Genomic DNA, 57,671 nt, shown 5'->3' on the forward strand with positions numbered 1-57,671 from the left:
GCCACTACCCAGCTTCCCGGACAGCACGTAGGGACCGATGGTGGCCGGATCTCCGGCGGCCAGCGGTTCCAGGTTCTTCGGGAGCCCATCCGACGGCAAGCGACCCTCCCCGACGGTGTCCAAACCCCGCCTTGCCCCAAGGTAGCGGTGTTTGTGCCCTGATTCCCACTCACGGACCGGATTGGGTCGTTCGAGGGTTGGGCGGTGACTGACATGACAGTGGTGACGAACCCTGGATCGAGTGGCCCCGCCCTCCTGGACGCGGGTGTCCGCGCCGGTGGGAGGCGGTGAACACGGCGCACCCCGTGGAGGGGTCTGTGTTCACGCAAGGTGGGGGTTCCTTTACGATTGGGGACTCGTGACCGTTGATACCACCGTAACCGTGCGGGTCCCCGCGAAGGTGAACCTCCAGTTGGCGGTGGGGCCCAGACGCGAGGACGGTTTCCACGCCCTCGTGAACGTGTTCCACGCCGTCTCGCTGTTCGATGAGGTTACCGTCAAGGCGGCGTCTCCGCGTCGGCCGCGTGCCCTCACCGCGTTGACCGCCACCGGGCAGTCCGAGTCCCACCTGGCCCGGGTGCCGCTGGACGAGAGCAACCTCGCGGCCCGCGCCGCGATCCTGCTGGCCGAGGAGACGGGTGCGGGCTTCCCCGTCGACATCCACCTCGACAAGCGCATCCCCGTGGCGGGTGGCATGGCGGGGGGCAGCGCGGACGCCGCCGCGGCCCTGGTCGCCTGCGACCGCCTGTGGGGCTGTGACCTGTCCAGGGAGCGGCTCCTCGACCTCGCCGCCCGGCTCGGCAGCGACGTGGCCTTCGGGTTGGTCGGCGACACGGCGGTGGGGACCGGACGGGGTGAACTCCTCGAACCGATGGCCAGCCCCGGTCGGTACCGCTGGGTGTTCGCGCTCTCCCCGCGCGGACTGTCCACCGCCGACGTGTTCGGCGAGTACGACCGCCTGCGCCCCGACGCCCCGGAGCCGCGCCCGGACGCCGCTCTGGAGAAGGCCCTGGCCAGCGGCGACGCGGTGGCCCTCGGCGCGTCCCTGAGCAACGACCTCCAGCCCGCGGCGCTCTCGCTTCTGCCGGAGCTGCGCCGGACCCTGGACGCGGGCCGCTCCGCCGGGGCGCTCGGCGCCCTGGTGTCGGGCTCGGGCCCCACGTGCGCCTTCCTGGTCGGAGGCGGGGGAGAGGACCCGGGCGCCGTCGCGGAGCGGGAGGCGGGGGTGGTGTCCGCCCTGCGGTCCACCGGCCTGTGCGAGCAGGTCATCGCGGCTGACGGCGACGTACCCGGAACCACCATCGTGTGACGTAAATCACTGGGTCCAGTGTCGCGATTCGACGGATTCCGACCATTGACCTCAACCATGGTTGAGGAAGAACACTGGGCGCATGACGACGCCAGCCACCTTCTCCAGGTACGCCGACCTCCCGGCGCTGATCGGGCTCATGGAGGGTGACGAGAAGCACAAAGCCGCCGCTCACTCCACCCTCGACGTTCTCTGGGTCCTCTACGACCGGGTCCTCGACGTCTCGCCCGAGACCGCCGAGGACCCGGCCCGGGACCGCTTCCTCCTCTCGAAGGGGCACGGACCGGCCGCCTTCTACGCCGTGCTCGCCGCCAAGGGCTTCCTCGACGTGTCCACCCTGCGCGGCTGGACCTCCTTCGACTCCCCGCTGGGCCACCACCCGGACCGCGTGCTGGTCCCCGGAGTCGAGATCGGCAGCGGCTCCCTCGGCCACGGCCTACCCCTCGCCCTGGGCACCGCCCTCGGTCTGCGTGCCCAGGGCGCGCGCAGGCCGGACGGCACCGAACCCCGCGTGGTGGTGCTGGTCGGCGACGGCGAACTCGACGAGGGCAGCAACCACGAGGCCATCGCCGCCGCCGCGCGCCTGAGCGCCGACAACCTGACCGTCGTGGTCATCGACAACGCCTCCGCCACCCACGGCTGGCCCGGAGGTGTCGGACGCAGGTTCGAGGTCGAGGGCTGGGAGACCCGAGAGGTCGCGGGCCGCGACCACGGCGCCCTCCACGACGCCTTCGCCCGCCCCGGCTCCGGACGGCCGCTGGCCGTCGTCGCCCGCGTCCGCAACGGAAACTGAAAGCGAGCCCGGACATGCGTGACACCTTCGCCGCAGCCACCCACGAGGCCCTCGACCGCGACCCCCGGACCGCGCTGGTCCTCGCCGCCATCTCCGCGGGCATGTTCCGCCGCGCCGCCGCCCGCCACCCGGGCAGGGTGATCGACCTCGGCATCCGCGAACAGGCGATGATCGGCGTCGCGGGAGGCCTGGCGCTCACCGGCATGCGACCGATCGTGCACAGCTACGCGCCGTTCCTGGTCGAACGCCCCTTCGAGCAGCTCAAGATCTCCCTCACGCACCAGGGCGTCGGAGCAGTCCTGGTGAGCATCGGCGCCTCACACGACACCTCGGCCGAGGGCCGCACCCACCAGGCGCCCGGGGACGTGGCGCTCCTGGACACGCTCCCCGGGTGGACCGTGCACGTGCCCGGGCACCCCGACGAGGCGCGGACCATGATGGAGCGGGCGGTACCCGGCGACGACCTCGTCTACCTGCGCCTGTCCACCCACAGCAACAGGGCGGCCCTGCCCGTCGGACCCCGCCTCAACGTGGTGCGCACCGGTTCGTCGCGCTCCGCCGGGGTGGTGGTGGCGGTCGGACCGATGCTGGACCGGGTGCTGGAGGCCACCGCGGACCTCGACGTCACCGTGGCCCACACCTCCACCGTCCGTCCCTTCGACCACGAGGGGCTCAGCACCCTCACCGGTGCGGCGGGCAACGCCGACGTGCTGATCGTGGAGCCCTACCTGAAGGGAACCTCGGCCCACGAGGTGGCCGAGGCCCTGGGCGACCGCCGCCACCGCCAGCTCTCCCTGGGCGTGTCGCGCCGCAGCGAGGTGCGCGCCTACGGCACGGCCGCCGACCACGACCGCGTCCACGGTCTGGACGTCGAGGGAATCGCGAAGTCCGCCCGGGACTTCTTCCTGGTGTAGCGACCTTCCAGAGCCCGCCCGGGGCCTCGCGTGGTGCGGCCCCGGGCGTTCCCCTCCTAACAGCCGTACGTTCTGCCGTCCGCCGCCTTGCCCCAGTTGCAGCTGCTGATCGTGCCGCCGGCCTTGTTGTCGTCCTTGCTGCCCGGCTTCTTCAGCCGCAGGTCCGGGCTGCGCCCGGTGCCGTCGTTGGGCAGGACGTGGCGCGCGTAGCCCCGGTAGACGTGGTGCTTGCCCTTGGCGTCCCGGTGGTTCTTCCCGGAGCCGGTGTGCACGTGGACGACGCCGCCCGCCGGGAGGTTGTACGCGGGCAGGGCACGGCCGTAGGTGTTCGAGGTGATGTCCGGGACGTGGCCCCTGAGGTTGACGGTCTTCTTCGTCACGTTCTTCAGGACGAAGTACTCGCCGTTGAGGTTGGTCTGCTTGTTGTTCTTGACGTCGGCCCCGGCGGCGTTGGGCCGCACGTGGGTGATCATCAGGGCGCCCGTGGTGGAGGCCGCGTGCGCCGGGACGGGCGCGAGGAGGGCGGCGAGGAGGGCGGCCGCGACGGCGGCACGGATGGAGCGCATGGGCTCCCCTTTCGGTACGCGTCCGTCCTGCGGTGCGAGCCTCCAGGGGGTGGCTCCCAAGCGGGGGACCGAGGACAGGGCAGAAGAGTAGCCCTTCCGTGCGGCGATCGGTGGCGAAATGAGCCGACAAGCGAAAAGTGTCGTTCCTGGCGGTCAGTCGGTCCGCGCACCTTCGCGGGGGCAGCACAATGGGAGGTGATGACGAATCTGGTCAACCTTCAGGACGTGTCCCTGGCCTACGGGCCGCTCGTGCTCCTCGACGAGGTCTCCCTCGGCGTGGACGAGGGCGAACGCATCGGGGTGGTGGGCCGCAACGGCGGCGGCAAGTCGACGATGATCTCCGTGCTCGCCGGGCGGACCGAACCCGACTCCGGTCGGGTCGTGCACAACCGCGGGCTGCGGGTCGGCTTCCTGCACCAGCGCGACGACTTCCCCGACAGCACCGTCGGCGAGTTCGTGCTGGGCGGCCGGGCCGAGCACGAGTGGGCGGGGGACGCGCGCATCCGCGACATCCTCCGGGGCCTGCTCGGCGGCTGGGACCTCAACGTGCCCATGTCCGGGCTGTCCGGCGGTGAGCGCCGCCGCTCCGGGCTGGCCCGCCTGCTGGTGGACGACCACGATCTCATCATCCTGGACGAGCCCACCAACCACCTCGACATCGAGGGCATCGCCTGGCTGGCCGAGCACCTGCGCGGCCGCCCGGAGTCGCTCGTGGTCGTCACCCACGACCGGTGGTTCCTGGACGCCGTGACCACCCGCACCTGGGAGGTCGGGCGCGGCACCGTCGAGAGGTACGAGGGCGGGTACGCCGCCTACGTGCTGGCCAAGGCCGAGCGGGACCGCCAGGCCGCCGCCGAGGAGGACCGCCGCCAGAACCTCATGCGCAAGGAGCTCGCGTGGCTGCGCAGGGGAGCGCCCGCGCGCACCTCCAAGCCCAAGTTCCGCATCGAGGCGGCCAACCAGCTCATCGCGAACGAGCCGCCGCCCCGCGACTCCGTGGAGCTGGTCCGCTTCGCCAGCTCGCGCCTGGGCAAGACCGTCATCGACCTCAAGAAGGTCTCGGTCGCCATCCCCGACCGCACCCTGCTGGACGAACTCACCTGGCAGCTGGGCCCCGGCGACCGGGTGGGCCTGGTCGGCGTGAACGGCGCGGGCAAGTCGACCCTGCTGAAGATCCTTGCCGAGGAGCGCGAGCCCGACTCCGGGACGGTGCGCACCGGCCGGACCGTGAAGCTGGCGCACCTGTCTCAGAACGTCGTCGAGCTCGACCCCACCGCCCGCCCGCTCCAGGCCGTCATGGACGTGCGCGAACACATCACCATCGGCAAGCGGGACTACACCGCCAGCCAGATGCTGGAGAAGTTCGGCTTCCGGGGCGAGCGCCAGTGGACGCCGATCGGCGACCTGTCCGGCGGTGAGAAGCGCCGCCTCCAGCTGCTGCGCCTGCTCATGGACGAGCCCAACGTGCTGCTGCTGGACGAGCCCACCAACGACCTGGACATCGAGACCCTGACCGAGCTGGAGGACCTCCTCGACGGCTGGCCGGGGTCCCTCGTGCTGGTCAGCCACGACCGCTACTTCCTGGAGCGGATCACCGACCGCGTGCTCGCCCTGATGGGAGACGGCAGCCTCGCCTTCCTGCCCGGAGGGGTGGACGAGTACCTGGAGCGCCGGGAGGCCACCGCCGACGAGGTCACCGTGCCCCTGGGCGCCTCCGAGACCGCCGTGCAGACGCCCGCCACCCCCGCCGTGTCCCAGGCGGAGCGCCGCGCCGCCCAGAAGGAGATGCAGCGCGTCGAACGGCGGATGGACAGGATCGCCAAGCGCGAGGAACAGCTCCACGAGCAGATGGCGGCCGCGGCGGAGGACTACACCAAGCTCGCCGAACTCGACGGCGAGGCCAGGACCCTCGCCTCCGAGAAGGAGGAGCTGGAGATGGTGTGGCTGGAGCAGGCCGAGCTGGTCGGCGACTGAGTCACCCCAGGCCGACAGCTGGGTGACGGATCAGCGGCCCTCCCGGGCCTTCGTCGCGCAGGAGATGCAGGTGCGGGCCACGGGCCGGGCCAGCAACCGCTCGGGGGAGACGGGCTCTCCGCAGCGCTCACAGTGACCGTAGTGGCCCTGGGCGATCCTCCCCAGGGCCGCTTCCACGTCGGCCAGGTGACGCTCAGCGGAGGCGAGTGTCGCGCTCGCGTGTGAGCGCTCGAAGGCGATCGTCGACCCTTCGGGGTCGTGCTCGTCGTCCGTCGCCGTGTCCTGGGTCGCCTCGACGATCGAGTCGAAGCTCCGGGTCAGGGAGAGGATCAACGCGGACGTGCGCTCGCGGTCGGCGGTCAGCAGCCCACGGATCTCGGCGAGGCCGTCCCGGAGGGACTCCGGTGACCCGTCTCCGGGCCGTGGGCCCGCCGAACGCTCGAACGGCACCATGTCGCCTCCTCTCGGACGGTTTCCCGCAGTGGCCGCGGAGCGCGTCCACCAGACCTCCTGTAGAACGCTGCCACCCGCCGGGCATTCCCGCCGGGAGGCAGCCCGTAGGCTGCTCGCAGGGCGCGTACGGTTCCGAACTCAGGAGGAGACACCATGGCTGACCTGGACGACATCCCGGTGACCATGATCGACGGCCGCGAGACCACCTTCGGTGAGTGGTCCGGCAAGGTGCGCCTGGTGGTGAACGTGGCGTCCCGTTGCGGACTCACCCCGCAGTACGGCGCGCTGGAGGAGCTCCAGAAGCGCTACGAGGACCGGGGCTTCACCGTGCTGGGCTTTCCCAGCAACCAGTTCCTCCAGGAGTTCGGCGGTGAGGAGAAGATCGCCGAGTACTGCTCGATGACCTGGGGGGTGACCTTCCCGATGACCAGCAAGGTGAAGGTCAACGGCCGGGGCCAGCACCCCCTCTACGCCGAACTCACCGAGGTCCCCGACACCGAGGGGCACGCCGGACGGGTCAAGTGGAACTTCGAGAAGTTCCTGGTGCTCCCGGACGGCACCGTGCACCGGTTCCGCCCCTCCACCGTCCCCGACGCCCCCGGGATCGTGGAGCTCATCGAGCGCTCCCTCCCCGAGGGTGGCTAGCGGAGGCGGTCGCGGAAGACCTCGGCGATCGCCTGGGCGCCGGCGAGGTTGGTGTGGATGTCCGGGCCCCGGGCGGCGTCGCACATCCAGGTGAGGTCGCAGATCCGCTGGAGGTTGACCGGCATGCCCGTGGTGCTGTCGGCGGGCACCTCGGTGTCGGAGCCGTCGAAAACGGTGTCCACGTCGGCCACGTCGATCCCGGCGGCCTCGTAGGAGGCGGTCAGCGACGCGTTCACCCGGTCGAGGATCTCCACGGTGCGCTCGGACTGGCTCGTGTTCCCGGGTTCCTCCAGGAGGGAGAGGGCCAGGAACGGGTTGTAGTAGGTCATCCCGACGATCCGCGTGCTCGGGTCCGCGGCCCCCACCAGGCGCTCGGCGATGACCGGCACCTCGGTCTCCAGGCGCTCCAGTCCGTCCGCCACGCAGTCCTCGTCGACACCGATCCCGTTGATGCCGAGCGCCTCCTCATGGACGCCCTCCACGCAGTCGGTGAAGTTGTTGCCGCCGATGGTGAGGGTGACCAGGTCGACCGCGTCACCGTTCTCGCGCAGGAACTCCTCGGCCTGGTCGAGCTGGGACCCCGCCTCGTAGCGGTCGTCGCAGCCGGGGATGCCGCCGCCGACAAAGGTCGTGGTGTCCTCCCCGCCGCACCCCATGCGCTCGTGCCGGAGGGTGGAGTCGGCGTCCTTCAGGGAGCGGTACAGGACGTCCGTGTACCCCTCGGAGGTCTCCCGGCCCCGACCCTGCTCGTCGGGCTGCACCCCCACGGTCAGCGAGTCGCCCAGGGACAGGTAGTGGCTCGTGGTGGGTTCCTCGGTGTCCCCACCGGAGCAGCCCGTGACGACGAGGGTCACGGCGAGGAAGGCGGTCCAACGGATTCTCAACGTGCTCTCCAACCAGGGTCCGTACGGAAAGTGACGCGGGCCCCCGGACGGAACGGTCGTCACCCTTGAGGGCCGGACGGGATCCCGTCGAGGGGCGCGAGAAGGCTTCTCAGTAACGATGCCAGCTGCTCGCGCTCCGCGGCGGGCATCGGTGCCAGGAGGGTCTCCTCGTAGCTGAGAAGCGAGGCCAGGGCCGCGTCGATCCGCTCGGCGCCCCTGGCGGTCAGCCGGACGAGCACGCCGCGCTTGTCGGCGGGGTCGGGGCGGCGGCGCACGAGTTCGGCGGCGGCCAGCCGGTCCACGCGGTTGGTCATGGTGCCGGAGGTGACCAGGGTGGCGCGGAGCAGGCGTCCGGGGCTGAGCTCGTAGGGCGGGCCCGAGCGGCGGAGTTCGGCGAGGACGTCGAACTCCCAGGGCTCCAGGGCGTGTTCGGTGAAGACGGTGCGGCGGGCGCGGTCGAGGTGGCGCGCGAGCCGGGACACCCGGCTGAACACCTCCAGGGGCGTCACGTCCACGTCCGGCCGCTCGGAGCGCCACGCCTCGATCAGCCCATCCACCTCATCGCGCATGGCACCAGCATATCTCTTGACATCAAGATAGTGGGGCGGGTATACGAATCCCACCCGCCCCACTGGTGACCAGGGGCGACGTCCCCTCCTGTGGCCAGCGCCACAGAAGGGTCAGCGCTTCCTGCGTGTGTCCAGTCTCGGCTTGGCCTCCAACGCGGAGAGCCCGTTCCAGGCCAGGTTGACCAGGTGCGCCGCCACAACCTCGCGCTTGGGCCTGCGCACCTCCAGCCACCACTGGCCGGTCAGCGCCCACATGCCCACCAGGGCCTGCGCGTACATCGGGGCGAGCGCCGGGTCGTAACCGCGTTCGGCGAACTCGTCCACCATGATGTGCTCGACCTGGCTGGCGATGTCGTTGAGCAGGCTCGCGAAACTGCCGGTCCCGGAGGCCACGTGCGAGTCACGGGTGAGCACCCGGAACCCCACGCTGTCCTCCTCGACGTACCGCAGCAGGGCCAGGGCTGCCTTCTCGATCTTGCTTCGGGCGTCGTCGGCGGTGAGCGCCTCGCCCATCATGTCCAGGAGCGTGCGCATCTCCCGGTCCACGACGACGGCGTAGATGCCCTCCTTGCCACCGAAGTGCTCGTAGACCACGGGCTTGGACACTCCGGCCCGCGCGGCGATCTCCTCGACGGAGGTCGCGTCGAACCCTCGTTCGGCGAACAGCTCCCGGCCGATCCCCAACAGCTGTTGCCGACGCTCCTTGCCCGTCATGCGCTTGCGGCGCACTCGGGTCCCCTGCTCGCTGTCGGCTGCTCCCATGATGGTTATCGATCCTAGACCTTGACCCGCTTGGCAGCGAGCCGTTCGTTGTTGGGCCAGCGGACCTTGGTGGCCCAGCCGAACTTCTCGAAGGCCCAGATGACCCTGGCGGAGATGTCGATCTGGCCCTTGAGCACACCGTGGCGGGCGCAGGTCGGGTCGGCGTGGTGCAGGTTGTGCCAGGACTCACCGAAGGAGGGGATGGCCAGCCACCACACGTTGCGGGAGCGGTCGCGGACCTCGAAGTTCTCCTCGCCGATGGTGTGGCAGATGGAGTTGATCGACCAGGTCACGTGGTGCAGCAGCGCGACACGGACGAGGCTCGCCCAGAAGAACGCGGTGACCGCGCCCCACAGGGACATGGTGACCAGGCCGCCGATGGCGGCGGGGGCGAAGAGGGAGAACAGCACGATCGGCAGGAACAGCTTGTCGACGAGGACGACGTCCTTGTCCTTGAGCAGGTCCGGGGTGAAGCGGCGCGGCGAGGTCTTCTTCTCGTCCAGGTACATCCACGCCATGTGGGCGTAGTACATGCCCTTGGCCACGGACTTCCAGTCGTCGCCGAAGCGCCACGGCGAGTGCGGGTCGCCCTCGGCGTCCGCGTACTTGTGGTGGCGGCGGTGGTCGGCCACCCACTTGATGACGCTGCCCTCGATGGCCATGGAGCCCGCGATCGCCAGCGCGATCCGCAGCGGGCGGTTGGCCTTGAAGGAACCGTGGGTGAAGTGGCGGTGGAAGCCGACGGTGATGCCCAGGCCGCTGATCACGTAGAAGACCGTGGCGATCGCGATGTCGGTCAGTGACAGGCCCCAGCCCCAGAAGAACGGCACCGCGGCGAGCAGGGCGATCAGGGGCACGAACACGAAGGCGAAGACCGTGTAGCGCTCGGCCTTGCCCCGCAGTTCGGGCTCGTACTCGGGGATCGCCTCACGCTTGGGCGCGTCGGCGGCGGTCCCGGCGGGCTTCTCGGTGCCTTCGGTCGGCACCTCGGGGGCAGCGGTCATGGGTCTTGCACACCTCGTCACGGAGAACGTCGTCACCGGTCGGGACGGCGTCACGGGTGCGGTGCACCCGTCGGGACGGCCCAACCTATTCCTACGTAACCGTAACCTACGACCCCGTAGGTTTGGCAAGCCCCCGGGGGGAGGCGCTATGTTGGTGTCGAGCGTCCGGGCCACGGTCCGGAGCGTTCCCGGATGATGTAATCGGCAGCATCTGGGGTTTTGGTCCCCATCGTCCAGGTTCGAGCCCTGGTCCGGGAGCAACCCCCGCCGTCACGCGACCGTCCCCGTCAAGGGGACGGGACGCACCCCGTGCGCCCCACGGGTGAGGGACGGCGGTACAACTCACACCGGCGTCCGGCCGGCCCGCTCCTGCGGGCGTCCGCCGGGCGCCGCGCGCGTGGCGCCCTCATGTGCCTGATGTGTGCCGGTGACACACATGTATCCTTCCCATGTCGGCCGCTGGTCATCCGACGGCCGCCCGCGCGGCATGCGGGTCGCGCCGCCGAAGGGTGAGCCGACGTTCATATGCCAGCTATCACGAGGGGTCTCCTCCAGTGAGCGTGAACCGTCCGGCTGCCGTGATCATCCTCGCGGCGGGTGAGGGCACCCGAATGAAGTCGAAGCTTCCCAAGGTGCTTCACGAACTCAACGGCCGCAGCATGCTCGGCCACGTGCTCCACGCGTCCCGAGAACTCGAACCAGGCAACACGGTGGTGGTCGTCGGCCACGCCCGTGACCAGGTGAGAGCCCACCTGGCCGAGGTGGCCCCCGAGGCCACCACGGCGGTGCAGGAGGAACAGAACGGCACCGGCCACGCCGTGCGCATGGCCGTCGAGGACCTGGCCGCGAAGGGCGTCGAGCTCTCCGGAACCGTCGTCCTGACCTGCGGTGACACCCCCCTGCTGCGCGGTGAGACGCTCGCCTCGCTGGTCACGGCGCACGAGAAGGAGGGCAACGCGGTCACCGTGCTGTCCGCCCGCGTCCCCGACCCCCACGGCTACGGACGCATCGTGCGCGACGCCGACGGCGCCTTCACCGAGATCGTCGAACACGCCGACGCCACGCCCGAGCAGCACCTCGTGGACGAGATCAACTCCGGGATGTACGCCTTCGACGGCGCGCTCCTGAGCCAGGTCGTCAAACGCCTGTCCACGGACAACGCCAAGGGCGAGGAGTACATCACCGACGCCGTGGGCCTGCTCCGCGGCGACGGCCACCGGGTGGACGCCTGGAGCGCCGAGGACTGGAACGAGGTCCAGGGCGTCAACAACCGGGTCCAGCTCTCCGAGGCCCGCCGCGTCCTCAACGACCGCCTCCTGACGGAGCACATGCTCTCGGGAGTGACCATCGTCGACCCCGCCACGACCTGGGTGGACGCCCAGGTCAGCATCGGCGCGGACACTGTGGTCCACCCCAACAGCCGCCTCTACGGCACCACGCGGATCGGCGAGGACGCCGAGGTCGGCCCCGGCGCCGACCTGCGCGACACCGTGGTCAGCGACGGCGCGAAGGTCCGCGAGACCACCGCGGACGGGGCGGAGATCGGCCCCGGGGCCACCGTCGGCCCCTACACCTACCTGCGGCCGGGCACCCGCCTGGCCGAGCGGACCAAGGCCGGAGCCTTCGTCGAGGTCAAGAACTCGAACGTCGGCACCGGTTCCAAGATCCCGCACCTGACCTACGTCGGCGACGCGGACATCGGGGTGGGCAGCAACATCGGCTGCTCCTCCGTGTTCGTCAACTACGACGGGGTCAACAAGTCCCGGAGCACGATCGGCGACCACGTCCGCATCGGCAGCGACAACACCATCGTCGCTCCCGTGTCGGTGGGCGACGGAGCCTACTCCGGGGCCGGGACCGTGGTCCGTGACGATGTCCCGCCCGGTGCCCTGGCGATTTCCGAAGGACACCGGCAGCGTAACGTCGAGGGCTGGACGCGGCGCAAGCGTCCGGGAACTCCGCCCGCCGAGGCGGCGGAGCAGGCGGAACGGCACAGAGCCGACGCCGCGAACAAGCAGTGACTGTGGGGGAGAAACACGTGACCGGCATGAAGGCCACCGGCCAGAAACAACTGATGCTGTTCTCGGGGCGTACGCACCCGGCTCTGGCCGAGGAGGTGGCGAAGGAGCTGGGGATAGAGGTGGTCCCCACCCGGTTCGACACCTTCGCCAACGGCGAGATCTTCATGCGGTACCTGGAGTCGGTGCGCGGCAGTGACGCGTTCGTCATCCAGAGCCACGCCGACCCGGTCAACGAGTCGATCATGGAGCAGCTGATCATGGTGGACGCGCTCAAGCGCGCCTCCGCCAAGCGGATCACCGTGGTCACGCCGATCCTGGGCTACGCCCGCCAGGACAAGAAGCACCGGGGCCGCGAGCCCATCTCCTCGCGCCTGGTCACCGACCTGTTCCGGACCGCCGGGGCGGACCGGATGATGGCGGTGGACCTGCACACCGACCAGATCCAGGGCTTCTTCGACGGCCCGGTGGACCACCTCTTCGCGCTGCCGATCCTGGCCGACCACATCGCCACCCAGGTCGACCACTCGGAGATCACGGTCGTCTCCCCCGACGCCGGGCGCGTGCGCACCGCGGACCGCTGGGCGGACCGCCTGGGCGCGCCCCTGGCCATCATCCACAAGCGCCGTGACCCGGACGTCGCCAACCAGGTGAAGGTCCACGAGGTCGTCGGTGAGGTCAAGGACCGCGTGTGCGTCCTGGTCGACGACATGATCGACACCGGCGGCACCATCGTGAAGGCCTCCGAGGCCCTCTTCGAGCAGGGCGCCAAGAAGGTCCTGGTCGCCGCCACGCACGGTGTGCTGTCCGGCCCGGCCGCCGAGCGCCTCCAGAACTCGCGTATCTCCGAGGTCGTCATCACCAACACGCTCCCCGTCCCGGAGGAGCGCGCCTTCGAGAAGCTCACGCAGCTCTCGATCGCCCCGCTGGTCGCCCGCGCGATCAACGAGGTCTTCACCGACGGCTCCGTCACGAGCCTGTTCGACTAGGGCGAGGGCACCCGCGCCCGGCGCGGGTGCCGTCCGGCCGAGGCCGGAACCGGTCCCGAGGTGGGCCATGTACGGAGTCGTCACCAGAGACAGTAGACTTGGCCGAGTGCCCCCGTGTCCGGGTGGATTCCTTTCGTGTCTCCTCCTGGAATCAACGCGGGCAGGGGTGCGCGACGAGCGTTCCCGGGCCGGACGGGTCCGGTGACGGCTCGCCGGGCACGCCTGGAACCAGGGCGGTCGAGTCCCCTGCAAGTTGGGTGACCCCGTCACAATTCTCCGCCGAGGGCGGGAATCGTTCGTACTACTGGAGTCGTGTGCCCCGTGCTGCGGGGTTGAACCCGAGGAGTTTTGTCGTGTCCGAGGTACGTATCGCTGCCGAGCCCCGCACGGAATTCGGCAAGGGCGCCTCCCGTCGCGCCCGCCGCGCGGGTAAGGTGCCGGCCGTCCTCTACGGCCACGGCACCGAGCCCCGCCACCTGAACCTGCCGGGCCACGAGCTCATGCTCGCCCTGAAGACCCCGAACGTCCTGATTCGCCTTGGTGGCCTGGACAAGGACAACCTTGCCCTCCCCAAGAGCGTGCAGCGCGACGCCATCAAGGGCTTCCTGGAGCACGTCGACCTGCTGGTCGTCTCCAAGGGCGAGAAGGTCGAGGTCGAGATCAACGTCTCCCTCACCGGTGAGGTCAAGGCTCCCGGCGTGCTCAACCAGGAGCTCGTCACCGTGACCGTGGAGGCCGAGGCCACCCGCATCCCCGATGGTGTCGAGTTCGACATCGACGGGCTGGAGGTCGGCGCCAACCCGACCGCCGCCGACCTGAAGCTGCCCTCGGGCGTTTCCCTGGTCACCGACCCCGAGTCGATCCTGCTCACCGTCTCCGCGCCGCGCGTGGAGGAGGAGCCGGAGACCAGCACCGAGGCTGCCGAGGCCAACGAGGAGGCCGCCGCCGAGTAGGCGCGGTCCCGCACCACACATCACAGAGCGCGCGGTCCCCGATCCGGGGGGCCGCGCGCTCTGCGTGCGGCGGGGTGCGGTTGCGGTGCCGATAGTGTCGGTCGGCATGTGGAGAGTGTTGAGCAGGTTGGGTATCCGGAAGAGCGGGAACGGCGAGGACATGGTCGAGGCGGAGCGCTGGCTGGTGGTCGGGTTGGGCAACCCGGGCCCGAAGTACGCGGGCAACCGGCACAACGCCGGGTTCATGGTGGTGGACGCCATGGCCGCCGAGAAGGGCGAGCGCTGGAAGGTCCACAAGGCGCACGCCGAGGTCGTGGAGACCCGGATCGAGGGCGCCCCGGTGGTTCTGGCCAAGCCGCGCACCTTCATGAACGTGTCCGGCGGGCCGATCGCCGGGCTGGCGAAGTTCTACAAGGTCCCGATGGAGCGGATCATCGTCGTGCACGACGAGATGGACATCGACTTCGGGGCGCTCAAGCTCAAGAAGGGCGGCGGGTCCGGCGGCCACAACGGCCTGAAGTCGGCCACCGCCTCCCTGTCCGGCCCGGACTACCTGAGGGTCCGCTTCGGCGTGGGTCGGCCTCCCGGGCGCATGGACCCGGCCGCGTACGTGCTGCGGGACTTCTCCTCCACGGAGGCCCCCGAGCTGGACCTGAACGTGGAGCGCGCCGCCGACGCGGTGCGCACCATCCTCAAGGACGGCCTGGGCCGGGCGCAGAACATCTTCCACACCGCCGCCTGAAGCAGCCCGCTGCCTGCCTCCAGGGGGCGGGTCAGCCGCGCAGCAGGCGCCAGGTGGCCAGCGCGCGGTCGCCGGGGGAGCCCTCTTCACCGGCCGCGTGGGCGATCGCCCCGACCAGGGCCCCCGCGAGGTAGGCGGCGTGCAGGGGCACCGGGACGTCGCCGAACCCGGGCGGCCGGGCCCCCTCGGCGAAGCGCGCCGCCAGGACCTCGGTGATACGGCTGCGGAGCTGGTTGGTGAGGCGGGCGCCGCCCCGGTCGGAGAACATTCGGCGGTAGAGCACCGCGTGGTCGGCCACGTGCCCGAACAGCGCCTCCAGTGGTTCGGGCGCGCGGTCGCGCGGGGCGTCCAGGGGGCACAGCTCCGCGCAGCGTGCGACGTGCGAGACGGCGCCCTCCATGGCGTCCGATATCAGGGACTCCAGATCGGGGTAGTGCTGGTAGACGGTGGCGCGGTTGACCTCCGCGCGGCGGGCGACGGCCGCCATCGTCAGGGATTCCAACTCCTGCTCGGCGGCCAGGGAGAGCAGTGTTGAGCGCAGGCGGTCGCGGGTGCGCCGCGCACGGGGGTCGTCCGGGTTCATGTCGTGAGTGTACGCGCATAAAACGACACCCGTTGCTTAACCAACGGGTGTCGTTTATGTTGGCCGTATGAGAGTGGAGATCTGGGCGGACGTGGTCTGCCCCTGGGCCTACATCGGACGACGGCGTCTCGCGCGGGCCGACCCCGGAGTCGAGGTCGTGTGGCGTCCCTACCGCATCGATCCCTCGGCACCCGCCGTGGCCGAACCCCTGGCGGAGGTGTTGCGCGACCCTCGACTGGACGAGGCGCTGCGTGCCTGCGCGCCGCACCTGACCCCGGTCCAGAATCGGGACCGGGTCGCCGGGATCGCCCGGGCCGAGGGACCGGCCGACCGTTGGGGCGCGGCCTGGCGCGCGAGCAGCCACGATGCCCACCGGCTCATCGCGCTGGCGGAGGAGGAGGGCGGCCCGGCGCTCCAGGACGCCGTGGCGGAGGGGGTCATGCGCGCCCACTTCGTGGGGGCCCTGGACATCTCCGACGCCCGGGTGTTGGAGGAGGTGGCCGTCGGGGCCGGGTTCGCCCGGGGCGCCGCGCTGCTGGTCGCGGGCGGTGGTGAGGAGCGGGTCCGCGAACTGCTGCTCACCGGGCGCGCCGACGGGGTCCGCACCTCGCCGACCCTCGTGGCCCGCGGCACCGCCTTGGCCGGGGCGCACGAGCCCGGGGTCATGGCGGACTTCCTGGCCGAGGCCTCGCGGCGGAGGCCGGGGGAGTTGCCGGAGGAGGTCCTGCGCCTGCGCCGGGCGGAGTCCCTCCTGGGCCGGAGCGACCCGCTGGGAGCGCTCGCGCTGCTCCGGCCCCTGATGGAGGAGCACGCGCGGGACCGCAACGTGCGCTTCCTCGCCGCCCGCGCCTACTACCGGTCCGCTCAGCTGAACCGGGCGCGGCGCACCCTGGAGGCGCTGCTGGGGGAGTCGGCCGACGACGCCTACGCGCATCTGCTGCTGGGGCGCACGCTCCAGCGGATGGGGCGGCACGGGGAGGCCGGGCGGCACCTCAGGCTGTCCGCTGTGATGGACCCCGCGCTCGTCTGAGTCGGCGCCCGGGGGTGGTCACCTACTGCGTCGATTTTCGGTCAGGACAGATTTACGACCAGTCGTGTCCCCTCAAAACGGTCGTGGACGGTCTCAGGGCAGACACATTCTCGGTTGGAATGGGACTTCTTTACCAACAGGCCGCCACCGATAGCGATTTTCCGACTACTTTTGGTTACTGTTCGGGTTGACGACAGGCGTTCTGTGCCCGGCGATACTCCCCGTCCCTGCCTTCCGCGTGGCTTCCACACGCGCGGGGGCGGTTACCCATGGTGAGTGTTCGAAGCCGTTCGTGGTCTTGGGGGATACGTGGTGACAACCAGTGGGACCGTCCAGGGAAAGCCCTCCGTTCGACGGCGTGAGCATCCAGTGCGGCCGGGCACGCCGGTCCGGGGCATCCGACGGATTCCGGTCAACACCGGACCCCGGGCCGACGCCTGGCTCCGCCCCTACGTCCTCGGCCTGGTGGCCCTGGACCTGACCGCCGCCGTCGTGGCGACCCTGGCCGGGAGCCTGGTCCGGTTCCACGACGCCCTCCTGGCCGGGACCACCACGCCCTACCTGCTACTCTCCCTGGTCCTGCCGCCGGTCTGGATCGTCTTCGTCCGACTCGGCGGCGGCTACGAACGGCGCTTCCTGGGAGTCGGAACCGAGGAGTACCGCAGGGTCGCGGTCGCCGGTGCGATCCTGGCCGCGACGGTCGCGGTCGGCGCCTACGCCGTCAAGTTCGACCTCGCTCGCGGCTACGTGCTGATCGCGCTGCCGCTGATCGTCCTGCTCTCCCTCGGCCTGCGCTACGCGCGCCGCAAGGCGCTGCACCGGCGCCGCCGATCCGGGGCCTGTATGAGCGGGGTCGTGGTCGTCGGCTACAGCGTGTCGGCGAGCGACCTCATCCGGCGGTTCCGCGACGAGATCTACCACGGCATGCGCGTGGTGGGCGTGTGCCTGCCCGCCCACGAGTCGGACGTCACCGAGGTGGAGGGCTGCCCGGTCCTGGGCTCCTTCACGGACGCCGCCGACGCAGCCGCCCTGGTCGGCGCGGACACCGTCGCGGTACTCGCCTGCCCCGAGATGGACGGTGCGGAACTGCGCCGACTCGCGTGGGAACTGGAGAAGACCGGAACCGACCTCAACGTGGCCTCGGCGCTCATGGAGGTGGCCGGTCCCCGGACCACCATCCGCCCCGTGGCCGGCCTGCCCCTGCTGCACGTGGAACACCCGGAGCTGGAGGGTGCACGCCGAGTGGTCAAGGGGGCCTTCGACCGCTGCGCCGCCGCCCTGGCGCTCCTCCTGCTCTCGCCCCTCTTCCTCGTCCTGTCCGTCCTGATCCGATCGGAGGGCGGTGGCCCCGCCTTCTTCCGGCAGACACGTGTGGGCCGGGGTGGCGCCGAGTTCACCGTGTACAAGTTCCGTACGATGGTGGTCGGGGCTGACGCGCTCAAGGCGATCCTCCAGCCCCGGAACGAGCACGACGGTGTGCTCTTCAAGATGCGTCGGGACCCCAGGGTCACGCCCGTGGGGGCGTGGCTGCGCCGCTACTCGCTCGACGAGCTACCCCAGCTCGTCAACGTGGTGCGCGGAGAGATGTCGCTCGTCGGCCCGCGGCCCCCGCTGCCGGAGGAGGTCGCCCAGTACGGGCACGACGTCCGCCGTCGGTTGGTGGTCAAACCGGGGATGACGGGTCTGTGGCAGGTCAGCGGCCGATCCGACCTCTCCTGGGAGGAATCGGTCCGACTCGATCTGCGGTACGTGGAAAACTGGTCGCTGACATTGGACATCCAGATCCTGTGGAAGACGTGGTCAGCGGTGATCCGTGGGGCGGGAGCATACTAGCCGGTGAACAACATCCGAAACGATCATGAGGTGGCCCGGGACCTGGCGAGCGAGGCCGGACAGCTGCTGCTGCGCCTGCGCGCCCGCCACGGATTCGACGAGCCCGAGGTCCTGCGCACACTGGGGGACCGCACCTCGCACGAGTTCCTCTTCTCCGCGCTCGGGCGGCTGCGGCCGAGCGACGCCGTCCTGTCCGAGGAGGGCGTGGACGAGCAGTCGAGGCTGAGGTCCCGGCGGGTGTGGATCATCGACCCGCTGGACGGGACCCGCGAGTTCTCCGAGCCCGGCCGTACCGACTGGGCGGTGCACGTGGCGCTCTGGGAGAACGGCGACCTGGTCGCCGGGGCGGTCGCGCTGCCCGCCCAGGGCAGCTGCCTGTCCACGGTCGACCCGCCGTGGCTGCCGGAGGAGCGCCCCGAGGGGCAGCGGCTGCGCATCACCGCCAGCCGGACCCGGCCCCCGGCGTTCGTTCAGCGCATGGCGACCCAGATGGGCGCCGAGGTGATCCCCATGGGATCGGCGGGCGCCAAGATCTGCGCCGTGCTGCTCGGGATCGCCGACATCTACGTGCACGCGGGCGGCCAGTACGAGTGGGACAGCGCCGCTCCGGTCGCCGTCGCGCGCGCCGCCGGACTGCACACGTCCAGGATCGACGGCTCGCAGCTGCGCTACAACGTAGCCGACCCGCTACTCCCCGATATCCTTGTATGCCGATCGGAATTGTCGGGTATGTTGTTGGCAAGCATCCGCGACGGCGCGGACCTTGACAGCGCCGGTCCGCACGCGGGGGGCTGAACCGCAGCACCCACCGCCGCGGAACCGGACTTGGGTGTCGGTATTTCTAAGGCGGATTCCATGGGTCAGGCGAGTCAGCAGGCGCTCGGGCGCTACCAGCTCTCCCAGCTGGACGTCCTCGAAGCCGAGGCGATCTTCATCATGCGCGAGGTGGCGGCGGAGTTCGAGCGGCCCGTGCTGCTCTTCTCCGGCGGCAAGGACTCCATCGTGATGCTGCGCCTGGCGGAGAAGGCCTTCTGGCCCGCCCCGGTGCCCTTCCCGGTGATGCACGTGGACACCGGGCACAACTTCGAAGAGGTCATCGAGTTCCGGGACCGGCGCGTCGCCCAGGCCGGGGTCCGGCTGGTGGTGGCCTCGGTCCAGGAACAGATCGACGCGGGCAAGGTCACCGAGCCCACCGGCCGCTGGGCCAGCCGCAACCGCCTCCAGACCTCGGCGCTGCTGGAGGCCATCGAGGAACACGGTTTCACGGCCGCCTTCGGGGGCGCCCGCCGTGACGAGGAGAAGGCCCGGGCCAAGGAACGGGTCTTCTCCTTCCGGGACGAGTTCGGCCAGTGGGACCCCAAGAACCAGCGCCCCGAGCTCTGGAACGTGTTCAACACCCGGATCAACCGGGACGAGCACATCCGGGTCTTCCCGATCTCCAACTGGACCGAGCTCGACGTGTGGGGATACATCCAGCGCGAGGAACTGGAGCTGCCCTCGATCTACTTCGCCCACCAGCGGAGCGTGTTCGAGCGCGACGGCATCCTGCTCGCGGACTCACCGCTCATCCAGCGGGACGAGACCGAGGTCCCGTTCACCGAGACCGTGCGCTACCGCACCGTCGGCGACCTCACGTGCACCGGCGCGGTCAAGTCCTCGGCTGTGGAGCTGGACGACATCATCGCGGAGATCGCCGCGACCCGGATCACCGAGCGCGGCCAGACCCGCGCCGACGACCGGGCCAGCGAGGCCGCCATGGAGGACCGCAAGCGCGAGGGCTACTTCTAGCCATGTCCCGGGCCTGCGCATCGCTCTGGCCCTTGTCCGGCGCCTTCGCAGAGGGATTCGGGTTGGGGGCGACACGGCATCCTCGGCCCGTTCCCCGCTGGCGGCTCGACTCGTCTTGCAGAACCCTCTGCGGCGTCCGAACGCCAGGGCCTCGGCCTCGCCGAGGCCAGCGATCCCCTCCGTATCTCCTGTCCCCACGGTTGTTGACCGCCCCACACTTCGCGCAGAGGACCAGTCACCATGAGCAACGACATCCTGCGGTTCGCCACGGCGGGCTCCGTCGACGACGGCAAGAGCACCCTGATCGGGCGCCTGCTGTACGACTCCAAGTCCATCTTCGAGGACCAGCTCGACGCAGTGGAGCGCACCAGCGCCGCGCGCGGCGAGGAACAGACCAACCTGGCGCTGCTCACGGACGGTCTGCGCGCGGAGCGCGAGCAGGGCATCACCATCGACGTGGCCTACCGCTACTTCGCCACGCCCAGGCGCACCTTCATCATCGCGGACACCCCCGGGCACATCCAGTACACCCGGAACATGGTCACGGGCGCCTCCACGGCCGACCTCGCGATCATCCTGGTGGACGCGCGCAAGGGCCTCCAGGAGCAGAGCCGCCGACACGCCTTCCTCACCACCCTGCTCCAGGTGCCGCACCTGGTGCTGGCGGTGAACAAGATGGACCTGGTCGACTACTCCCAGGACCGCTTCGAGGAGATCAAGTCCGAGTTCGCCGAGTTCGCGGCCAAGCTGGACGCGCGCGACCTCACGTTCGTGCCGATCTCCGCCCTGCACGGCGACAACGTGGTCAGCCAGTCGGAGAACATGCCCTGGTACACGGGCGGCTCCCTGCTGCACCACCTGGAGAACGTGCACATCGCCTCGGACCGCAACCTGATCGACGCGCGCTTCCCCGTGCAGTACGTGATCCGGCCGCACCGCTCGGACGACCCCGAACTGCACGACTACCGGGGCTACGCGGGCCAGCTCGCTGGCGGCGTCCTCAAGCCCGGTGACGAGGTCACCCACCTGCCCTCCGGGCTGTCCACGCGGATCAAGAAGATCCGCACGGCGGACGGGGAGGTCGCCGAGGCGTTCTCGCCCATGTCGGTCACCCTGCTGCTGGAGGACGAGATCGACATCTCCCGGGGCGACATGATCTGCCGCCCCAACAACACGCCCGCGGTGTCCCAGGACATCGAGGCGATGGTGTGCTGGATGACGGACACGCGCAAGCTCACGGCGCGCTCCAAGCTCGTCGTCAAGCACACGACCAGGACCGCGAAGGTGGTGGTCAAGGACCTGCGGTACCGGCTGGACGTGAACTCGTTGCACCGCGACGAGGGCGCGGACCACCTGTCGCTCAACGAGATCGGCCGGGTGCGGCTGCGCTCCACCCAGCCCCTGTTCGTGGACGAGTACGCCAAGAACCGGCAGACCGGCGGGTTCATCCTCATCGACGAGGCCACCAACACCACGGTGGGTGCCGGAATGGTCGTCAAAGCTGACTAGACGTACCCGCTGAATGGATAAACATTCCTCACGGGGTCGCCTTTTGGCGGCCCCGTTTCGCGTGTTCCGAGTGGTGCTCGTGGAGGGCCCGATCCGGCCCCCTCGGGCGCTGGTTTCTTAAGAGGACATTTCCGAGTGTGAATCCTCGGGGTACTTTTTCTGGTCCTCGGTGCCGATCGGGTCAGGGTCAATGGTGTGCCTGGAGGAGCCCAAGTTACCCGGCGTTAGGGCCGTGTGCAGGTGTGAGGACCAACCAGAGTGTCACCTCGAACGGAGTGTTCCTGGCCTATCGGATAGGAGTGCGGAGGGTGATCTTTGAGAAAAATTCGCTCAGCCTCTGGCATTCGGAGGTCAAGTCTGTCTAAAGTGTGCGAATCGCGTACAGGGTCGCAATCGATCCAATACGGACGGTTATGGCCTGGCGCGTGCTCCCACTATGGAAACCCCCACAAGGAGAAACGCGTGAAGAAGCACCCCACTCGCAGGGTCGCGTTCAGCGCCGTCGCGGTCAGTGCACTCACCATTCCCCTGGCGCTCGGCGGCGCCACGGCCGGCGCCTCGGACCTCGCGCCGGTGTACACGAACTCGTCCGCCTCCAGCGGCGACTGGTTCGTGGTCCTTGAGGACACCATCACCACGAGCTCCGTCTCCCCGGCCTCCCTCGGCATCTCCGAGAGCCAGGTCAACCACACCTACGAGGAGACCATCAACGGCTACTCGGCCGAGCTGAGCGCCGCCGAGGTCGAGGAGCTGCGCGCCCAGGACGGCGTCGCCTACATCGAGCAGGTCGGCGAAGCCACCACCATGGTCCCGTGGGGCCTGGACCGCATCGACCAGGAGGACCTGCCCCTGGACGGCTCCTACACCACGGAGTCGGACGGCAGCGGCACCTCCGTCTACATCATCGACACCGGCATCGACGACTCCCACCCGGACTTCGGCGGTCGCGCCGAGGTCGGATTCGACGCCACCGGCGGTGACGGCGGCGACCGTCAGGGCCACGGCACGCACGTCGCGGGCACCGTGGGCGCCGACAGTTACGGCGTGGCGCCGGGCGCCTCGCTCTACGGCGTGAAGGTCCTCGGCGACGACGGTTCGGGCACCTACGACGACGTCATCGCGGGCATCGAGTGGGTGGCCGAGAACGCCGACGCCAACGCGGTCGCCAACCTGTCCCTGGGCGGCCCGGCCTCGCAGGCCGTTGACGACGCCGTCAACGCCCTGGCCGACTCCGGCGTGTTCGTGGCGGTCGCCGCGGGCAACGAGGGCCAGGACGCGGGCAACGTCTCCCCGGGCGGCGCCGAGGGCGTGGTCAGCGTCGGTGCCTCCGACGAGTCCGACGCCACCGCCTCCTTCTCCAACCACGGCCCGTCCGTCGACATCTACGCTCCCGGCGTCGACGTCGAGTCCACCATCCCCGGTGGCGGCACGGACAGCTACTCCGGCACCTCCATGGCCAGCCCGCACGTGGCCGGCGCCGCCGCTCTGTACAAGAGCTCCCTCGGCGACGACGACCAGGGCGTCATCCTGGACTGGCTCGTCGAGAACGCCGGTGCGGACAAGCTCAGTGGCGTCCCCAGCAGCACCGTGAACCTGCTGCTGAACGTCGAGGGCCTGTAGGAACCCGCCGGGCTGTGGAGACCCCGCGCGTCCACACCCACCGGAACTGAACGGCGACACCGCGGCCCCGGGCCGGGAGTACACCTCCCGACCCGGGGCCGTCGCCGTGCGCCGGGGCAAGACCGTCACTATGCGTTCAGGATCCATCACCAAAGGTAATAGCCTTGGGTCGTGGATGGATATCGTCTGGTGTTCGTCGGCGGGATGGGCCGTTCCGGGTCCACGCTGATCGAACGCCTCCTTGGTGAGCTGCCCGGGTTCTGCTCCGTCGGTGAGATCGTGCACCTGTGGCGCCGGGGGCTGGTGGAGAACGAGCGCTGCGGGTGCGGGCTGCCCTTCGCCGACTGCGGTTTCTGGGGCGACGTGGGCAAACGGGCGTTCGGCGGCTGGGAGCGCCTGGACGTGGACGCGGTGCTCCGGCTCAAGGACAGCGTCGACCGGACCCGGTTCCTGCCGGGACTCCTCCAGGGTGCGGAGGGGGAGGGTGCCCTCGCCGCCCGGAGCGGGCGCTACACCGAGCTCTACCACCGGCTCTACTCCGCCGTCGCCGAGGTCAGCGGGGCCCGGGTGATCGTGGACGCCAGCAAACACGCCTCCCTGGCCGCCTGTCTGCGCTGGCGGTACGGCTCGAGGATGCGCCTCCTGCACGTGGTGCGCGACCCCAGGGCGGTGGCGCACTCCTGGAGCAAGAGGGTGGCCCGCCCGGACGCCGCGCCGGACAGCTCCGAGCCGGAGATGGCCCGGTACTCGGCGGGGCGCGCGGCGGTGCAGTGGATGACCCAGAACTCCACGCTGGACGAGCTGGCCCGGCAGGGGCTCCCGACACTCAGGGTGCGCTACGAGGACTTCGTGGCCGACCCCGAGGCCGAGTTCGGGCGCGTCGCCGCGTTCGCGGGGCACGCGGGCGACCCGCTCCGGCTGGGTGAGGACGGGGTGGAGCTCTCCGAGGGGCACGCCGTCTCCGGAAATCCGATGCGCTTCCAGGCGGGCCCCGTGGGGGTTCGGGCCGACCACGGATGGCGGCGGGGGCTGGCCCCGTGGCGCCGGTGTCTGGTGGAGGCGCTCACCGCTCCCACGCGCGGACGCTATGGGTACTGATGTCCGCTACCTGGTTCCCAGAGTGTTGCGTCGGCAAAAGATAACGTATGGTCATTACGCGAACACTCTGTGTTGTCATCGGGATAGCTGGGGGGCGGTTGACCATGGTGGGCGGACCGGTTCGAGTTTTGGCGGCGGCGGGGGCGGCACTGCTCGCACTGGGGCTGGCGGGGCTGGGTGACGAACCCCCCGCCGCCGCGAAACCGGCGGAGAACCGGCCGCCGGAGAGCCACCCGGTTCCCAACTCGGCGTCCTTCCTCGGACTGCCCTCCACCCGGGAGACCCACTGCACGGTCTCGGACATCCTCGAGCCCTCCTGCGGCGTCTGGTGGGGCGCCAGCCCCGACGGAGACGACGTGAAGGCGCTGGAGGCCGCGGCCGACCGCAAGATGGACATCGTCTACACTTGGCGCGGCATCGACCAGCCCGACGTCCCCGGTGACCGCGAGCTGCGCATGATCGCCGAGGGCCGGTTCGTGCACACCAACATCGAGGCCCGCGGCTTCACCCAGCCCGGGCGCCCCAACCTCGCCTACCGCGACATCATCGCCGGGCGCTTCGACTCCTCGCTGCGCTCCCAGGCACGGACCATCGCCGAACTGGACGTGCCCTACTTCGTCACCTTCGACCACGAGGCCGACGGCAAGGCCCGGTACAACAACCGGGGCACGCCGGAGGAGTTCGTGAGCTCCTGGCGCCACATCGTCGACCTCTACCGGTCCGAGGGCGCGGACAACGTCATCTGGGTCTGGAACGTGACCGGCTGGCCCGGCAACCTGGACCGCCTCCCCGGCCTGTGGCCCGGCAACGACTACGTCGACTGGATCAGCTGGGAGGCCTACAACATGACCGGCTGCGAGAAGATGAACAACTGGGACCACGTCGACTCCTTCGAGGACGCCCTGGCGCCCACCTACGAGTGGATCCAGCAGGAGGGTCCCAAACACGGCATCGACCCCGAGAAGCCGGTCATGGTCGGCGAGATGGGCACCACCGACATCGGGCCCAGCGCGACCACGAAGTGGTACACGGACGTCCCCGACGTCCTCAGGCGCTACGAGCGGGTGCGCGCCGTCAAGCTCTGGGACAGCCAGGTCGGAGACGACTGCGACTTCCGGGTCCTGGCCAACGAGCACGCCCGGCGCGGGTTCGAACAGGCGGGCAAGGACCCCTACGTGCACCTGCCCGACCGTGTCCGCCGCCTCGCGGAGTACGCGGTGACCCGCAACTGAGCCCGGTCGGTTCGGGGCCGCTCCGGTGCCACCGGGGCGGCCCCGGCGCGCTCAGCCGCCCACGGGCCTGGACATCGACCAGGTGTGCGGGCCGCCGTCGGGCAGGTCGTATTCCGCGGTGACGGCGAAGCCCAGTGACTCGTACAGCCGGACGTTCTCCCGCGTCGAGGTCTCCAGGAAGGCGGGCACGCCCGCCGCGTCCGCCTCGCGCAGTCCGGCGCGGAGCACGGCCCGGCCCAGCCCCCGGCCCCGTGCCCGGGTGCGCACTCCCACCGTGCCCAGGAACCAGACCGGTTCCTTCGGCCGGTGGACCTCCATGGCCGCCTCCGCCGAAGCGTAGGAGTCGGCCCGGTCGCCCGCGAGGTTGACCAGCGTGGGCAACATCTCGGCCATGACCTCCTCGGCCCCGCCCGAGTCGGGGGTGGACCAGACGGCCACGGCGTCCAGTCCCTCGCTCACCCACACCCGGCCGTGCGGGAGTCCCACCTCGGCGAGGAAGAGCCGCTGGAACTCGCGGAGCCGCGCGAGGTGGTCGTCCGCGGAGATCGTGTGTCGGGTGAAGGGGTAGTCCCGGAAGGCCTCGGCGAGGGTGTCGGCGGCCCCGGCCACGTCCTCGACGTCGGCTTCCCTGATCACGTGCTCCCCGTTCGTGTGCTCTTCGAAGATGGCGTCCCCCAGCGTGTCGTCGTGTGCGTGCCCGCCCCCGTGCGGGACACGTGACGAGAGGTTATCGCTCGTGCCGGGTCACGGTCCGGACACCAGGGCGATCGCCATCACGGGGGTCGACGCCCTGGCCGCCGAGGCGTTGCGCGACCCGGGCCTCGACCTCCGCGCCACGGGAAGGCGGTTGGCCGAACTCGTCGACCGCGTCATCGCCCCCGAGCGGCACCCGTCCCAGCACCGGACCGCCACCGGGGGAGACTCCCGAGGAGCGGGGCCGCCGCGCTGAGGACCTGCCCGGCGCTGGATAGGGCGGCCATCACCTGCCGTCCGGGGTCTCTCTGCCTGTCCCACCCGCCCCGCGCGAAGCGCTGAGTGGGTTCTTCGTGGCGATCGAGTCCACCCTGGTGGCGGCGCGACGGTGTCGGTTGGAGGAGGCCGCGCACACCAGCGCGTCGGCGCGCGCCGCGCTCAGGAGCGCCCGCGACTTCTCGTTGCCGCTGGCCCGTTCACAGCTGGGCATCACCCTGGCCACGCCCTGGGGCCACACCCGGAACTCCGGCACCCGCTGGTAGTGGCGGGGACCGCGGGACTGCTGTGGCCGCTGGCCCTTCCGGTTCTTCCTGGACCTGATCCGGCCGGGTCGTTCCCCCGCACGGAGGCGGGGGAACGACCCGGGGGCCTCAGAGCCCCTTGCCCCGCAGGTGGAGCAGGCGCAGGATCCACGCCGCCGGAACCCCGCACACCACCAGGAACGCCAGGAGGGCGCGGGCCTCCAGCGGCCGGTGGCGCAGGGTCCGGCCGATCCACACCAGGGCCTGGCCGCGCCGTTTGGCCGCCGCCTCGGCGAACGCGATCTGCCCCGCGATCCGCGCGTACCCGCGCGGCACGAGCGCGAACTCCGGATAGCGCTCCAGCAGCCAGCGCAGCGCCGTGGAGATGGTCTGCCAGCGCTCCGAGAAGAACGACTTGCGGTGCCACAGCACCCGCACCCCGGGCTCGGGGATGTTGCGGATCGGTGCCCGCCGGGCCAGCCGCAGCAGGAGTTCGTAGTCCTCCGCGTAGCTGCCGGGGATCTCCTCGCTCACCGTTCCGCAGCCGTCGATCATGGCCCGTCGCCGGATGAGGAACGTGGAAGGGTGCAGCTCGGTCAGGCGCGAGCGCAGCAGGTCGGCGAAGGTGACGCTGGTCCGGTCCAGGGTCCGCTCGGACTCGACCCGGTCGTAGACCACCCGGATGCCGCAGCACACCATGTCGGTGTCCGGCTCGTCGCGCATGATCCGCACCTGCGCCCGCAGCTTGTCGGACATCCAGGTGTCGTCGTCGTCACAGAAGGCGACGAGATCGGTGTCGGCGCCCAACACACCGGTGTTGCGCGCACCGGCCAGCCCCGGAGTGAGCGTGTTGGTCACCACGCGGACCGGGCGGTCCCCCTCGCTGTGGGTGAGCGAGGGGTCCGGCTGGTCGTTGTCGAACACCACGATGGTGGTGATCAGCCCCGGGTAGTCCTGCTCGACGATCGATCGCAGGGTGCGGCGCAGCAGCTCGGGCCGGTCCCGGGTGGGCACGACCACGGTCACCGCGGGCCAGGTGTCGCCGGGCACCTCGGTCGTCACCCCGGTACCGGTACCCCGCCGCGTGTCCGTCCCCTCGTCGGCGGGCCGGTCCTCGTCGGTGAGCAGGTCGATCAGCTCGCCCGCGCGCAGCGCCGCGCGGTCGGGGCCGTCGTCGGCGGCCGGGTCGACCCGGAAGTCCTCGGGGGACTCCAGCGCCTTGTCCATGAACGCGTGCAGCTGCTGGGCGGTGGAGCAGGAACGGACCCGGCCCGCGTCCTCCACCCGGCGGACGAACAGCAACTGGTGCTCGTCCACGTGCTCGTCCAGTTCGGGATCCCGGGCCACCACCACGGGCAGGTGCCCGGCGGTCCGTGCCTGGGTGATGGTTCCGGGGCCGCCGTGCGTGACGACGACGGCGGCCGAGCGCATCGCCTCGGACAGCTCCTCTCCGGACAGGAACGGGGTGCCCGAGGCCTTCTCCGGGGCACGGCTGTGTCCGTGCTGGACCAGGACGGAGAGGTCGGGGTTGCGGCGGGCGTAGTCGTCGATCCACCGCACCAGGCGGTCGAAGGAGTGGTGGTCGGTGCCGAGGCTGACGACCACGTCCGGGTGGTCGCTGCCCTCGGGGCTCTTGGTGGGTCGGGTGGTCTGTTCGGTCACAGGAGTGGTCCTACGGTGATGGCGGTCGGCATGAACGAGCGCTGTTCCTCCCACTGGGCGAGGTACAGCCGGGTGAACGGCTTGCAGAGCCGGGCGGTGAGTGTGGGGGTGTCGATGCGGTCGTACACCTCGATGTAGACGGTGGGGACCCGCATCAGCCAGGCCAGGACGAAGAACGGAAGGGCCACCCCGGCGCCGGTGCTGACCACGGCGGCGGGGCGCCGCGCGCGCATCACTCGGAGAGCCAGGAGGGTGTTGCGGAGCAGGTTGCCGAGGTCACGCGTGGTGGGGTGGTGCGCCCAGTACACGGACTCGTCGGTGAGCGAGGTCTCGGCGTCGGGAGTGCGGAAGGTGACCCAGACGCGTTCCCGCCCACGCCACCAGGGACGCAGGGACCGCAACTGGGTGAGGTGACCGCCGCTTGAGGCCACCAGGAGAACCGGTCGTTCTGACATTGGGTGATCAGTCCATTGCTCTGGGTGTTGACGTGTGGGAGTCGTCTGCACGGTGGACGGGTGGACCGGGCTCACCTCCGCGGTTCGAGGTGCTCGCGCAGCCACCAGACCGTGCCGAGGTGGCCGAGCGCCCCCACCAGCACGGCCGCGACCAGGACCGGCACCCCGCCGCCGGTCACCGCGTCCATCGTCGTCGGCAGGGCGCCGAACCACACCAGCGCGCTGCACGTGGCGGCCAGCACCGGTCGGCTGAACGGGTGCAGCACCACCAGGGAGCGCAGCTGCCACAGCGGCAGGAGCTTGCGGACCATGGCGGAGGCCACCAGGGCGACCCCCGCGCCCGCGGCCCCGTACGCGGGGACCAGGAGCACGCACACGACCACGTTGGCCAGCAGCGACATCACGTTGTTGAGCAGGTTCAGGCCGGTGCGCCCGGTCATCGTCAGGACGAGGTCGCCCATCCCCAGCACCTGGGCGGTCATCTGGCCCACGCACACGATGACCAGCGCCGCCACCCCGGCCGCGTACTCGTCCCCGAACAGCCGCATGACCTCGGGTGCGAACACCAGGGCGGACAGGTACAGCGGCCAGTTCAGGCACACCAGCCAGGCCGTCCCCGCCTGGTACAGCGCGCGTACCGCGTTGTGGTCGCGCGAGGCCAGGAGCTCGGCGAAGCGCGGCTGGGCCGCGTTCAACACGGCCTGGGTGCCGAACTGGCCGACGACCATGATCCGTGTGGCGGCCGTGAAGACCGCCGCGCCGCTGAGGCCGTTCAGCAGCGCCACCATCACCACCCCGCCGCGCTGCACCCCCATCTGGGCGACCCCGCCCAGGGCGCGGGGCAGCGCGAACGCCCAGAACACCGCTGGGGTGACTCGCTCGTCCCGGTCGTCCCGGGCGCCCTGGTCGTCCCGGGCGTCACACTCTTCACCCGCCTCCCGGCCGTCCCGGGCCTCCGCTTCGGGTGGCGGGAGCTCGTCGGGCGCGGCCCGGCGCACGATCCGCCCCAACCAGAACCAGGCCAGCACCGCCGCCGGGAGGTAGGGACCGGCCCACGCCAGGGCGAGCAGCCCGGCCGAACCGGACAGCGCGATCATCCCCACCAGACCCAGCTGGGCCAGCGGGCGGCCCACCTTGTCCACCAGGACCGTCGCCGACATGTCGTGGTGGGCGCGGGTGGCAGCCAGCGCGGAGTCCGTGAGCACGGCGAACGGCAGGAAGAGCGCCAGCATCCACAGGTACGCCGTGGCCTCCTCCGACCCCAGCGCCTCGGCCAGCGGCCCGGCGAGGACCACCAGCGCGGCCGCGACCACGCAGGAGGCCAACACCGCCGGTCCCAGTGCCAGCCGCAGCAGCACGGGCACGGCCTCGGGACGGCCGAACACCCGCATCCGGGCGATGAAGTACACGAGCCCGTCCGGGGCGCCCGCGTTGGCCACCGCCGCCATGATCAGGAACACGGAGGTCGCCGAGAACAGCAGACCGGCCGTCTCCTGCGAGAACGCCCGGGTGATCGCCACGATCAGCGCCAGGTTGAGCGCGGCGCTCACCACCGCGCCGGCCATGTTCACCACGCCGCCGCGCAGCACCCTGCGCAGGCCGTTCCCGGGACGCGTCCCGGTGGGGGTCACTCGCACCACGAGGGGGTGCGCCCCCACCAGGCGGTCAACCGGGCGTCACTGTCCGCGAAGCGCGAGGTGAGGTCGGTGCGCAGGGACTCGGGCATCACCGCGCGCTTGCGGGCGTTGTGCCTGCCCAGGGAGATCCCGGGCGCCGGGGGCAGGCCCAGGAACTCCAGAATCCCGCCCAGGGCGAAGGGGCCGCCGTCGAACAGGTCGGCGTAGTCCACCACGTGCATGCGCTCGCGCCCCACGGCACGCTCCATCCGCTCCAGCTGGTCCGCGTAGCGGCCCCGGGCCACGTATCCGTGGTGCTGGTGCGAGTGCGAGTGGTGGCCGGGGTCCTCCACCAGCCGTTCCTCGGCTCCGCCCAGACGCTCCTCCTCCAGTTCGAGGGCGCGCGCGAACGACTCGGTCTCGAACCCCCGCGCGGTCTCGTGGGCGTGCGCCGAGTAGGCCCGCTCGACGGGGTCGCGCAGGATCACCACGATCCGCGCGTCCGGCAGCTCCTTGGCGATCCGCTCGGCGGACAGCGGGTGGAAGAGGTAGTAGGGGCTGGACTCGAACACCCGGACCCGGGGTCGCCCCCACCACGGCCGTAGGGAGGCGCGCAGCGGGAAGTGCGAGCGGTACCAGTCCGGGCCGTGGTGGTGGCCGGTGTCGAAGTAGTGCACGCCCTTGCGCAGGACCGGCCCGGTCGCGGCCGGATGCTGGGACAGGGCCTTGAAGAGCGAGGTGGTGCCCGAGCGCTGGGCCCCGCAGATGAGGAAGTCGGGCACGGCCCGGGCGGCGCTGGTGACGCCGCCCAGTCCGTCCGCGAGTGGGAGCAGGGCCCGCCGTGCCGGTTCGGCCAGGCGGTTCAGGGGCGAGGTGGCCCGGGTCATCGCGAGCTCCTTGGGTGTGGGTGGCCCCCGTTCGTGGACAGGGGCCGGGCTGATGTCGGTCAGCCGCGGGGCGGCGCGGCCTGCTTCTTCGTGGCTTGGGTCGGGGCGGACCGGTGCGGCCGTCAGACGGGGTGGGCGGCCTCGTGGGCCGCTCTCTCCTGGAGCCCGTCCAGCGCGGGCAGCAGCCAGTCGTCGACGGCGGCCATGCCGCTGCCGGACTCCGCCTGACGGTCGTGCAGGTAACGCGTGGCGAGGTCGATCAGGTAGAGCGCCATCACGGTGGACACCGCGTGCTCCCGCAGGCCGCACGTCGCCATCAGCGGGTCGCGGAGCAGTCGGGTGCCGCTGTCCAGCCACCGGTGGACCCCCGGGTGCACCCCGGCCTGCACGCACTCGTTGAGGTCGAAGTGCAGGGCGTCGAAACCGGCGGGCGCGTCCATGGTGAGCCGCTCCCAGTCCCACACGAAGGCCCGACGCGCGGTACTGGCGATGTTCCACCTGGTCAGATCGCCGTGCCAGGCCCCGAAGGGCAGGGACACGTCGGGGAGCCGGTGCAGAGCGGCGCGCAGGGGCGCGGCCTCGGGCCGGGTACCGAGCCGGGCGATGCGATCGTCCAGGGTCCTCAGGTACGGGCTCTCGGAGAGTTGGCGCTCGCGCACCTTCTCCATCCCCACGATCTGCGTGACGCAGCGCAGCAGCTGGTACCGGGTGGGCCGGTCCGTCTGGTGGCCGACCGGCAACGCCTCCTGCACCATCAGCGGGTGCCCGTTCCACTCGCCGTCGTAGAGCAGACGGGGCACGGTGACGTCCCGGAGCCGGGCCTGCCCGAGGTGGCGCAGCGCCTCGGTCTCCGCGCGCACCAGGCGCGTGGTGAGGTCGTTGACCGCCACCTTGGCGTAACCGATGGTGCGTCCGCCCGGGGTGAGCAGGAGCAGGACCGGTTTGCGGTTGGCGCGTGGCGGGCCCACGTGGATCGCGATGGCCAGTTCGCGGTCCAGGGCCGTGGTGAGCGCGTGCTCGATCCCCGGTCCCGCACCCACGAACAGCCGGTCGCGCAGGAGCAGCGGCGCCACCCCCGTGGCGAAGGCGCCGGTCAGCAGCAGGGTCCGCAGCCGCTCACCCAGGGAGTGCCCCTGCGCGAAGGAGGTGATCCCCCTCGTGGCCGCCGAACGGTTGTGCGCGGGCAGGATCACCCGGGGATTGTGCGCGTTGGGCACCGGGAGGTACTGGTTGCCCCGGTTGCGGTACGCCATGCGGCGCACCGCCCCGTCCCCGGTGCCGAGCAGGCCCCCGCAGGGCCACAGCACCGCCGCGAGGTCGGTCAGATAGGTGGTCTCGCTGTTCACCAGGCACCCCCGCCGGTGCGCGCCGCCCCGCCACGTCGGACCACCGGTTCCTCGCCGCGCCAGAGCAGGGCGACGGCGATCATGGTGACGGCGAGCGGGGACATGAGCGCGACGTAGAAGAACATGTACCAGAACAGAAGCAGGACGGTCAGGAGGGCACCCTGACCGACCGGAGTCGACGCGGCCCGGTGGCGCCAGGCCACCCAGGCGAAGAATCCGAAGAGCAGTGCGGTGCCCACCCAGCCGCTGGAGATCAGGGTGATCCACAGCTGACCGGCGTTGCCGATCACGTGCTGGCCGCAGCCCGGGCACTCGGCCGTGGGGCCGATAGCGATGGAGTCGGAGCTGCCCAGGGACTCCCGGGTGGTGCCCCACCCGTTGACAGGGGACAGATTGGCGGCCTCGACCGAGGCGGCGTTGGTCGCCGCCCGGCCGCCGTCGCTGTGCGGGTTGTCCGCCCGGGCCCGCACCACGTCCGCGAGCGGGGACAGGGCCAGGGCGATCAGCACCGCGACCACGGCCACCGCACCGGCACCGACCAGCACCACACGGCCCCGGCGCACCGCCTGCACCGCGCCGAACGCCAACGACAGCGCCAGCCCGGCCCACAGGGCGCGGTTCAGGGAGTGCACGACGGGGACCACGGACACGGCGACCACGGCCAGGGCGCCCAGCCGGGCCCACCCCGAACCCTGGACGAACCAGCCCACCACGACCCACACCAGCAGCAGGGACAGCATGTAGCCCCACACGTTGGTGTACTCCCAGGGAGCCTTGGGCCGGGCCGACTCGATCCCGCCGAACACGTCCATGATCTGCGCGGACGCCGGATGGATCAGTGTCTGCATGTAGGGGTCCTGAGCCAGCGAACCCGGGACCAGGTACTCCAGCGGCGCGGTGAACTCGAACCGGGGCGCGAGCATCCCGAGGTAACCGCCGACGACGGTCACCACGCACAGCACCGCCAGCGCCCACACCACCACGCGGACCGGTAGTTCGCGCTCGGTCAGGTTGCCCACGTAGAGCAGCAGCACCGTGAGCACCAGGTAGTTGATCACCCGCAGCAGGGCGCCGGGGTAGCCACCGCTCTCCGGCACCGTCCCCGGCATCTCCAACGGGACCAGGGCCAGGCCCAGGAGCGTCCACAGCAGGAACAGCCCCCACAGCCAGAACCCGGACGGGACCCGCAGCCCCACCGTCCGGTGGCGGCGCACCAGCTCGGCCAGCATGGGCACGGCGAACAGCCAGTAGGCGAACTGGCCCATCCCCAGCGCCCACCACAACGGGTACCCGGCGAGCAACCACACCAGCGGGGACCCGGTGACCGGGGCGCCCCCGCGTCGCGGTGCGACCTCCCAGGCCGTACCGGGCACGTGTCGGCCGCCCACGGCGGCGCCCCGGCCCGTCAAGGCCGCGACCCCGCGGGTGCGGGCCTGTGCTTGTTCGACTTCTTCTTCGCGGACGTGGACTTGCCCTTGGCGGGCTTGGTTCCGTTGGACCCCGCCGGAACCTCGGAGGCGTCGTCAGCCTCGGAGGACTCCGAGCCCTCGGCGGACTCGCTGGGCTCGGAGGAATCAGTGGCCGCAGTGGCCTTGGTAGCCCCGGTGGACTGCGCGACCTCGGTGGCCTCGGCAGCTTCGGTGGACTCCGTGACCTCGGCGGACTCGCTGGCCTCAGTGGCCCCTGCGACCCCGGTGGTACCGGCAGACGTGCTGGGGTCGGTCGCCCCGGCGGTTTCAGCGGTGTCCGAGGTCTCTGCGGCCGTGACGGGCTCGGTGGACCCAGCGACCCGGGCGGTCTCAGTGACCTCAGCCGCCTCGGTGGCCTCCGCGATGTCAGCGGTCCCAGTGTCGGTGGGAGCCTCGTTGGCCCGCTTGGGTGCCTCGTCGGACTTGCGGGACCGGGACGCGGCGGCCGGGTTCGGCTGGCGCGGTACGGTCACGGCGCCCGGAACGGTCACCCCGAACCTCGCCCCGGCGGCGACCAGGCCGGTGAGTTCGGCGCGGCGGGTGCGGCCCAGCTCGACCACGGGCAGCAGGAGGTCGGCGGAGGCGGCCAGGGCGTGGGCGTCGGCGCTCTCGACCACGGCCGCGGTGACGACCACCACGAAGGCGGCGCGGGGTCGCAGCAGCTCCACCAGTTCGGCGGCACCGCCCTGGACCGGGGCGGCGGCTCCCGGGCGGCCGTGGCGGAGCACCCTCAGGCGCGGCACGGCGGTGGGGCGAGCCTCCAGATCGGCGGGGTCCTCCCCGTCCACCAGGACCTCGGCCAGGCCGGGGCCCTCGGGCAGGTCGAGGAGTCCCTCCGCGGTGCCTCCGCGCGGGTCCGCGCAGACCAGCAGGGTCTCGGAGCCGGTCCGGGCCAGGGCGGCGGCCAGGTTCACGGCGGCGGCGGTGCCCGCGCGCCCCGGAGTGGTCCCGGCGACCACGAGCACGTGTCCGGGCGCGGGCCGGTCGTCGGTGTCATCACCGGTCGCGGCGGCCACGGGGACGGCGTCGGTCAGACGGGCACGGACCAGGTGCGCGAACTCGTTGGCGCGCTGGCCCACGGGATCGGCGTCCGTGAGCAGTCCGGGGGAGGGTGCGGAGCGGTCGGCCCTGGTGGCGGACAGGTCCAGCAGGACGGGCACGGCGCCGACGCGGGCGGTGTCCTCGGTGTCGTGCACGCGTGGGTCGAGGCGGTCCCGGACCACAGCGGCCAGCAGCCCGGCGATCAGACCGAGGGCGGCCCCGGCCACCAGCCACAGCAGCGGCACGGGGGAGGAGGGGGACTCCGGCAGTTCGGCGGGGGAGATCACCTGGCCGGGCGAGACCGTCTCCAGCAGGGCGCTCAGCGGGCTGATGCCGTTGCCCAGGTCGCTGATCTCCTGGCGCAGGGCGTCCGCCTGGGCCTCCGCGCTGACCTGCGCGGATTCGGAACTCTCCGAAGCCAGCTCGGAGAGCCGCTCGTACAGGCCCTCCTGCTCCTCGCGCAGGGCGTCCAGCCTCCCGTTGATCAGCGTGCGGGCCTGCTCGCCCCGGTGCTCCAGGTAGGCGGCGGCGAGGGCGTCGGCGCCGTCCCGGGCCGCCTCGGGGGACCGGGCCGAGTAGTGGAGTTCGAGGATGTTGCTGTTGGAGGGGACGGTGACGTCGATCCGCTCCCGCAGGTCCGCGGGGGAGGGTGCGCCCGGCAGCTCCTCGGCCATGCCTCGGGTGACCTGGTCGGAGACGGCCACCTGCGCCTCACTGTCGAGGTTGACGTCGCCGGTCAGGCGGCCGGACCTCTCCCCGGTGAACTCGGCCATCCCCGTCGGGTGGACCTGCACGGCCGCCACGGAGGTGTAGGTCGACGGAACCGCGAACAGCCCGGCGGTGGCCAGGACCAGCCCGCCGAGCACTCCGGCTCCCACAAGGTGCCAGCGGCGCCTCAGCAGCGCGGTGTACTCCTTCAGTTCCGGTCCGGACGGGCCTGGGACGTCGCTGTCCATCGGGTCCTCTCCACACAGACATGGCACCACTTTTAGTGAACGATTGCATACTAAGTGTAATCCCTTTGGCTGTGTCTGGTGGTTTGGGAAACCGCTCTTTTCCCAGGGAAGGATGTCCTCAAACCGGCGGTGACGTGGGCCGATCCATCCCCTAAGCGGACGAACGCGTCCGAAACGAAGGAGGGGGCGGTGGGGAGTGACCCCACCGCCCCCTCACGGAGCGCAACCCCGTCGGCCCTAGCCGCCGACGATCACCGGAGGCAGGCCGGTCCCCGACTCCCAGGCCTCGTCGCAGGCCTTCTGAGTGGACACCGTGTGGGATCTCGCTGAGCAGTCGCGGTACTCCGAGGCCTGCTCCTGGTACACGAACAGGACCGAGACCATGGCGGCGGAGACGACGATCCCGACCACGCCCAGACCCACGCTCATCAGCGCGCCCGGGGCCTGGGTCCCGTTCGACCGCGCCGCGCGCCGGGCCCGGAACCCCTGCACCACACCGAACACGGACAGCACCGCGCCGTAGGGCGGGAACAACAGGCCCGCCAGACCAAGGAACAGCCCCCACAGGCCTCCTCGCTCGACCCTGGGCGGCTGGCCGTCGGCACGGGGCTCCGGGCTGTTGTCGGTCACAGGTTCACTCCTTCGGGGACGCCCCGCACCGTGGGGCGCCGTGGTCCGCTCGGGGCCCGAGCGGATCTCGTGGCGTTGGTGGCACGGGACCGCACACCCCTCCGAGGCCTCCAGCGGAGGCGGAGGCGGCCCGGTCCGCGTGAGGTAGACGCTACCCGGCCCGATAGGGTGTGAACGCGGACGGGCCGATCAGGCCCAGGCCTGGCTTCAGTACCAGGCGTACGCGCATCCCGGATGCTGCGCCGTCCCCCGGCGCCCCCGGGAGTGGGGACCCGGTCCCCGCACCGTTCTTCTACACATGAGGGAGACGCACGCTTTGTCCGCGCGAGTGGTGGTTCTCATATCGGGGACGGGCAGCAACATGGCCGCCCTGATGGAAGCCGCGAAGGACCCCGAGTACGGGGCCGAGATCGTCGCAGTGGGAACGGACCGTGAGGGAACGCGGGGCGTGGAGGTCGCCGAGGCGGCCGGGATTCCCGCGTTCGTCGTCCCCTTCCGCTCCTTCTCCGACAGGTCCGCCTGGGACGCGGCGATGTCCGACAGGATCGCCGAGCACGAACCCGACCTCGTGGTCTCCGCCGGGTTCATGCGCATCCTCGGGCCCGCCGTGATCGGCCGCCACCAGGCCGTCAACATCCACCCGGCGCTGCTGCCCTCCTTCCCCGGCGCGCACGCCGTGCGTGACGCGCTCGCCCACGGTGTCCGCGTCACCGGCACCACCATCCACTTCCTCGACGAGGGCGTCGACTCCGGTCCGATCATCGACCAGGTCGCGGTGCCCGTCGAAAACGGCGACGACGAGTCCAGCCTCCACGAGCGGATCAAGGTCGTGGAACGGCGCATGCTGGTCGACACGGTCGGCCGCCTCGCCCGCGAGGGCTGGACCATTGACGGCAGGCACGTGCGGTTCGGCCGCACCGACACGAAGGAGTCCCGGTGACCCAGCAGGCCATCAGGCGAGCGTTGATCAGCGTGTACGACAAGACCGGCCTGGAGGAGCTGGGCGTCGGCCTGGCCGCGGCCGGGGTGGAGATCGTCTCCACCGGCTCCACCGCCGCCCGCCTCACCGAGGCAGGTGTCCCCGTCACCCCCGTCGAGGACGTCACGGGCTTCCCGGAGATCATGGAGGGCCGGGTCAAGACGCTGCACCCCTCAGTGCACGCCGGTCTCCTCGCTGACCAGAACAACCCCGACCACGTCGCGAAGATCAGGGAACTGGGCATCGCCCCCTTCGACCTGGTCGTGGTCAACCTCTACCCCTTCTCCGACACCGTCGCCTCCGGCGCCTCCGAGGCCGACTGCATCGAGAAGATCGACATCGGTGGCCCCGCCATGGTGCGGGCCTCGGCAAAGAACCACGGCAGCGTGGCGATCGTGGTCGACCCCGCCAGCTACGGCGCCACTCTCGAAGCGGTCCGCGAGGGCGGGTTCACCCTGGACCAGCGCAAGCACCTGGCCGGGCTGGCCTTCCAGCACACCGCCGCCTACGACGCCGCCGTCGCCGACTGGTTCGCGGGCACCTACGCCCCCGATGCCGAGACCGAGAGCACCGGCTGGCCCGCCTTCCGCGCCTCGGCGCACACCCGCCAGGCGGCCCTGCGCTACGGCGAGAACCCCCACCAGAAGGCGGCGCTGTACACCGACGGCACGGCCAGCGGCCTGGCCGGGGCCGAGCAGCTGCACGGCAAGGCCATGTCGTACAACAACTACGTCGACGCCGACGCCGCCCTGCGCGCCGCCTACGACTTCGACGAGCCGTGCGTGGCCGTCATCAAGCACGCCAACCCGTGCGGCATCGCCGTGGGCGCCGACAACGCCGAGGCGCACCGCAAGGCGCACGCCAGCGACCCGGTCTCGGCCTTCGGCGGCGTGATCGCCACCAACCGCGAGGTCGGCGCCGAACTGGCCGCGCAGATCTTCGAGATCTTCACCGAGGTGGTCGTCGCCCCCGGCTTCACCGCCGAGGCCGTCGAGTCGCTCTCCCGCAAGAAGAACATCCGCCTGCTGGTGGTCTCCGACCCCGCCCGGGGCCCCCGTGTGGAGACCCGCCAGATCAGTGGCGGCCTGCTGGTCCAGGACACCGACGTCATCGACGCCGAGGGCGACGACCCGGCCACCTGGACGCTGGCCACCGGGGAACCCGCCGACGAGGCGCTCCTCGCCGACCTCGCCTTCGCCTGGAAGGCCGTCCGCGCGGTCAAGTCGAACGCGATCCTGCTCGCCTCCGACGGCGCCACGGTCGGCGTCGGCATGGGCCAGGTGAACCGGGTCGACTCCGCGGGGCTCGCGGTCTCCCGCGCCGGGGAGCGCGTTCGCGGCTCGGTCGCCGCCAGCGACGCCTTCTTCCCGTTCGCCGACGGACTGGAGATCCTCACCAAGGCCGGCGTGCGCGCGGTGGTCCAGCCCGGCGGCTCGGTCCGTGACGCCGAGGTGGTCGCCGCCGCCGAGGCGGCCGGGGTCACCATGTACCTCACCGGCACCCGCCACTTCTTCCACTAACCAGTCAGCGAGGAGCTACGCATGAGCGCGATCGTCCTGGACGGCAAGGCCACGGCCAAGGCCATCAGGGAGGAACTGGCGGAGCGGGTGGCCAAGCTGCACGCCAAGGGTGTCGTCCCCGGTCTGGGCACCGTCCTGGTCGGTGACGACCCGGGCAGCCACTCCTACGTGCGCGGCAAGCACCGGGACTGCGCACAGGTGGGTATCGCGAGTATTCGCCGCGACCTGCCCGCCGACGCCACCCAGGAGCAGGTGGAGCAGGCCGTCCACGAGCTCAACGAGGACCCGGCCTGCACGGGTTACATCGTGCAGCTGCCCCTGCCCCGGGGCCTGGACGAGAACCGGGTGCTCGGCCTGATCGACCCGGCCAAGGACGCGGACGGCCTCCAGCCGGTCAACCTGGGCAAGCTGGTCCTCATGGAGAAGGCGCCGCTGCCGTGCACCCCGCGCGGCATCGTGGAGCTGCTCAACCGCTACGAGGTGCCGATCAAGGGCGCCGAGGTCGTCGTGGTGGGACGGGGGGTGACCGTGGGTCGTCCTCTGGGGCTGCTTCTCACCCGCCGCTCGGAGAACGCCACCGTCACCCTGTGCCACACCGGTACCCGTGACCTGGCCGAGCACACGCGCCGGGCGGACATCGTCGTCGCTGGTGCGGGCGTGCCCGGGATCATCACCAAGGACATGGTCAAGCCCGGCGCGGCCGTGCTGGACGTGGGTGTCTCGCGCACCGAGGACGGTCTGGTCGGCGACGTCGCCCTCGACGTCCCCGAGGTCGCTGGGCACGTGTCGCCCAACCCCGGTGGTGTGGGTCCGATGACCCGCGCCATGCTCCTGGTCAACGTGGTCGAGGCCGCCGAACGCCAGGCCGCCGGAGTTTAGGTCGCTGGACTTGGGGTTGCTGGAGTTTAGGCTCAGGACTTGAGGTCGCTGGACTCCAGGCTCCGGTTCGTGCATTGAAGGGGGCGGTCCCGGGAGGGGCCGCCCCCTTCAGTGCTCCCGCATCGGAAGAACCGGCTGGGGGCTGGGGGCCGTTGAGCCTGTGGTTGGTGTGGTTGGTTGGGTCCTACTGGCTGTGGTTGCTGTGTGCTGTGGGTTCTACGGGCAGGGGTTGCTGTAGCGGGGACCTTCTACGGGCTTTGGTTGCTGTGTGCTGTGGGTTCTACGGTCTGTGGTTGCTGTAGCGGGAACCCTCTACGGGCTGGGGTTGCTGTCGCGCGGGCTTTCTACGGCCAACCCGTTTTTCCCATTAGCTAAAGGCGGTCGGGTGCTGCTTACTGCGTACCCCTTGGGGTCGAACTTTCCAATCAGGGCGGGGTGGGTGGATGGTGCTGTGCCCGCACCGCACTTGGCGGATGAGCAGACCAGTGGCCGTCTGGTAGTTCAGGGCCAAGTACGGCGACGGGCCACCCCCCAGGACTACTGGTGTGTTCTAGAGATGCGTGTCCCCACCTCTGGCGAAAACCCCCGCCGTCTGAGGGCCGACCACCGCTCTACGGCCAACCCGCACCACCCAGCGCAGCGCGTACCTGCACCTCTGTACCCCGCTGTGTCTGAGGGGGTTGGCGCCGTGCGGGTTCAACCAGCGGACTCCGAGCTTCAAGCACACCCCTGGGGCTGAGGCGGCTGCACACCTGCACGCGCACACCCCCTGGGGCCTGAGGGGGTTGATTCCGTGCGGGCCTCCGCCCTGGGTGGTTGAACGTGCGCGGTGCGCAGGTCCCTCAATCTCCAGGGGGTTTGAACCTCTGCCCTGGGTGGTTGAACGTGCGCGGTGCGCAGACCCCTCAGCGCCAGGGGGTTTGCTTGAACCCCCATCGCGCTCTGTAGTAGGCCGCACCGCACAAACCCCCTTGACCATAGGGGGTACAAACGTGCTGGTGCGCGCTACCCCGGCCTGCGCGGGGTTGGAAGCTTCGCCATCCGGTGGTTGAACCCGCACGGCGCAAATCCCCTCAGACACAGCGGGGTGCAAACGTGCTGGTACGCGCTACCCCGGCCTGCGCGGGGTTGGAAGCTTCGCCATCCGGTGGTTGAACCCGCACGGCGCAAATCCCCTCAGACACAGCGGGGTACAAACGTGCACTCGTGCGCTTGGCTCAGTGGTGCGGGTTGGCCGTAGAGCGGTGGTCGGCGCTCAGACGGCGGGGGTTTTCGCCAGAGGTGGGGACACGCATCTCTAGAACACACCAGTAGTCCTGGGGGGTGGCCCGTCGCCGTACTTGGCCCTGACCTACCAGACGTGCACCGTTCTGCTCATCCGCCAAGTGCGGTGCGGGCACAGCACCATCCACCCACCCCGCCCTGATTGGAAAGTTCGACCCCAAGGGGTACGCAGTAAGCAGCACCCGACCGCCTTCAGCTAATGGGAAAAACGGGTTGGCCGTAGAACCTCCCGCTACAGCAACCTCAGCCCGTAGAACCCACAGCACACAGCAACCACAGCCGTAGAAGGTCCCCGCGACAGCAACCACAGCCGTAGAAGGTCCCCGCTACAGCAACCTCAGCCCGTAGAACCCACAGCGCACAGCAACCCCAGCTGTGGAGGGTTCCCGCTACAGCAACCCCACCCCGTAGAACCCACCCACCCACAACAACCCCATGCGCTGACCCTTCACTGATGACGATGGTTACGGCGAGTGCAGGCGCAGCACCGCGTGCTCGGCCCACTCCGGCGGGCGGGTGAACCGCGAGACCACCGTCATCGTGAGGAAGGCCAACGGGATGGTCCAGGCCGCCGGTTGCGCCAGCAGCACGCTCACCCAGCCCTCGGGTGTGCTGAACAGGATCGACCAGCCGACAGCGCCGGTCGCGGTGACCCCGCCGACGATCAGCCCGGCGGCCGCCCCGGGCAGGGTGAGCCGCCGCCACCAGATGCCCAGCACCAGCAGGGGGCAGAAGGTGGACGCCGCCACCGTGAACGCCCACACGACCAGCACGTTGATGTCGATCATCTGCGCGGGCAGCGCCAGGAGCACCGCGACGCACGCGCCGACCGCCACCGCCAGCCGCAGCCGGGGCACGCTCCCCTGGAACAGATCGTGGGACAGCCCACCGGCCAGGGCCAGCAACAGGCCCGAGGACGTGGACAGGAACGCGCCGAAGGCCCCCGCCGCTACCAGGGCCGTCAGGATCGTGCCCACCGAACCGGGGACCGCCTCGGCGGGCAGCACCACCGCCACGGTGTCGGTGCCCTGGAGCATCACCAGCTGTGGCGTGAGCACCCGGCCCAGCAGGCCGTAGACCGTGGGGAACAGGTAAAACAGCCCCAGCAGGGCGATGACGCCGACCGCCACCCTGCGGGCGATCCGCGCGGTCGGACTCGTGTGGAAGCGCATGATCACGTGCGGCAGGCCCATACAGCCGAGCGTGATGGCGAGCAGGGTCGACCAGGTCTCGAACAGCGGGTACCCGCCCACATCCAGCAGCGGGGTGCTCCACCGCTCACTGCCCAACTCCGGCAGGCCCGCGGGGTGCGGGATGGTGGCGCCCTCGGGGAACACGTACTCCGTGCCCTCGGCCACCGAGTGCTCTCCGGCGGCCAGCTCCAGTTCCTCGCCGTCAGTGGTGGTCACGGTGACCGCGTGGTCCAGGCTGAAGTCCGTGGCCACGGCGAACTCCACGGGCGTGGTCCGGGGGAAGTGCGTGCCCCACTCCGGGTGCAGCGCGTCCGCACGGGTGTCGGCGCCCGCGTGCACCACGAGGAAGATCGCGGGGACGGCGAGGAAGGCCAACTTGACGACGTAGTGGAAGGCCTGCACGTAGGTGGCCGAGCGCATACCGCCCGCCGCGATCGACCCGCTCACCACCAGGCCCGCCAGCAGCACGCCCACCCAGTAGGGGGTCCCGCTGACCAGGCTCAGCACCACCCCGGCGCCCTTGAACTGCGGCACCAGGTACAGCAGCATGATCACCAGCACCACGCACCCGCAGAGCTTGCGCAGCCGGGGCGCGCCCAGCCGGTACTCGGCGAAGTCCGGAACGGTGAAGGCTCCGGACCGCCGCATCGGCCCGGCCACCAGCGCCACCACGGCGACGTAGCCCGCGGTGAACCCCACCGCGTACCACATGGTGCCCAGCCCGTTCTTGAGCAGGAGCCCGGCGAGGCCCAGCACCGAGGCGGCCGACAGGTACTCACCGGCGATGGCGAGGGCGTTCCAGTTCGGTGAAACGCGCCGCGACGCCACCAGGAAGTCCGAGGTGGAGCGGGCCGCCCGCACCCCGTACAGGCCGATCACCAAGCTGGTGACCAGGACCAGGCCGATCGCCAGCACGGCCGTGGTCATGGTGTTCCGTCGGGGTCGGCGCCGTCCGCCTCGGCGCGTTCCGACGCTCGGGCCTCGGCCCGGTCCTCCAGGCGTTCGGCCGCGCGCACGTGCCACAGGGCCAGACCGAACAGCAGCGGGTAGACCGCCACCGTCAGCAGCAGCCAGGAGACCGGGACCTCGGCCAGGCGCGTCCGCCCCAGTCCGGGGAAGACGGCGAAGGCCCCGCTCAGCCCGAAGAGCACCCCCGCCAGCAGCAGGACCGTGCGCACCGCCGTGCGCCGCTGGGCCCGGAAGAGCCGCCGCGCCGCCTCGGTGTCCACCGGGGCGGGCACCGGGATGAGGTGGTGCGCGGGTCGGTTGCCCCGGGCCAGCGCGATGCGGGTCTGCGGGCTGGTGAGCTTCTCGCGGCGAGGGCTCATCCGCGCCCCCGTCCGGCGTTCACTGCTGCTCCTTGACCGCTCCGGGCGGGCGGGCCGAACGGCCCAGCTGGTCGCGCTTGGCCGCCTCCATGAGCTGGCTCCGGAGGTGGCGGCTGTGGCGTCGGCTCACCGGCACGTCACCGGCGGGGGTCCCGGCCACCAGACCGGACGAGGAGGTCACCCGCAGGTCCCGCACCCAGGGGATGGCGATCAGGAACCCCCGGTGCACCCGGATGAACCCGGCCGAGGCCCACACCTCCTCCAGGTACGACAGCGACAGGCGGATCAGGTGCGTGCCGTCGGCCGTGTGCAGCCGCACGTAGTCGCCCTGCGCCTCCACGAACTGCACGTCGTCGCGCTTGACGAAGACGGTCCGGCGCCCGGAGTCGATCTGCACCACGTGCAGGTCCTCCGCAGGGGGTGGGGCGCCGCCGGATCCGCGCAGCTGCGCGATCCGCCCCACCGCCTCGGCCAGCCGCTCCGGCCGGATCGGCTTGAGCAGGTAGTCCACGGCCCCGATCCCGAAGGCCTCCACGGCGTGCGCCTCGGAGGCCGTCACGAACACGATGGAGGGCGGCTCCGACATCACGCTCAGCACGCGCGCCACGTCCATGCCGTCCAGCCCGGGCATGAGGATGTCAAGGAAGGCCGCGTCGATGCTGGTCGTACCGAGCAGGCGGACGGCGGTGGCGCCGTTGGACGCGACCAGGACCTCCGCGACCTCGGGCATGTCGGCCAGAAGGGAGGCCATCTCCTGCCGGGTGGAGGACTCGTCCTCCACCACCAGCACACGGAGTTCGGGCTTCACCGGACCACCACCCCGGGTGCGAATCTCGGTACGCGCACGGTCACCTTCGTCCCTTCTCCCAGCGCGGTCTCGATCACCAGACCGTACTCGGGCCCGTAGACCGCACGCAGCCTCTGGTCGACGTTGGCGAGACCGACGCCCCGGGACTCGGGGCCTGTGCCCGCCAACAGCGCCCGCGCCAGCTCCGGGTACATGCCCACACCGTCATCCTCGATCTCGATGACGCACAGCGGCCCCTCGCCGAACCCGGACACGCTGATGTGCCCGGTGCCCTCCTTGCGTTCCAGCCCGTGCCGGATCGCGTTCTCCACGATCGGCTGTACGACCAGGAAGGGGATGGCCACGGGGAGCACCTCGGGAGCCATCCGCACGGTGATGTCGAGGCGGTCGTGGAACCGGGCCCGCTGGAGCTCGAGGTAGGTCTGGGTGGCCTCCAGCTCGTCGGAGACCGTGGCGTAGTCGCCCTTCTCCGAGAACCCGTACCGGAGGTAGTCGGCGAAGTCCGAGAGCAGGTGGCGGGCCCGGTCCGGGTCGGTGCGCACCAGCGCGGCGATCACGGCGAGCGCGTTGTGGACGAAGTGCGGGGAGATCTGCGCGCGTAGGGTCCGCAGGTCGGCGGCGGCGATCCGGGCGCGGGCCCGGCGCAGGGCGGCGTGGTCCAGGCAGTCCGAGACCAGCGCGGCCGCCGCTTCCATGTCCGCCTCCACGGGCTGGCCCGAGGCCACCAGGGCGCCGGAGAGCTCGTCGGCGACGGTGAGGGGCACGGCGCACACCGAGGAGCCGTCGGGCAGACGGGTGCGGGCGCCGCCTCCGTACTCGAAGACCTGGGACAGCAGGGCTTCGACCTCGGCGGGGTCCGGGCACCTCCCGTGGGAGGCGACCGTTCCGTCGAGGTCGGCTAGCAGCACCCCGTCCACCGCCAGGACCTGGCGCAGGCGGCGGGCCGCGGAGTGCGCGCCGCGCCCGTGCAGGCCGTCCCGGAGGTCGACCCCCAGGGCGTGGACCTGGCGCATCAACTCGACGCTCGCCCGGCGTTCCGAGGACGTGGGGCGCCGGGAGGGGGAAAGCCACGACAGCCACCGATAGGACACGGACCGATCTTATCCCCGCAAAATGTGTCGGCGCTCACGTACTGACGTCGCCTTTCCTCTTCGTGTCAGAGCGTGCACCGTCGGTGCGGACGGTGCACGGGACGGGCCCGTCGCCCCGGGAGGCGACGGGCCCGTCAGCGGGGGACCGTTCGGCTAGGGAGTGTTCTTTTGGATGCTTTCGCCGGTGGCGGCGGAGCCGCCATCGATGCGAGCGGCCGTCCAGGCAATCTCTCGCAAGACGATGAGCGATGGTTAGCCCGGGGTTGGCTGTCCGAGCTTCATCGGCGCAGTGGGAGGCAGCCTGGTGGACGCGAGCGCGGAATGATCCAAAAGAGCACGACCTAGTGGCTGCTGGCCTTCTCCGCACCCGCGCCGGTCAGGGCGCGGACCTGGAGCATCGCGAACTTCTCGTAGTCGCGCTCCTTGGACAGCAGGGTTCCGACCACGGCGCAGAGCAGACCCAGCGGCACCGAGACCAGCGCCGGGTTGGGCATCGGGAACCACGCGAAGTCGGCGCCCGGGATGAGCGCGGTCTCCGAACCGGAGACCACCGGCGAGAAGAACACCAGGCCGACCGCGCTGATCAGACCACCGTAGATACCCGCGAGGGCACCGGCGGTGTTGAAGCGCTTCCAGAACAGGCTGAGCAGGAGGGTCGGCAGGTTCGCGGAGGCCGCGATGGCGAACGCCAGCGAGACCAGGAAGGCCACGTTGAGGTTCTGCGCGAACACCGCGAGGACGATGGCGACGAGGCCGACGAACCAGGTGACGACCCGGGCGACCTTCACCTCCTCGGCTCCGGTCGCCTTGCCCTTGCGGATCACGGAGTTGTAGAAGTCGTGGGCCAGGGACGAGGACGAGGCGATGGTCAGACCGGCGACGGTGGTGAGGATGGTCGCGAAGGCCACCGAGGCGATGACCGCCAGCATGATCGACGCGAAGATCGGACCGCCGATGTTGGCCCCGACCGCCTCCGCGAGCATGGGCGCGGCGGTGTTGCCCGCCGGGTTCTGGTCCTGGATGGTCTCGTAGCCGACCAGCGCGGCGGCGCCGAAGCCCAGCACCAGGGTCATCAGGTAGAAGACGCCGATGAGGCCGATGCCCCAGTTGACGGACTTGCGGGCGGTGGTGGAGTCCGGAACCGTGTAGAAGCGGATCAGGACGTGCGGCAGGCCGGCGGTGCCCAGCACCAGGGCCATGCCGAGGCTGATCAGGTCCAGCTTGTTCCACATGGTCTGGACGGCGCTGTCGACCTCCTGGCCGTACAGCAGGCCGGGCTGGAGGAAGGTCTCGTCACCGACCTGGCTGGAGTTGGCCGCCTGCGTCATCAGCTCGGGCAGGCTGAACCCGTAGATGGACAGGGTCAGAACCACCAGGAAGGCGACGCTGATCATGAGGAAGGCAGCCTGGACGATCTGGACCCAGGTGGTGCCCTTCATGCCGCCGAAGGTCACGTAGATGACCATCAGCAGGCCGACCACCACGATGCCCATGATCTTGGCGACGTCACCGGACATGCCGAGGTAGGTCTGGTCGCCCTGGATGCCGAGCAGCAGGGCGATCAGCGCGCCCGCGCCGACCATCTGCGCGATCAGGTAGAAGATCGACACGGTCAGGGTGGACACGGCCGCCGCCGTGCGGACGGGGCGCTGCTGCATCCGGTAGGACAGCACGTCGCCCATGGTGAAGCGGCCGGAGTTGCGCAGCATCTCGGCGACCAGCAGGAGCGCGATCAGCCAGGCGACGAGGAACCCGATGGAGTACAGGAAGCCGTCGTAGCCGGACAGCGCGATCATGCCCGCGATGCCGAGGAAGGACGCGGCCGACATGTAGTCGCCCGCGATGGCGAAGCCGTTCTGGGTGGCGGTGAAGCCGCGGCCGCCGGAGTGGAAGTCGGTGGCCGTGTGTGTGCGTTTGTTGGCCCACGCGGTGATGGCGAGGGTGCCCGCGATGGTCAGCAGGAACAGGACCATGGTGATGGTCCGGCTGGCACCGGTGACGGCGCCTTCCTGCGCGAGGAGGATTCCGGTCGAGAGGATCACTGGCCCTCCTCCGCCTTCTTGTCGTTGAGACCCAGGAGCTCGTCACGCAGTTCGTAGGAGAGCGGGTCGAACTTCTTGCGGGCGTACCAGGAGTAGAGGATCGCGATCCCGAAGGTCGAGACGAACTGGAGCAGGCCCAAGAGCAGCGCGACGTTGAATCCGGCGGCGACCTCGATCGCCATGATGTCGCGCGCGAAGCCGGACATCGCGACGTAGATGGCGTACCAGATCAGGAACAGCACGGTCATCGGGAAGACGAAGACGTACAGGGTGCGCCTGAGGTGGAGGAACCGGGGATCGCTGTGCATCGCGACGATGGTCTCGGACGGGATCGGTTCCGCTGCGGGAGCCTCGTCCGGGTTCGGCCCGGGCGTGGGGTCCTTGGCCGATGGTTGGCTTGCCATGCTGTTCGTAACCTCCGGGGGGATGGCGGGGAAGGTGCCGCGTCTGGTCGCGTTCCCGCTGTTGGGCGGGCCCGCCTCGAATGACCAGCTCGTGTGACGTGCGTTACCTCGCACTGTAATGAGGGACACGTGGCCTGAGCAGGGGGGCGTGCCGGGGCGCGCGCCGAACGCGGACGAGGAGCGTCGAGCGGTCGCCCACCGTGCGACGAACGGTCCGCTGGTGCGCCGAACGGTCGACGGACGGCCGGAGGCCACCCCGCCTGGCGACACGGGTCCCGCAGGGCACTTGCCGCACAGCTGACGGCCCCGGCGGGTGGAGGCCCACCGGGGCCGTCAGCTCGGATCCCGTTCCGTGGACGGGGGCGGGTCAGTCGCGGCGCCCGCGACCGCCCGGTGACCGACGCGCCCTGCGCCCCTCGCGTCGGCGGTTGAGGTGGGCCGCGTGCACGAGGTAGCGCTGGAACAGCGCCTCCGCCACCGGGTTGTGGCCACGCACCCGGATCAGCCAGTGCGGCATGGTCCGCTCGTGCAGCCACAGGAAGCCGATGGTGAAGCCGAAGCTCAGCATGGCCTGCAACGCGAGGAACGACATCAGCGGTTCGCGCAGGGCGGGGCCGTCACCGATCACCCACGCGACCATGTGGGCGTCGAACAGTTGGGCCGCGGGAAACCCGATCAGCCAGTACAGGGCCAGTGGGGCCACAGCCCCGATGGGGAAGACCCCGCGTGCCAGCAGCACGCTGTACACGGCGCCGAGCACGGCGAGGGGGAGGCCCAGCGCCAGCCCGGCGGTGCCGGTCATGGCCAGCGGCAGACCCGCCGCCATCCCCACACCCGTGGCGAACAGACTGGCGACCAGGCCGATGGCCGCGCCCGGGAGCGCGACCTCCAGGTGGTTGGGCGGAGTGCCCCCGGCGCGGAGGGCGGACGAGACGGGCATCAGTCGACCACCACCCCGAAGGCGATCAGCGAGTAGAAGAGCGCGCCGAGGTAGAACACGGCGGCCAGGGCGATGATCGCGTTGGAGACGATCCCGGGGCGGATCGGCTTGGGCAGGGCGATGTTGTTGACCAGAAGCAGCACCACGCAGTACGCGCCCATCGCGAAGGCCGACAGGAAGGCCAGCACGTCCAGGATGGCCGCAGGTCCGTCCGCCGGGCCGAACAGCAGGATGACTGTGCCGAAGGCGATCAGCCCCCACAGGAACAACCCGTACAGCTTCGACATCCCGAGCCGCTTGGCGCCTGGTACGAAGTTGTACGTCATGTCGGCCTGACCGCGCGAGAAGGAGTCGAACAGGCCCAGGGTCGCGTTGATGCCGATGAGCGCGATGAAGAGGAAGAACACCGTGCCGAGCACGGGGCTCCCGGCCGCCGAGAAGGCACCGGCCATCGCGTCCAGTGACGCCTCCCGGTCACCGTCGCGGATCAGTTGCGCCACCTGCGGGTCGAACCGGGCCGCGGACTGGGCCAGCACGGTGAAGGAGATCGTCACCAGCATGGTGATGCCCCAGAAGAGCACCATGGCGTCGAAGGTCACCCAGCGGCGCCACCCCCTCCACTTCTCCATCTCCTTGGGGTCCGAGGTGTCGAACATGAAGCCGCGCGAGGGTAGGGCCTCCTGCTCGCCCGCGTGCCGCAGGCCCCGGATCTGGGGGATGTGCGCGCCCATGCCCGCGCCCTTGTCACGCAGGTGCAGGGTGTACCACATCTGCTGCATTCCGGACGGCCCGGCGAAGGCGATGGCGCCGACGACGATCGGGAACCAGGCCGCCGGCATGGCCTCCTCGGGGAAGTACCCGAACGAGAACATCCCGCTGATGGTGGAGGTGAGGTCGGACAGGTTGCCGACCATCGCCGCGACCACGGACGTGCCGACCACCAGCAGGCCGATGCAGATGGAGAGCAGGTTCTCCAGCAGGTCGTAGATGACCTTGGCGAGGGTGAAGACCACGCCGACGAGGACCATCCCGGCCACCGCCGTGATCTGCCAGGGAACTCCGGTCACCCGCTCGAACGCGGAGGCGCCCGCCGAGAGGTGCCCCGGCCAGATGTACACGAGGATCGCGGTGAGGAAGAAGAACCACATCAGCGGCTTGAACACGCGTGCGGCGCCGTAGAAGATGCTCTCCCCGGTGGCCATCGCGTAGCGCGACATCTCCAGCATGACCACGGCCTGGAGGGAGACGCCGATCAGGAACAGCCAGCGGATCTCGGGGCCGAAGACGAGGACCAGGCGGGGCCACATGTAGGACTCGCCCATGCCCACGCCGAGGGCGACGAGGAAGACCGTGGGGCCGAGGATGTGGATGGAGGGGGGAGCCTTCGGCAGGCTCCGGATGGGCATCGGTTCCAGCTTGCCCGCCTTCCAGAACCGCTCCTCCTGCGGGGGTGCGGCGGCGTCGGCCGGAGTGTCGGAGGACGCGCCGTCGGAGGCGGTGGCCGGTTCGGCGGCGGGGCCGGACTCTGAGGGGTGGGGCTGGCGCTGGGCCGGGATGTGGGGTCGTTGGGTCCCGGACGGCGCCGGGGGTTCCGAGGAGTTGGGGTCGGGGCGTGAGGAATCCAATGCGGTACTCCGTATGTGCGCGAATGCGAGTCGTGGTTCGCATGTCGCCCCCGGGTGGTGCTGCACCTCCCTGCTTGTGGTGGACACGTGGCTGGGGGTCACCGTGGCTGGACGTGGCTGTCCCTCGCGGTGGCCAGGGGCCCGGCGGCCTTGCGGCGGCGGCTCCAGGACTGCCGGGCTGGTGTGGCTCGTGTGCTCAGTGTGTGGCGCGTGGCTGTTGTCGGTTCTGGGTCGTGACGGCCCGGCCGGGGCCGGTGGCACCGGCCGGGCACTCGGTCAGAGTAGTCCGGCTGCCCGGGCCCAGCGATACTTCGCGCCCAGAACCTTCACCGGCATCTCGGTCGTGTAGGGGTAGGCGACGATCCCGTGCTCGAACAGCCTTTGGCTGGCCGCCTCGACCTCGGTGTCACCCGAGAGGGAGGCCACCACCGGCTTGTCGATCCCGGCCGCGCGGGCCTTGCTCACCACGTCGATCACGACGTCGGCGAAGACCAGCGGCGGGGTGACGATGGTGTGCCAGTAGCCGAGGACGAGGGCGTGGACGCGGGGGTCCTCCAACCCGAGGCGGATGGTCTTCTCATAGGTGGAGGGCGGTTCGCCGCCGGTGATGTCCACCGGGTTGCCGGCCGCCCCGAACGGCGGGATGAAGGCGCGGAAGGCCTCGTCCAGGTCCGGCGGGATCTCGTACAGCGACATCCCGTTGTCCACCACCGCGTCCGACAGCAGCACGCCGGAACCGCCCGCGCCGGTGATGATCACGATGTTCTCGCCGCTGGGCGCGGGCATGACCGGCAGGGCGCGGCCGTACTCCAGGAGCTCGGTCAGGCCGGGGGCCCGGACCACGCCCGCCTGGCGGAGGATGTCGTCGTAGACCTTGTCGTCCCCGGCGAGCGCGCCGGTGTGCGACCCGGCGGCGCGGGCCCCGGCGGAGGTCCGGCCGGCCTTGAGCACCACCACGGGCTTCCTGGGGACCACCTCGCGGGCGGCGGCCACGAACGCCCTGCCGTCCTTGAGGTCCTCCAGGTGCATGGCGACGGCGTTGGTGTTCTCGTCCTGCCCGAAGAAGGTGAGCAGGTCGTCCTCGTCGATGTCGGCCTTGTTGCCCACCCCCACGATGGCGGACACGCCCGTGCGCGTGCTGCGGCTGTACCCCAGGATCGCCATGCCGATCCCCCCGGACTGCGAGGTCAGGGCGGTGCCCCCGGCCACGTCGTAGGGAGTGCAGAAGGTCGCGGACAGCTTCTCCGGCGTGTAGTAGTAGCCGTAGATGTTGGGGCCGAGGATGCGGACCCCGTGTCTGCGGGCGACGGCGAGGACCTCGTCCTGGAGCTCCTGCTCGCCGGTCTCGGCGAACCCGGACGGGATGAGGATGGCGCCCGCCACCCCCTTGCGTCCGGCCTCCTCCAGCGCCCCGGCCACGAACTTCGCCGGGATCGCGAAGACCGCCACGTCCACCTCGCCGGGCACGTCGGTGATCGACTTGTACGAGGTGAGGCCGTTGACCTCGGCCGACTTCGGGTTGACGGGGTGGATCCCGCCCCGGAACCCGCCGTCCACGATGTTGCGGATCACCGAGTTGCCGATCTTGCCCGCCTCGTTGGAGGCGCCGATCACGGCGATGGAGCGCGGCTTGAAGATGCGCTCCATGGACGCCAGGATCTCGTCCCGCTCGAAGGTGCGGGGCCCCTCGGCGGGCTCGAAGTCCAGGACGAACCGCAGGTCGGCGGCGATGGCACCGGACGCCGAGGCGAACACGGGGTTGAGGTCGGCCTCGGCGATCTCCGGGAAGTCCGTGACCAGCTGAGACAGCCGCACGAGCAGGTCGGCCAGGGCGCCCCGGTCCACCGCCTCGGCGCCCCGGACCCCGTCCAGGACCTCGGCCGCCCGGATGTCGGCGACCTGGGCCAGCGCCTCCTCCCGCGTGACCGGGGCCAGGCGGAAGGAGACGTCCTTGAGGACCTCCACCAGGACGCCGCCCAGCCCGAACACCACGACCTTGCCGAACGTGGGATCGGTGGTGGCGCCGACCAGGACCTCCAGACCGCCCTGGACCATCTGCTGGATCTGCACGCCGTCGACGCGGGCGTCGGGGTCGTGTGCGCGGGCGTTGGCGGTGACGCGCTCGTAGGCGGCGGCCACCTCCTCGGTGGTGTTCAGTCCGATCTCCACGCCACCCGCGTCGGTCTTGTGCAGGATGTCGGGGGAGACGATCTTGGCTGCCACGGGCAGACCGATCTCGGTGGCCAGGGCGGCGGCCTCCTCGGCGCTGTGGGCCAGTGCCTCACCGGGGACGGGGATGCCGTAGGCCTCGGCGAGGAGGCGGCCCTCGGGGGCGGTGAGCGCGGTCCGGCCCTCGGCCCGGGCCCGGTCTAGGACCTCGCGGACCGGGGAGGGGTCGCGGTCGGAACGCTCGGGTGTGTAGACGGCCATGCGCTCAGATCACTCCGTTCGATGAGAGCTCCGCCAGTTCCTCGGAGGTCAGGCCCAGCTCGTCGCGGTAGATGTCGGGGTTGTGCTCACCGAGCAGGGGGGACCGGCTGACGTCCACCGAGGAGTCGGAGAGGCGGATGGGTGAGGCCACGGTGTGGTAACTGCCGCGTTCGGGGTGGTCGACCTCGGTGACCACGCCGTTCTCCCGCAGGGTGGGGTCCTCGATGATCTCCCGGGTGGACATGATCGGCCCGCAGGGGATGTTGTGCGCGTTGAGCGCGGAGAGCACGTCCCACTTGGGCAGCTCCCGGGACCACTCCTCGATCAGGGCGAAGGCCTTGTCGAGCTTGTCGAGGCGGGCCTCGGGGGTGGCCCACTCGGGGTCCTCGGCCAGTTCGGGGCGGCCGATCAGCCGGGCGATGGGCGCCCAGCCCGCGGGTTGGATGATCACGTACACGTAGTCGTTGGGGCCGCCCGGCGCGGTGCGCACGGCCCAGCCGGGCTGTCCGCCGCCGGAGGCGTTGCCGGAGCGCGGGACCTCGTCGGTGAAGTCGTCGTTGGGGTACTCCGAGAGCGGGCCGTGCGCGAGCCTTTGCTGGTCGCGCAGCTTGACCCGGCACAGGTTGAGCACCGCGTCCTGCATGGCGACCTGCACGCGCTGGCCCCGGCCGGTGTGCACCCGCTGGTAGAGCGCGGCGAGGATACCGGCCACTGTATGCATTCCCGTGCCCGAGTCACCGATCTGCGCGCCCGTGGCCAGCGGCGGGCCGTCCTCGAACCCGGTCGTGCTCATGGAACCGCCCATCGCCTGGGCGATCACCTCGTAGGCCTTGAAGTCCGCGTACGCGCCCGGGCCGAAGCCCTTGATCGAGGCGTAGACCAGTCTTGGGTTGGCCTCCGCGAGCACCTCCCAGGTGAACCCCATCCGGTCCAGGGCTCCGGGTGCGAAGTTCTCCACCAGCACGTCGCTGCGGCGCACCAGGTCCAGGAAGATCCGCTTGCCCTCGGGGCTCTTGGTGTTGAGGGTGATGCTGCGCTTGTTGGAGTTGAGCATCGTGAAGTACAGGCTGTCCACGCCGGGCCTGTCCCGGAGCTGACGCCGGGTGATGTCGCCCGAGGGCGCCTCCAGCTTGACGACGTCGGCGCCCATCCACGCGAGGATCTGCGTCGCGGACGGTCCCGACTGGACGTGGGTCATGTCCAGGACGCGGACCCCGTCGAGTGCCTTGCCCATGACTCTCCTTCCGGGCTACTTGTACATCGTCTGGTTCATGGTCCCCGGGGCGTACACCTCGGGGTCGATCCAGACGTTGATCAGTGAGGGTTTGCCGGACTCGCGGGCCCGCAGCAGGGCCGGGCCGATCTCGGCCGGGTCGTGGACCTCCTCGCCGTGTCCGCCGAGCATCTTCGCGAACTCGGAGTAGCGCACGTCGCCCAGGGTGTTGCCCAGCTCGCCCCGGTCCGCGCCGTACTTGGCGATCTGGCCGTAGCGGATCTGGTTCATCGAGGAGTTGTTGCCGACGATCCCGACGAAGGGCAGGTCGAAGCGGACCAGGGTCTCGAAGTCCCATCCGGTGAGGCTGAAGGCGCCGTCGCCGAAGAGCGCGACCACCTCCTTGTCCGGGCGGGCGTACTTGGCGGCCATCACGAACGGGATTCCGACGCCCAACGTGCCGAGCGGCCCCGGGTCCAGCCAGTGGCCGGGCGACTTCGGCTGGACCACCTGGCCGGAGAAGGTGACGATGTCGCCGCCGTCGCCCACGTACACGGAGTCCTCGGTGAGGAACTGGTTGATCTCGTTGACCAGCCGGTACGGGTGGATCGGGGTGGAGTCCGAGGTCAGCAGGTGCGCGCGCTTGTCGAGCGCGGTCTGCTCCTGGGTGCGCAGCTCCTCCAGCCAGCCCTTGCGGCCCTGCGCCCCGGTGTCGCCGTAGCCGGAGACGGCCTGGAGCGCCGAGGACAGGATGACGTCGGCGTCTCCAACGATGCCGAGGTCGATGTCGCGGTTCTTGCCGACGGTGGCGTAGTTGAGGTCGATCTGCACCACGGTGGCGTCGGGGGAGAGGCGCTTGCCGTAGCCCATCCGGAAGTCGAACGGCGTCCCGACGATGATGATGAGGTCGGAGTTGCTGAAGGCGTAGCGCCGGGAGAGCTGGAAGTGGTGCGGGTCCCCGGGCGGGAGGGTGCCGCGTCCCGCGCCGTTCATGTACGCGGGGATGTTGAGGGCGCGGACCAGCTCGACGGCCGAGTCGGTGGCCCGGGTGGTCCACACCTGGTTGCCGAGCAGGATGCTGGGCCGCTCGGAGCGCACGATCAGTTCGGCGAGGCGCTCGATGGCGGCAGGGTCGCCCGCCTGACGGGTGGAGGCCCGGTAGTGCCCGGCGGCGGGGACGCGTGCCCGCTCCACGGGGACCTTGGCGTCCAGCACGTCGCGGGGGATCTCCAGGAAGGACGGGCCGGGGGCGCCGTTGTTGGCCTCGCGGAAGGCCATGGAGACCAGGTCGGCGACGCGCTCGGTGTGCGGGACGGTGGCCGCGAACTTGGAGATCGGGTTGATCATGTCCACGTGCGGCAGGTCCTGGAGGGAGCCCATCTTGTGCTGGCTGAGGGCGCCCTGGCCGCCGATCACCAGCATGGGGCTCTCGGCGCGGTAGGCGTTGGCGATGCCGGTGACCGCGTCCGTGGTGCCGGGACCCGCCGTCACCACCGCGCAGCCGGGTTTGCCGGTGATCCGGGCGTAGCCGTCGGCGGCGTGCGCGGCGACCTGCTCGTGCCGGACGTCGATCACGTCGATGCCCTCGTCGGCGCAGCCGTCGTAGATGTCGATGATGTGGCCGCCGCAGAGCGTGAAGACGACGTCGACCCCCTCGGCCTTGAGGGCCTTGGCGACCAGATGGCCGCCGGAGATCGTGCCGCTGTCGCTGTTCGTTTCGGTGGGTACCTTGCCTTCGGCCATCGGTGCGACGACCCCTTTCGTGCTGAGGTGCGGAGCGTACGGTCCAGTGAAAGTCGGATACTGTATACCGTGTGCAACACATTGGAACACTCCGGCGACGTGCTGTCCAGACCCCGTGGGGCTCCGTTGTCCCGGCAGTGTGGAGGAGCGTCCGGATCGGCAGAGGGCGGCGCAGGCACGCCGTCGGGGCCGCGGCCACGGGCGTGAGCAGGCCGGAGGCGGCCAGAACGAACGGGAGGGGCGGTGGTCGGGGCCAGGGCGAACAGGGCGATCGCGCCGCCGACACCGAGCAGCCCACCGACCGCAGACCGCCTCTGAACCGTGGTCCAGCCCGCGAGGTCGGCCGAGCGTGCGGAGTCGTCCTCGCGAGGGGCGCGTAACCGGCCCGCCCCGCCACGTGGGTCCGCGCCACGGCGCTGGGCGCTGCCGAAGTGTCCCTCGGTGATCGCCCGGATCTACGAGTGGCAGGCGCCCGCGCCCATCACCAGCACGGCGGATCAGGAGCGGGAGGGGGCCCTGCGGCGCGGTGGCGGCCGGCGTCGACTGCCTGAGCGTGGTCGCCGTGAGCAGCGCGGTGTGGGTCCGACACCGCCGGGCCCGCTCGGCCGCCCAACTCGCGACGAGCCGTCCGAGTCCTCTGGTCAGGGCGAACGCGGTCACGGCCGCCGCGATCTCCGCGGGGCCCGCGCCGGACGGTACCGGCGGGAGTGTCACGAGGGTGAACAGCCCGGCTGTCCCGGACATCGCGACGATCGTGTGCGGCGCGTGGGCTTGTGAAGGACCATCTCGACAACAATGCCTATTGCATACTGCATACAATGTCGAGTATCACTGGAAGAGGGGGCGACGAGCGGACGGAGGAGGAGCGTTGGATCTCCACGAGTACGAGGCCAAACAGATCTTCGGTGAGTACGGGGTCGCGCTGGTAGAGGGCGAGATCGCCGACACCCCCGAACGGGTGGCGTCGGTGGCCGGTCGCCTCGGCCGCAGGGTCGTGGTCAAGGCCCAGGTCAAGACAGGCGGCCGAGGCAAGGCGGGCGGCGTGAAGGTGGCCGAGGGAGTCGACGAGGCCCGGGCGCGGGCGGAGGAGATCCTCGGCATGGACATCAGGGGTCACACGGTCCACCGCGTCCTCGTCGAGGAGGCGAGCGACATCGCCGAGGAGTACTACTTCTCCTTCCTGCTCGACCGCGCCAACCGCGAGTTCCTCTCCATCTGCTCGGCACGGGGCGGCATGGAGATCGAGGAGGTCGCCGCCGCCGAACCCGACGCGGTCGTGCGTACCCCCGTCGGCCCCGGGGGAGTGGGGCGGAAGGAGGCGCTGGGCATCTGCGCGGCCGCCGGACTGCCCGAGGCGGTCCGCGACAGGGCCGCGACGGTCATGGCCGCCCTGTGGGAGGTGATGGTGGGCGAGGACGCCACCCTTGTCGAGGTGAATCCGTTGGTCCGCACCGCGGACGGGCGGATCGTCGCCCTCGACGGCAAGGTCACCCTGGACGACAACGCGGCCCACCGCCACCTGGAGCGGACTCCCTTCACCCACGGGGCCGGGACCGACGAACGCGAACTCCGGGCCCGCGAGCGGGGCCTCAACTACGTGCGGCTCGACGGCGAGGTCGGCGTCATCGGCAACGGCGCGGGACTGGTG

The 57,671-nt window shown here is 70.7% G+C and carries 50 protein-coding genes (1 of these 50 running past the window's edge); 23 read left to right on the forward strand and 27 right to left on the reverse strand.

What is annotated here, in order from left to right; genetic code table 11:
• The first annotated feature begins 358 nt into the window (after positions 1-358).
• From ADX84_RS11300 to ADX84_RS11310, 3 genes are all read left to right on the forward strand, one after another.
• Complete coding sequence (locus ADX84_RS11300; protein WP_082206400.1) at positions 359-1,309, forward strand: 4-(cytidine 5'-diphospho)-2-C-methyl-D-erythritol kinase; 951 nt, start codon at positions 359-361, stop codon at positions 1,307-1,309.
• Positions 1,310-1,391: 82 nt separating this feature from the next.
• Positions 1,392-2,102, forward strand: coding sequence for a thiamine pyrophosphate-dependent enzyme (locus ADX84_RS11305; RefSeq protein WP_049571847.1), 711 nt, complete (start codon positions 1,392-1,394; stop codon positions 2,100-2,102).
• 14 nt (positions 2,103-2,116) lie between these two features.
• Entirely contained in the window at positions 2,117-3,016 is a 900-nt protein-coding gene (locus tag ADX84_RS11310; protein ID WP_049571849.1) for a transketolase family protein, read from the forward strand.
• Between the two features lie 56 nt (positions 3,017-3,072).
• Here the strand turns inward: ADX84_RS11310 and ADX84_RS11315 are convergent, their stop codons facing one another.
• A complete protein-coding gene (locus tag ADX84_RS11315) occupies positions 3,073-3,582 on the reverse strand; it encodes a lamin tail domain-containing protein (RefSeq protein ID WP_049571853.1) in 510 nt (169 codons plus the stop codon).
• Positions 3,583-3,780: 198 nt separating this feature from the next.
• Here ADX84_RS11315 and ADX84_RS11320 point away from each other — a divergent pair, with 198 nt between their 5' ends.
• On the forward strand, positions 3,781-5,556 hold the full coding sequence (locus ADX84_RS11320; RefSeq protein ID WP_049571856.1) for an ABC-F family ATP-binding cassette domain-containing protein: 1,776 nt from the start codon (positions 3,781-3,783) through the stop codon (positions 5,554-5,556).
• A gap of 30 nt (positions 5,557-5,586) precedes the next feature.
• Here ADX84_RS11320 and ADX84_RS11325 read toward each other — a convergent pair whose 3' ends face one another.
• Entirely contained in the window at positions 5,587-6,009 is a 423-nt protein-coding gene (locus ADX84_RS11325) for a TraR/DksA C4-type zinc finger protein (protein WP_082206402.1), read from the reverse strand.
• 153 nt (positions 6,010-6,162) lie between these two features.
• Between ADX84_RS11325 and ADX84_RS11330 the strand changes: the two genes are divergently transcribed.
• Entirely contained in the window at positions 6,163-6,654 is a 492-nt protein-coding gene (locus ADX84_RS11330) for a glutathione peroxidase (RefSeq protein ID WP_049571857.1), read from the forward strand.
• Here ADX84_RS11330 and ADX84_RS11335 read toward each other — a convergent pair.
• From ADX84_RS11335 to ADX84_RS11350, 4 genes are all read right to left on the reverse strand, one after another.
• A complete protein-coding gene (locus tag ADX84_RS11335; RefSeq protein ID WP_049571862.1) occupies positions 6,651-7,538 on the reverse strand; it encodes a GDSL-type esterase/lipase family protein in 888 nt (295 codons plus the stop codon). The genes ADX84_RS11330 and ADX84_RS11335 overlap by 4 nt on opposite strands.
• A 59-nt stretch (positions 7,539-7,597) precedes the next feature.
• Entirely contained in the window at positions 7,598-8,107 is a 510-nt protein-coding gene (locus ADX84_RS11340; RefSeq protein ID WP_017542256.1) for a MarR family winged helix-turn-helix transcriptional regulator, read from the reverse strand.
• 111 nt (positions 8,108-8,218) lie between these two features.
• Complete coding sequence (locus ADX84_RS11345) at positions 8,219-8,869, reverse strand: TetR/AcrR family transcriptional regulator (protein ID WP_026128851.1); 651 nt, start codon at positions 8,867-8,869, stop codon at positions 8,219-8,221.
• A 14-nt stretch (positions 8,870-8,883) separates the two neighbouring features.
• On the reverse strand, positions 8,884-9,873 hold the full coding sequence (locus ADX84_RS11350) for a fatty acid desaturase (protein ID WP_017542254.1): 990 nt from the start codon (positions 9,871-9,873) through the stop codon (positions 8,884-8,886).
• 554 nt (positions 9,874-10,427) lie between these two features.
• Here ADX84_RS11350 and glmU point away from each other — a divergent pair.
• The 4 genes from glmU (at position 10,428) to pth (ending at position 14,575) form a co-directional block, all read left to right on the forward strand.
• Positions 10,428-11,894 (forward strand): bifunctional UDP-N-acetylglucosamine diphosphorylase/glucosamine-1-phosphate N-acetyltransferase GlmU, encoded by a 1,467-nt coding sequence (gene glmU, locus ADX84_RS11355; protein ID WP_082206404.1) that lies wholly within the window; start codon positions 10,428-10,430, stop codon positions 11,892-11,894.
• A 17-nt stretch (positions 11,895-11,911) separates the two neighbouring features.
• Positions 11,912-12,880: a ribose-phosphate diphosphokinase gene (locus ADX84_RS11360; protein WP_049571867.1), complete on the forward strand. Its 969-nt coding sequence runs from the start codon at positions 11,912-11,914 to the stop codon at positions 12,878-12,880.
• 353 nt (positions 12,881-13,233) lie between these two features.
• Positions 13,234-13,833, forward strand: coding sequence for a 50S ribosomal protein L25/general stress protein Ctc (locus tag ADX84_RS11365; protein ID WP_049571871.1), 600 nt, complete (start codon positions 13,234-13,236; stop codon positions 13,831-13,833).
• Between the two features lie 106 nt (positions 13,834-13,939).
• Positions 13,940-14,575 (forward strand): aminoacyl-tRNA hydrolase, encoded by a 636-nt coding sequence (pth, locus tag ADX84_RS11370; RefSeq protein WP_049572010.1) that lies wholly within the window; start codon positions 13,940-13,942, stop codon positions 14,573-14,575.
• 31 nt (positions 14,576-14,606) lie between these two features.
• Here the strand turns inward: pth and ADX84_RS11375 are convergent, their stop codons facing one another.
• On the reverse strand, positions 14,607-15,158 hold the full coding sequence (locus ADX84_RS11375; RefSeq protein WP_049571874.1) for a TetR/AcrR family transcriptional regulator: 552 nt from the start codon (positions 15,156-15,158) through the stop codon (positions 14,607-14,609).
• Between the two features lie 67 nt (positions 15,159-15,225).
• Here ADX84_RS11375 and ADX84_RS11380 point away from each other — a divergent pair, with 67 nt between their 5' ends.
• The 8 genes from ADX84_RS11380 to ADX84_RS11415 all read left to right on the forward strand — a co-directional run bounded on the left by ADX84_RS11380 (position 15,226) and on the right by ADX84_RS11415 (position 25,268).
• The gene (locus ADX84_RS11380; RefSeq protein WP_049571878.1) at positions 15,226-16,188 is read left to right on the forward strand and encodes a DsbA family protein; all 963 of its coding nucleotides are present in this window, start codon (positions 15,226-15,228) and stop codon (positions 16,186-16,188) included.
• A 309-nt stretch (positions 16,189-16,497) separates the two neighbouring features.
• On the forward strand, positions 16,498-18,021 hold the full coding sequence (locus tag ADX84_RS11385) for a sugar transferase (protein WP_049571881.1): 1,524 nt from the start codon (positions 16,498-16,500) through the stop codon (positions 18,019-18,021).
• Between the two features lie 3 nt (positions 18,022-18,024).
• A complete protein-coding gene (locus ADX84_RS11390; protein ID WP_049571885.1) occupies positions 18,025-18,816 on the forward strand; it encodes a 3'(2'),5'-bisphosphate nucleotidase CysQ in 792 nt (263 codons plus the stop codon).
• A gap of 60 nt (positions 18,817-18,876) precedes the next feature.
• The gene (cysD, locus tag ADX84_RS11395) at positions 18,877-19,809 is read left to right on the forward strand and encodes a sulfate adenylyltransferase subunit CysD (RefSeq protein ID WP_049571888.1); all 933 of its coding nucleotides are present in this window, start codon (positions 18,877-18,879) and stop codon (positions 19,807-19,809) included.
• 240 nt (positions 19,810-20,049) lie between these two features.
• On the forward strand, positions 20,050-21,318 hold the full coding sequence (gene cysN / locus ADX84_RS11400) for a sulfate adenylyltransferase subunit CysN (protein WP_049571893.1): 1,269 nt from the start codon (positions 20,050-20,052) through the stop codon (positions 21,316-21,318).
• A 462-nt stretch (positions 21,319-21,780) separates the two neighbouring features.
• On the forward strand, positions 21,781-22,938 hold the full coding sequence (locus ADX84_RS11405; protein ID WP_049571896.1) for a S8 family peptidase: 1,158 nt from the start codon (positions 21,781-21,783) through the stop codon (positions 22,936-22,938).
• A gap of 204 nt (positions 22,939-23,142) precedes the next feature.
• Positions 23,143-24,036 (forward strand): sulfotransferase, encoded by an 894-nt coding sequence (locus ADX84_RS11410; protein WP_049572014.1) that lies wholly within the window; start codon positions 23,143-23,145, stop codon positions 24,034-24,036.
• Positions 24,037-24,140: 104 nt separating this feature from the next.
• Positions 24,141-25,268: a glycoside hydrolase family 26 protein gene (locus ADX84_RS11415; protein WP_049572017.1), complete on the forward strand. Its 1,128-nt coding sequence runs from the start codon at positions 24,141-24,143 to the stop codon at positions 25,266-25,268.
• Positions 25,269-25,319: 51 nt separating this feature from the next.
• Here the strand turns inward: ADX84_RS11415 and ADX84_RS11420 are convergent, their stop codons facing one another.
• Positions 25,320-25,904, reverse strand: a complete 585-nt coding sequence (locus tag ADX84_RS11420; RefSeq protein ID WP_049571900.1) for a GNAT family N-acetyltransferase — start codon at positions 25,902-25,904, stop codon at positions 25,320-25,322.
• A 100-nt stretch (positions 25,905-26,004) separates the two neighbouring features.
• Between ADX84_RS11420 and ADX84_RS11425 the strand changes: the two genes are divergently transcribed.
• Together ADX84_RS11425 and ADX84_RS11430 are read left to right on the forward strand one after the other, a co-directional pair.
• Positions 26,005-26,217 carry a hypothetical protein gene (locus ADX84_RS11425; protein ID WP_049571903.1) on the forward strand — a complete coding sequence of 71 codons (213 nt, stop codon included), beginning with the start codon at positions 26,005-26,007 and terminating at the stop codon, positions 26,215-26,217.
• 97 nt (positions 26,218-26,314) lie between these two features.
• Positions 26,315-26,503: a hypothetical protein gene (locus tag ADX84_RS11430; protein WP_049571906.1), complete on the forward strand. Its 189-nt coding sequence runs from the start codon at positions 26,315-26,317 to the stop codon at positions 26,501-26,503.
• A gap of 108 nt (positions 26,504-26,611) precedes the next feature.
• Here the strand turns inward: ADX84_RS11430 and ADX84_RS11435 are convergent, their stop codons facing one another.
• The 8 genes from ADX84_RS11435 to ADX84_RS11470 all read right to left on the reverse strand — a co-directional run bounded on the left by ADX84_RS11435 (position 26,612) and on the right by ADX84_RS11470 (position 36,544).
• On the reverse strand, positions 26,612-28,144 hold the full coding sequence (locus ADX84_RS11435; protein WP_049571910.1) for a glycosyltransferase: 1,533 nt from the start codon (positions 28,142-28,144) through the stop codon (positions 26,612-26,614).
• Complete coding sequence (locus ADX84_RS11440) at positions 28,141-28,599, reverse strand: polysaccharide biosynthesis protein (protein ID WP_049571914.1); 459 nt, start codon at positions 28,597-28,599, stop codon at positions 28,141-28,143. The genes ADX84_RS11435 and ADX84_RS11440 overlap by 4 nt, the downstream gene beginning before the upstream one ends.
• Before the next feature lie 71 nt (positions 28,600-28,670).
• On the reverse strand, positions 28,671-30,257 hold the full coding sequence (locus ADX84_RS11445; protein ID WP_049571918.1) for a lipopolysaccharide biosynthesis protein: 1,587 nt from the start codon (positions 30,255-30,257) through the stop codon (positions 28,671-28,673).
• Complete coding sequence (locus tag ADX84_RS11450) at positions 30,227-31,102, reverse strand: sulfotransferase (RefSeq protein WP_049571921.1); 876 nt, start codon at positions 31,100-31,102, stop codon at positions 30,227-30,229. The genes ADX84_RS11445 and ADX84_RS11450 overlap by 31 nt, the downstream gene beginning before the upstream one ends.
• Before the next feature lie 122 nt (positions 31,103-31,224).
• Entirely contained in the window at positions 31,225-32,448 is a 1,224-nt protein-coding gene (locus tag ADX84_RS11455) for a phosphotransferase (protein WP_049571924.1), read from the reverse strand.
• On the reverse strand, positions 32,445-33,857 hold the full coding sequence (locus tag ADX84_RS11460; RefSeq protein WP_234003928.1) for a ligase: 1,413 nt from the start codon (positions 33,855-33,857) through the stop codon (positions 32,445-32,447). The genes ADX84_RS11455 and ADX84_RS11460 overlap by 4 nt, the downstream gene beginning before the upstream one ends.
• The gene (locus ADX84_RS27030; RefSeq protein WP_049571927.1) at positions 33,854-35,914 is read right to left on the reverse strand and encodes a YveK family protein; all 2,061 of its coding nucleotides are present in this window, start codon (positions 35,912-35,914) and stop codon (positions 33,854-33,856) included. Before ADX84_RS27030 ends, ADX84_RS11460 begins: the two co-directional genes overlap by 4 nt.
• Before the next feature lie 237 nt (positions 35,915-36,151).
• On the reverse strand, positions 36,152-36,544 hold the full coding sequence (locus ADX84_RS11470) for a hypothetical protein (protein WP_049571931.1): 393 nt from the start codon (positions 36,542-36,544) through the stop codon (positions 36,152-36,154).
• A gap of 328 nt (positions 36,545-36,872) precedes the next feature.
• Between ADX84_RS11470 and purN the strand changes: the two genes are divergently transcribed.
• From purN to ADX84_RS11485, 3 genes are read left to right on the forward strand one after another with little or no spacing between them, the layout of a single operon-like run.
• Positions 36,873-37,484: a phosphoribosylglycinamide formyltransferase gene (purN, locus tag ADX84_RS11475; RefSeq protein ID WP_049571934.1), complete on the forward strand. Its 612-nt coding sequence runs from the start codon at positions 36,873-36,875 to the stop codon at positions 37,482-37,484.
• Complete coding sequence (purH, locus tag ADX84_RS11480) at positions 37,481-39,043, forward strand: bifunctional phosphoribosylaminoimidazolecarboxamide formyltransferase/IMP cyclohydrolase (protein WP_049571939.1); 1,563 nt, start codon at positions 37,481-37,483, stop codon at positions 39,041-39,043. The genes purN and purH overlap by 4 nt, the downstream gene beginning before the upstream one ends.
• 21 nt (positions 39,044-39,064) lie before the next feature.
• Entirely contained in the window at positions 39,065-39,922 is an 858-nt protein-coding gene (locus ADX84_RS11485; RefSeq protein ID WP_049571942.1) for a bifunctional methylenetetrahydrofolate dehydrogenase/methenyltetrahydrofolate cyclohydrolase, read from the forward strand.
• 1,748 nt (positions 39,923-41,670) lie between these two features.
• Here the strand turns inward: ADX84_RS11485 and ADX84_RS11490 are convergent.
• From ADX84_RS11490 to ADX84_RS11540, 11 genes are all read right to left on the reverse strand, one after another.
• Positions 41,671-43,326 carry a cation acetate symporter gene (locus ADX84_RS11490; protein ID WP_049571945.1) on the reverse strand — a complete coding sequence of 552 codons (1,656 nt, stop codon included), beginning with the start codon at positions 43,324-43,326 and terminating at the stop codon, positions 41,671-41,673.
• Positions 43,323-43,727 (reverse strand): hypothetical protein, encoded by a 405-nt coding sequence (locus ADX84_RS11495; RefSeq protein WP_049571948.1) that lies wholly within the window; start codon positions 43,725-43,727, stop codon positions 43,323-43,325. The genes ADX84_RS11490 and ADX84_RS11495 overlap by 4 nt, the downstream gene beginning before the upstream one ends.
• Before the next feature lie 19 nt (positions 43,728-43,746).
• Entirely contained in the window at positions 43,747-44,535 is a 789-nt protein-coding gene (locus tag ADX84_RS11500) for a LytTR family DNA-binding domain-containing protein (protein WP_049571951.1), read from the reverse strand.
• The gene (locus ADX84_RS11505; protein ID WP_049571953.1) at positions 44,532-45,548 is read right to left on the reverse strand and encodes a sensor histidine kinase; all 1,017 of its coding nucleotides are present in this window, start codon (positions 45,546-45,548) and stop codon (positions 44,532-44,534) included. Before ADX84_RS11505 ends, ADX84_RS11500 begins: the two co-directional genes overlap by 4 nt.
• Before the next feature lie 419 nt (positions 45,549-45,967).
• Positions 45,968-47,650 (reverse strand): cation acetate symporter, encoded by a 1,683-nt coding sequence (locus tag ADX84_RS11510; protein WP_049572023.1) that lies wholly within the window; start codon positions 47,648-47,650, stop codon positions 45,968-45,970.
• 14 nt (positions 47,651-47,664) lie between these two features.
• On the reverse strand, positions 47,665-48,072 hold the full coding sequence (locus ADX84_RS11515; protein ID WP_049571957.1) for a DUF485 domain-containing protein: 408 nt from the start codon (positions 48,070-48,072) through the stop codon (positions 47,665-47,667).
• Between the two features lie 367 nt (positions 48,073-48,439).
• Positions 48,440-49,012 (reverse strand): hypothetical protein, encoded by a 573-nt coding sequence (locus ADX84_RS11520; protein ID WP_049571962.1) that lies wholly within the window; start codon positions 49,010-49,012, stop codon positions 48,440-48,442.
• Positions 49,012-50,637: an Nramp family divalent metal transporter gene (locus tag ADX84_RS11525; RefSeq protein WP_049571966.1), complete on the reverse strand. Its 1,626-nt coding sequence runs from the start codon at positions 50,635-50,637 to the stop codon at positions 49,012-49,014. Before ADX84_RS11525 ends, ADX84_RS11520 begins: the two co-directional genes overlap by 1 nt.
• A gap of 276 nt (positions 50,638-50,913) precedes the next feature.
• Positions 50,914-53,067 (reverse strand): acetate--CoA ligase family protein, encoded by a 2,154-nt coding sequence (locus tag ADX84_RS11530; protein WP_049571970.1) that lies wholly within the window; start codon positions 53,065-53,067, stop codon positions 50,914-50,916.
• A gap of 4 nt (positions 53,068-53,071) precedes the next feature.
• Positions 53,072-54,301 (reverse strand): formyl-CoA transferase, encoded by a 1,230-nt coding sequence (frc, locus tag ADX84_RS11535; protein ID WP_049571974.1) that lies wholly within the window; start codon positions 54,299-54,301, stop codon positions 53,072-53,074.
• Positions 54,302-54,316: 15 nt separating this feature from the next.
• The gene (locus ADX84_RS11540; RefSeq protein WP_049571976.1) at positions 54,317-56,023 is read right to left on the reverse strand and encodes a thiamine pyrophosphate-binding protein; all 1,707 of its coding nucleotides are present in this window, start codon (positions 56,021-56,023) and stop codon (positions 54,317-54,319) included.
• 868 nt (positions 56,024-56,891) lie between these two features.
• On the opposite strand from ADX84_RS11540, the gene sucC reads away from it, so the two are divergent.
• Positions 56,892-57,671, forward strand: partial view of an ADP-forming succinate--CoA ligase subunit beta gene (gene sucC / locus ADX84_RS11545; protein WP_049571978.1) — the 5' portion only. The gene runs 390 nt beyond the window's last position; 780 of the gene's 1,170 nt are visible here — the first part of the coding sequence; its start codon is at positions 56,892-56,894; its stop codon lies off the right edge, out of view.

This window comes from Nocardiopsis sp. SBT366, from assembly GCF_001083815.1.
GTDB lineage: Bacteria > Actinomycetota > Actinomycetes > Streptosporangiales > Streptosporangiaceae > Nocardiopsis > Nocardiopsis prasina.

What these genes read in the sequence shown, in the direction of transcription:
- ADX84_RS11305 (WP_049571847.1), top strand. Translation starts at nt 1,392, where the DNA reads ATGACGACGCCAGCCACCTTCTCCAGGTACGCCGACCTCCCGGCGCTG.
- ADX84_RS11310 (WP_049571849.1), top strand. Translation starts at nt 2,117, where the DNA reads ATGCGTGACACCTTCGCCGCAGCCACCCACGAGGCCCTCGACCGCGAC.
- ADX84_RS11315 (WP_049571853.1), bottom strand. Translation starts at nt 3,582, where the DNA reads ATGCGCTCCATCCGTGCCGCCGTCGCGGCCGCCCTCCTCGCCGCCCTC.
- ADX84_RS11320 (WP_049571856.1), top strand. Translation starts at nt 3,781, where the DNA reads ATGACGAATCTGGTCAACCTTCAGGACGTGTCCCTGGCCTACGGGCCG.
- ADX84_RS11325 (WP_082206402.1), bottom strand. Translation starts at nt 6,009, where the DNA reads ATGGTGCCGTTCGAGCGTTCGGCGGGCCCACGGCCCGGAGACGGGTCA.
- ADX84_RS11330 (WP_049571857.1), top strand. Translation starts at nt 6,163, where the DNA reads ATGGCTGACCTGGACGACATCCCGGTGACCATGATCGACGGCCGCGAG.
- ADX84_RS11340 (WP_017542256.1), bottom strand. Translation starts at nt 8,107, where the DNA reads ATGCGCGATGAGGTGGATGGGCTGATCGAGGCGTGGCGCTCCGAGCGG.
- ADX84_RS11345 (WP_026128851.1), bottom strand. Translation starts at nt 8,869, where the DNA reads ATGGGAGCAGCCGACAGCGAGCAGGGGACCCGAGTGCGCCGCAAGCGC.
- ADX84_RS11350 (WP_017542254.1), bottom strand. Translation starts at nt 9,873, where the DNA reads ATGACCGCTGCCCCCGAGGTGCCGACCGAAGGCACCGAGAAGCCCGCC.
- pth (WP_049572010.1), top strand. Translation starts at nt 13,940, where the DNA reads ATGTGGAGAGTGTTGAGCAGGTTGGGTATCCGGAAGAGCGGGAACGGC.
- ADX84_RS11375 (WP_049571874.1), bottom strand. Translation starts at nt 15,158, where the DNA reads ATGAACCCGGACGACCCCCGTGCGCGGCGCACCCGCGACCGCCTGCGC.
- ADX84_RS11380 (WP_049571878.1), top strand. Translation starts at nt 15,226, where the DNA reads ATGAGAGTGGAGATCTGGGCGGACGTGGTCTGCCCCTGGGCCTACATC.
- cysD (WP_049571888.1), top strand. Translation starts at nt 18,877, where the DNA reads ATGGGTCAGGCGAGTCAGCAGGCGCTCGGGCGCTACCAGCTCTCCCAG.
- cysN (WP_049571893.1), top strand. Translation starts at nt 20,050, where the DNA reads ATGAGCAACGACATCCTGCGGTTCGCCACGGCGGGCTCCGTCGACGAC.
- ADX84_RS11410 (WP_049572014.1), top strand. Translation starts at nt 23,143, where the DNA reads ATGGGCCGTTCCGGGTCCACGCTGATCGAACGCCTCCTTGGTGAGCTG.
- ADX84_RS11415 (WP_049572017.1), top strand. Translation starts at nt 24,141, where the DNA reads ATGGTGGGCGGACCGGTTCGAGTTTTGGCGGCGGCGGGGGCGGCACTG.
- ADX84_RS11440 (WP_049571914.1), bottom strand. Translation starts at nt 28,599, where the DNA reads ATGTCAGAACGACCGGTTCTCCTGGTGGCCTCAAGCGGCGGTCACCTC.
- ADX84_RS11450 (WP_049571921.1), bottom strand. Translation starts at nt 31,102, where the DNA reads ATGACCCGGGCCACCTCGCCCCTGAACCGCCTGGCCGAACCGGCACGG.
- ADX84_RS27030 (WP_049571927.1), bottom strand. Translation starts at nt 35,914, where the DNA reads ATGGACAGCGACGTCCCAGGCCCGTCCGGACCGGAACTGAAGGAGTAC.
- ADX84_RS11485 (WP_049571942.1), top strand. Translation starts at nt 39,065, where the DNA reads ATGAGCGCGATCGTCCTGGACGGCAAGGCCACGGCCAAGGCCATCAGG.
- ADX84_RS11490 (WP_049571945.1), bottom strand. Translation starts at nt 43,326, where the DNA reads ATGACCACGGCCGTGCTGGCGATCGGCCTGGTCCTGGTCACCAGCTTG.
- ADX84_RS11495 (WP_049571948.1), bottom strand. Translation starts at nt 43,727, where the DNA reads ATGAGCCCTCGCCGCGAGAAGCTCACCAGCCCGCAGACCCGCATCGCG.
- ADX84_RS11505 (WP_049571953.1), bottom strand. Translation starts at nt 45,548, where the DNA reads ATGCGCCAGGTCCACGCCCTGGGGGTCGACCTCCGGGACGGCCTGCAC.
- ADX84_RS11515 (WP_049571957.1), bottom strand. Translation starts at nt 48,072, where the DNA reads ATGGCAAGCCAACCATCGGCCAAGGACCCCACGCCCGGGCCGAACCCG.
- ADX84_RS11520 (WP_049571962.1), bottom strand. Translation starts at nt 49,012, where the DNA reads ATGCCCGTCTCGTCCGCCCTCCGCGCCGGGGGCACTCCGCCCAACCAC.
- ADX84_RS11530 (WP_049571970.1), bottom strand. Translation starts at nt 53,067, where the DNA reads ATGGCCGTCTACACACCCGAGCGTTCCGACCGCGACCCCTCCCCGGTC.
- frc (WP_049571974.1), bottom strand. Translation starts at nt 54,301, where the DNA reads ATGGGCAAGGCACTCGACGGGGTCCGCGTCCTGGACATGACCCACGTC.
- ADX84_RS11540 (WP_049571976.1), bottom strand. Translation starts at nt 56,023, where the DNA reads ATGGCCGAAGGCAAGGTACCCACCGAAACGAACAGCGACAGCGGCACG.